Origin of the sequence: Streptomyces sp. LaBMicrA B280 (genome assembly GCF_049222185.1) — a bacterium.
GTDB lineage: Bacteria > Actinomycetota > Actinomycetes > Streptomycetales > Streptomycetaceae > Streptomyces > Streptomyces murinus.
This window is the reverse complement of sequence record NZ_JBMJCT010000010.1, coordinates 113,678-170,596: the sequence shown is the minus strand read 5'-3', so window position 1 is coordinate 170,596 and position 56,919 is coordinate 113,678. Positions and strand designations below refer to the sequence as shown.

The 56,919-nt window shown below is 73.5% G+C and carries 48 protein-coding genes (2 of these 48 only partly in view); 15 read left to right on the top strand and 33 right to left on the bottom strand.

What is annotated here, in order from left to right:
• The 9 genes from ACLF5H_RS10260 to ACLF5H_RS10220 all read right to left on the bottom strand — a co-directional run.
• Nucleotides 1-181, bottom strand: partial view of an ATP-binding protein gene (locus tag ACLF5H_RS10260; protein ID WP_085567396.1) — the 5' portion only. The gene continues 1,010 nt to the left of window position 1, outside the view; the window shows 181 of its 1,191 coding nt (coding positions 1-181); the start codon lies at nt 179-181; its stop codon lies beyond the left edge, outside the window.
• Nucleotides 182-532: 351 nt separating this feature from the next.
• Nucleotides 533-1,042: an O-acetyl-ADP-ribose deacetylase gene (locus ACLF5H_RS10255; protein WP_421675751.1), complete on the bottom strand. Its 510-nt coding sequence runs from the start codon at nt 1,040-1,042 to the stop codon at nt 533-535.
• Nucleotides 1,043-1,108: 66 nt separating this feature from the next.
• A complete protein-coding gene (locus tag ACLF5H_RS10250) occupies nt 1,109-2,527 on the bottom strand; it encodes a phytoene desaturase family protein (RefSeq protein ID WP_421675750.1) in 1,419 nt (472 codons plus the stop codon).
• Between the two features lie 172 nt (nt 2,528-2,699).
• A complete protein-coding gene (locus ACLF5H_RS10245; protein ID WP_421675749.1) occupies nt 2,700-4,517 on the bottom strand; it encodes a gamma-glutamyltransferase family protein in 1,818 nt (605 codons plus the stop codon).
• A gap of 82 nt (nt 4,518-4,599) precedes the next feature.
• A complete protein-coding gene (locus ACLF5H_RS10240) occupies nt 4,600-6,033 on the bottom strand; it encodes a phytoene desaturase family protein (RefSeq protein WP_421675748.1) in 1,434 nt (477 codons plus the stop codon).
• A gap of 415 nt (nt 6,034-6,448) precedes the next feature.
• Nucleotides 6,449-6,655, bottom strand: a complete 207-nt coding sequence (locus ACLF5H_RS10235) for a DUF397 domain-containing protein (protein ID WP_421675747.1) — start codon at nt 6,653-6,655, stop codon at nt 6,449-6,451.
• A 157-nt stretch (nt 6,656-6,812) separates the two neighbouring features.
• A complete protein-coding gene (locus ACLF5H_RS10230; protein ID WP_421675760.1) occupies nt 6,813-7,721 on the bottom strand; it encodes a LysR substrate-binding domain-containing protein in 909 nt (302 codons plus the stop codon).
• 93 nt (nt 7,722-7,814) lie between these two features.
• A complete protein-coding gene (gene lysA, locus ACLF5H_RS10225; protein ID WP_421675746.1) occupies nt 7,815-9,143 on the bottom strand; it encodes a diaminopimelate decarboxylase in 1,329 nt (442 codons plus the stop codon).
• A 61-nt stretch (nt 9,144-9,204) separates the two neighbouring features.
• Nucleotides 9,205-9,555: an SAV_915 family protein gene (locus ACLF5H_RS10220; protein ID WP_421675745.1), complete on the bottom strand. Its 351-nt coding sequence runs from the start codon at nt 9,553-9,555 to the stop codon at nt 9,205-9,207.
• Nucleotides 9,556-9,842: 287 nt separating this feature from the next.
• Between ACLF5H_RS10220 and ACLF5H_RS10215 the strand changes: the two genes are divergently transcribed.
• Nucleotides 9,843-10,409 (top strand): universal stress protein, encoded by a 567-nt coding sequence (locus ACLF5H_RS10215; RefSeq protein ID WP_421675744.1) that lies wholly within the window; start codon nt 9,843-9,845, stop codon nt 10,407-10,409.
• 169 nt (nt 10,410-10,578) lie between these two features.
• Here ACLF5H_RS10215 and ACLF5H_RS10210 read toward each other — a convergent pair whose 3' ends face one another.
• The 7 genes from ACLF5H_RS10210 to ACLF5H_RS10180 all read right to left on the bottom strand — a co-directional run bounded on the left by ACLF5H_RS10210 (nt 10,579) and on the right by ACLF5H_RS10180 (nt 20,881).
• On the bottom strand, nt 10,579-11,262 hold the full coding sequence (locus tag ACLF5H_RS10210; RefSeq protein WP_421675743.1) for a response regulator: 684 nt from the start codon (nt 11,260-11,262) through the stop codon (nt 10,579-10,581).
• A gap of 112 nt (nt 11,263-11,374) precedes the next feature.
• Nucleotides 11,375-12,007 (bottom strand): potassium-transporting ATPase subunit C, encoded by a 633-nt coding sequence (locus ACLF5H_RS10205; RefSeq protein WP_421675742.1) that lies wholly within the window; start codon nt 12,005-12,007, stop codon nt 11,375-11,377.
• A 5-nt stretch (nt 12,008-12,012) separates the two neighbouring features.
• Entirely contained in the window at nt 12,013-14,139 is a 2,127-nt protein-coding gene (kdpB, locus tag ACLF5H_RS10200) for a potassium-transporting ATPase subunit KdpB (RefSeq protein WP_421675741.1), read from the bottom strand.
• Complete coding sequence (gene kdpA, locus ACLF5H_RS10195) at nt 14,139-15,800, bottom strand: potassium-transporting ATPase subunit KdpA (RefSeq protein ID WP_421675740.1); 1,662 nt, start codon at nt 15,798-15,800, stop codon at nt 14,139-14,141. Before kdpA ends, kdpB begins: the two co-directional genes overlap by 1 nt.
• 2 nt (nt 15,801-15,802) lie before the next feature.
• Nucleotides 15,803-15,892, bottom strand: coding sequence for a K(+)-transporting ATPase subunit F (gene kdpF, locus ACLF5H_RS10190; protein WP_037659531.1), 90 nt, complete (start codon nt 15,890-15,892; stop codon nt 15,803-15,805).
• A gap of 253 nt (nt 15,893-16,145) precedes the next feature.
• The gene (locus tag ACLF5H_RS10185) at nt 16,146-17,984 is read right to left on the bottom strand and encodes an APC family permease (protein ID WP_421675739.1); all 1,839 of its coding nucleotides are present in this window, start codon (nt 17,982-17,984) and stop codon (nt 16,146-16,148) included.
• A 386-nt stretch (nt 17,985-18,370) separates the two neighbouring features.
• Entirely contained in the window at nt 18,371-20,881 is a 2,511-nt protein-coding gene (locus tag ACLF5H_RS10180; protein WP_421675738.1) for an ATP-binding protein, read from the bottom strand.
• Between the two features lie 225 nt (nt 20,882-21,106).
• Between ACLF5H_RS10180 and ACLF5H_RS10175 the strand changes: the two genes are divergently transcribed.
• The 6 genes from ACLF5H_RS10175 (at nt 21,107) to ACLF5H_RS10150 (ending at nt 25,796) form a co-directional block, all read left to right on the top strand.
• Nucleotides 21,107-22,171, top strand: coding sequence for a lipoate--protein ligase family protein (locus tag ACLF5H_RS10175; protein ID WP_421675737.1), 1,065 nt, complete (start codon nt 21,107-21,109; stop codon nt 22,169-22,171).
• Between the two features lie 188 nt (nt 22,172-22,359).
• Nucleotides 22,360-22,872: an SAV_915 family protein gene (locus tag ACLF5H_RS10170; protein ID WP_421675736.1), complete on the top strand. Its 513-nt coding sequence runs from the start codon at nt 22,360-22,362 to the stop codon at nt 22,870-22,872.
• A complete protein-coding gene (locus tag ACLF5H_RS10165) occupies nt 22,869-23,174 on the top strand; it encodes a DUF6317 family protein (protein ID WP_421675735.1) in 306 nt (101 codons plus the stop codon). Before ACLF5H_RS10170 ends, ACLF5H_RS10165 begins: the two co-directional genes overlap by 4 nt.
• Nucleotides 23,171-24,481 carry a hypothetical protein gene (locus tag ACLF5H_RS10160; RefSeq protein WP_421675734.1) on the top strand — a complete coding sequence of 437 codons (1,311 nt, stop codon included), beginning with the start codon at nt 23,171-23,173 and terminating at the stop codon, nt 24,479-24,481. Before ACLF5H_RS10165 ends, ACLF5H_RS10160 begins: the two co-directional genes overlap by 4 nt.
• Entirely contained in the window at nt 24,459-25,013 is a 555-nt protein-coding gene (locus tag ACLF5H_RS10155; RefSeq protein WP_421675733.1) for a hypothetical protein, read from the top strand. The genes ACLF5H_RS10160 and ACLF5H_RS10155 overlap by 23 nt, the downstream gene beginning before the upstream one ends.
• A 99-nt stretch (nt 25,014-25,112) precedes the next feature.
• Entirely contained in the window at nt 25,113-25,796 is a 684-nt protein-coding gene (locus tag ACLF5H_RS10150) for a hypothetical protein (RefSeq protein ID WP_421675732.1), read from the top strand.
• A 23-nt stretch (nt 25,797-25,819) separates the two neighbouring features.
• Here the strand turns inward: ACLF5H_RS10150 and ACLF5H_RS10145 are convergent, their stop codons facing one another.
• From ACLF5H_RS10145 to ACLF5H_RS10130, 4 genes are all read right to left on the bottom strand, one after another.
• Nucleotides 25,820-26,422 carry an FHA domain-containing protein gene (locus tag ACLF5H_RS10145; RefSeq protein ID WP_421675731.1) on the bottom strand — a complete coding sequence of 201 codons (603 nt, stop codon included), beginning with the start codon at nt 26,420-26,422 and terminating at the stop codon, nt 25,820-25,822.
• Complete coding sequence (locus ACLF5H_RS10140; RefSeq protein ID WP_421675730.1) at nt 26,406-28,406, bottom strand: AAA family ATPase; 2,001 nt, start codon at nt 28,404-28,406, stop codon at nt 26,406-26,408. The genes ACLF5H_RS10145 and ACLF5H_RS10140 overlap by 17 nt, the downstream gene beginning before the upstream one ends.
• 68 nt (nt 28,407-28,474) lie before the next feature.
• Complete coding sequence (locus ACLF5H_RS10135; protein WP_421675729.1) at nt 28,475-30,115, bottom strand: hypothetical protein; 1,641 nt, start codon at nt 30,113-30,115, stop codon at nt 28,475-28,477.
• On the bottom strand, nt 30,112-33,183 hold the full coding sequence (locus ACLF5H_RS10130; protein WP_421675728.1) for a protein kinase domain-containing protein: 3,072 nt from the start codon (nt 33,181-33,183) through the stop codon (nt 30,112-30,114). The genes ACLF5H_RS10135 and ACLF5H_RS10130 overlap by 4 nt, the downstream gene beginning before the upstream one ends.
• A 170-nt stretch (nt 33,184-33,353) precedes the next feature.
• On the opposite strand from ACLF5H_RS10130, the gene ACLF5H_RS10125 reads away from it, so the two are divergent.
• Complete coding sequence (locus tag ACLF5H_RS10125) at nt 33,354-34,565, top strand: macro domain-containing protein (RefSeq protein ID WP_421675727.1); 1,212 nt, start codon at nt 33,354-33,356, stop codon at nt 34,563-34,565.
• Here the strand turns inward: ACLF5H_RS10125 and ACLF5H_RS10120 are convergent.
• Entirely contained in the window at nt 34,540-35,217 is a 678-nt protein-coding gene (locus ACLF5H_RS10120) for a 4Fe-4S single cluster domain-containing protein (protein ID WP_421675726.1), read from the bottom strand. The two genes, ACLF5H_RS10125 and ACLF5H_RS10120, sit on opposite strands and share 26 nt — an antisense overlap.
• 237 nt (nt 35,218-35,454) lie before the next feature.
• Between ACLF5H_RS10120 and ACLF5H_RS10115 the strand changes: the two genes are divergently transcribed.
• From ACLF5H_RS10115 to ACLF5H_RS10105, 3 genes are read left to right on the top strand one after another with little or no spacing between them, the layout of a single operon-like run.
• Nucleotides 35,455-36,183, top strand: coding sequence for a hypothetical protein (locus ACLF5H_RS10115; RefSeq protein ID WP_421675725.1), 729 nt, complete (start codon nt 35,455-35,457; stop codon nt 36,181-36,183).
• Nucleotides 36,184-36,224: 41 nt separating this feature from the next.
• The gene (locus ACLF5H_RS10110) at nt 36,225-36,989 is read left to right on the top strand and encodes a hypothetical protein (RefSeq protein WP_421675724.1); all 765 of its coding nucleotides are present in this window, start codon (nt 36,225-36,227) and stop codon (nt 36,987-36,989) included.
• Complete coding sequence (locus ACLF5H_RS10105; protein ID WP_421675723.1) at nt 36,964-38,586, top strand: hypothetical protein; 1,623 nt, start codon at nt 36,964-36,966, stop codon at nt 38,584-38,586. The genes ACLF5H_RS10110 and ACLF5H_RS10105 overlap by 26 nt, the downstream gene beginning before the upstream one ends.
• A gap of 93 nt (nt 38,587-38,679) precedes the next feature.
• Here the strand turns inward: ACLF5H_RS10105 and ACLF5H_RS10100 are convergent, their stop codons facing one another.
• Genes ACLF5H_RS10100 through ACLF5H_RS10085 form a run of 4 tightly spaced genes read right to left on the bottom strand, consistent with a single transcriptional unit; the run spans nt 38,680 to nt 43,667 of the window.
• Nucleotides 38,680-39,333 (bottom strand): RES family NAD+ phosphorylase, encoded by a 654-nt coding sequence (locus ACLF5H_RS10100; protein WP_421675722.1) that lies wholly within the window; start codon nt 39,331-39,333, stop codon nt 38,680-38,682.
• Nucleotides 39,333-39,998, bottom strand: a complete 666-nt coding sequence (locus ACLF5H_RS10095) for a hypothetical protein (protein WP_421675721.1) — start codon at nt 39,996-39,998, stop codon at nt 39,333-39,335. Before ACLF5H_RS10095 ends, ACLF5H_RS10100 begins: the two co-directional genes overlap by 1 nt.
• Entirely contained in the window at nt 39,995-41,434 is a 1,440-nt protein-coding gene (locus tag ACLF5H_RS10090; RefSeq protein WP_421675720.1) for a CHAT domain-containing protein, read from the bottom strand. Before ACLF5H_RS10090 ends, ACLF5H_RS10095 begins: the two co-directional genes overlap by 4 nt.
• Nucleotides 41,316-43,667, bottom strand: a complete 2,352-nt coding sequence (locus tag ACLF5H_RS10085) for a hypothetical protein (protein WP_421675719.1) — start codon at nt 43,665-43,667, stop codon at nt 41,316-41,318. Before ACLF5H_RS10085 ends, ACLF5H_RS10090 begins: the two co-directional genes overlap by 119 nt.
• 280 nt (nt 43,668-43,947) lie before the next feature.
• On the opposite strand from ACLF5H_RS10085, the gene ACLF5H_RS10080 reads away from it, so the two are divergent.
• Complete coding sequence (locus ACLF5H_RS10080; RefSeq protein ID WP_421675718.1) at nt 43,948-44,265, top strand: hypothetical protein; 318 nt, start codon at nt 43,948-43,950, stop codon at nt 44,263-44,265.
• Nucleotides 44,262-44,918: a hypothetical protein gene (locus ACLF5H_RS10075; RefSeq protein ID WP_421675717.1), complete on the top strand. Its 657-nt coding sequence runs from the start codon at nt 44,262-44,264 to the stop codon at nt 44,916-44,918. The genes ACLF5H_RS10080 and ACLF5H_RS10075 overlap by 4 nt, the downstream gene beginning before the upstream one ends.
• Nucleotides 44,919-44,936: 18 nt before the next feature.
• On the opposite strand, the gene ACLF5H_RS10070 is transcribed toward ACLF5H_RS10075, so the two are convergent.
• The 8 genes from ACLF5H_RS10070 to ACLF5H_RS10035 all read right to left on the bottom strand — a co-directional run bounded on the left by ACLF5H_RS10070 (nt 44,937) and on the right by ACLF5H_RS10035 (nt 54,348).
• Nucleotides 44,937-46,472: an NCS1 family nucleobase:cation symporter-1 gene (locus ACLF5H_RS10070; protein WP_421675716.1), complete on the bottom strand. Its 1,536-nt coding sequence runs from the start codon at nt 46,470-46,472 to the stop codon at nt 44,937-44,939.
• Nucleotides 46,473-46,645: 173 nt separating this feature from the next.
• A complete protein-coding gene (locus ACLF5H_RS10065; protein ID WP_421675715.1) occupies nt 46,646-47,668 on the bottom strand; it encodes a TIGR03842 family LLM class F420-dependent oxidoreductase in 1,023 nt (340 codons plus the stop codon).
• Between the two features lie 11 nt (nt 47,669-47,679).
• Nucleotides 47,680-49,083, bottom strand: coding sequence for a dihydropyrimidinase (hydA, locus tag ACLF5H_RS10060; protein ID WP_421675714.1), 1,404 nt, complete (start codon nt 49,081-49,083; stop codon nt 47,680-47,682).
• A 93-nt stretch (nt 49,084-49,176) separates the two neighbouring features.
• Nucleotides 49,177-50,019 carry a nitrilase-related carbon-nitrogen hydrolase gene (locus ACLF5H_RS10055; protein ID WP_421675713.1) on the bottom strand — a complete coding sequence of 281 codons (843 nt, stop codon included), beginning with the start codon at nt 50,017-50,019 and terminating at the stop codon, nt 49,177-49,179.
• Between the two features lie 155 nt (nt 50,020-50,174).
• Nucleotides 50,175-51,752, bottom strand: coding sequence for a PucR family transcriptional regulator (locus ACLF5H_RS10050; protein ID WP_421675712.1), 1,578 nt, complete (start codon nt 51,750-51,752; stop codon nt 50,175-50,177).
• Nucleotides 51,753-51,808: 56 nt separating this feature from the next.
• The gene (locus ACLF5H_RS10045; protein ID WP_421675759.1) at nt 51,809-53,062 is read right to left on the bottom strand and encodes an aspartate aminotransferase family protein; all 1,254 of its coding nucleotides are present in this window, start codon (nt 53,060-53,062) and stop codon (nt 51,809-51,811) included.
• Between the two features lie 29 nt (nt 53,063-53,091).
• On the bottom strand, nt 53,092-53,934 hold the full coding sequence (locus tag ACLF5H_RS10040; protein WP_421675711.1) for a nitrilase-related carbon-nitrogen hydrolase: 843 nt from the start codon (nt 53,932-53,934) through the stop codon (nt 53,092-53,094).
• Between the two features lie 162 nt (nt 53,935-54,096).
• Nucleotides 54,097-54,348, bottom strand: coding sequence for a helix-turn-helix domain-containing protein (locus ACLF5H_RS10035; RefSeq protein ID WP_421675710.1), 252 nt, complete (start codon nt 54,346-54,348; stop codon nt 54,097-54,099).
• A gap of 116 nt (nt 54,349-54,464) precedes the next feature.
• On the opposite strand from ACLF5H_RS10035, the gene map reads away from it, so the two are divergent.
• Both map and ACLF5H_RS10025 read left to right on the top strand, forming a co-directional pair.
• Nucleotides 54,465-55,241: a type I methionyl aminopeptidase gene (gene map / locus ACLF5H_RS10030; RefSeq protein ID WP_421675709.1), complete on the top strand. Its 777-nt coding sequence runs from the start codon at nt 54,465-54,467 to the stop codon at nt 55,239-55,241.
• 122 nt (nt 55,242-55,363) lie between these two features.
• Nucleotides 55,364-56,919: the 5' portion of an ATP-dependent Clp protease ATP-binding subunit gene (locus ACLF5H_RS10025; protein ID WP_421675708.1), read on the top strand. Its footprint extends 1,003 nt past the window's final position; 1,556 of the gene's 2,559 nt are visible here — the first part of the coding sequence; the start codon lies at nt 55,364-55,366; its stop codon lies off the right edge, out of view.

The window sequence follows — 56,919 nt, the reverse complement described above, 5'->3', positions numbered from 1 at the left end:
GGAGCTCTGCTCGTAAAGTGGCGAGCCGGCCGTCGGCCTCGCTCAATCGCTGGGTCAGTGCGGCTTCGGACCTGTCCTTGTTCGCCGCGATGGCCTTGGCGCGACGACTGAGGACCACGGCCGCGGCGACGCCGAGCGCCGCCACGACAACCAGGCACCAGACAAGTGCGTCTCGAATCATGGAAACCTTTCCTGGCGGTTAGCCTGCGGCCGTTGGCGGAAGTGCACCGCACCACCGGTGTGGGACAACCGGTCGCGAACGGGTCGGGCAGGTCACGCGGAGGACCGGACCGAAACCGTTTTCTGCGGTGCCTGAGCCGAGGGGACCAAGGTCACAGACGCGGGGATGCTATCACCCGCTTAGGGGAACCTTTGCCACGCCAAGACATGCCAACAAGCCTGCTCACCGCCCGGGTTGCGGTGGTTACGCGCTGCTGCTCCGACAATTCCGGATAGCGGTCCGGCAGTTGCCCGCACGCGGTGCCAAGGGGGCGGCAAGAGGGTGGCAAGAGGGTGTGAAGAAGCCGTCGGATCAACCGATCTGACGGGCGAACACCTCGTACGCGGGGGCGTCGAAGAGCACGAAACGGACCTCCTCGACGGCCGTCTCCGCGGAGCGGACGGTCTCCAGGGCGATCCGGGCGGCGTCGGCCATGGGCCAGCGGTAGACGCCGGTGGAGATGGCCGGAAACGCCAGGGTGCGGGCGCCGAGCGCGTCGGCGACGCCCAGGGACTCGCGGTAGCAGGAGGCGAGCAGCTCGGAGCGGTCCTCGTCCTCGCTGAAGACCGGTCCGACGGTATGGATCACCCAGCGGGCGTCGAGCCGTCCCGCGGTGGTCGCGACGGCCTGGCCGGTCGGCAGCCCCCGGCCGTAGCGCGCGGCGCGCAGGGCGCGGCACTCGGCGAGGATCTCGGGGCCGCCGCGGCGGTGGATGGCGCCGTCGACGCCTCCCCCGCCGAGCAGCGAGGAGTTGGCCGCGTTGACGATCGCGTCGGCGCTCTCGTGGGTGATGTCGCCCTGGACGAGCAGGATGCCGGTCATGTCTGACTCACTTCACTCTCCGCCGGAGGTCACGCCTGTCTCACTTCTCTCGTTCTCCGCCACCGGTCATGTCTGCCTGAGCCTGCGCCAGACGGCCTTCGCCGCGTTGTGTCCCGACATGCCGTGGACGCCCGGTCCGGGCGGGGTGGCCGAGGAGCAGAGGAAGACGGCCGGGTGGGGGGTGTGGTACGGGAACAGGGTCGGCCGGGGCCGCAGCAGCAGCTGGAGCCCGGAGGCGGCGCCGCAGGCGATGTCGCCGCCCACGTAGTTGGCGTTGCGGGCGGCCATCTCGGCGGGGCCGGCGACGGCGCGGGCGAGGACGCGGTCGCGGAAGCCGGGGGCGAAGCGCTCCAGTTGGCGCTCCATGGCGTCGGTGAGGTCGCCCGACCAGCCGTTGGGCACATGGCCGTACGCCCAGAAGACGTGTTTACCGGCGGGGGCGCGGCCGGGGTCGGCCACGCTGGGCTGCACGGTGATCATGAAGGGCTTCTCGGGGGCGCGGCCCTCCCGGGAGGCGGCGCGCAGGGCGGTGTCGATCTCGGCCCGGCTCGCGCCGATCTGGACGGTACCGGCGACGCGGGCCTCGGGGGCGGTCCAGGGCACCGGGCCGTCCAGCGCGTAGTCGATCTTGAAGACGCTGGGGCCGTAGCGGTAGCGGTCGTAGTGGGCGCCGAAGCCGGCGATACGGGCGAGGGCGGCGGGCGAGGTGTCGAAGACGTAGGCGCGCGCGGGCGGCAGGTCGTCCAGGCGTTTGACCTGGTAGTCGGTGTGTACGGCGCCGCCGAGGTCGAGCAGGTAGGCGGCCAGCGCGTCCGAGACGGCCTGGGAGCCGCCGCGGGCCACCGGCCAGCCGCGGGCGTGCGCGGCGAGCGCGAAGACCAGGCCGACGGCGCCGGTCGCGAGGCCGTCCAGCGGGGCCATCACATGGGCGACCAGCCCGGCGAACAGGGTCTTGACCCGCTCGTCCTTGAAGCGGCGCAGCAGCCAGGTGGACGGCGGCAGCCCGGCCAGTCCGAAGCGGGCCAGGGTGAGGGGGTCGCGGGGCAGCGCGGTCAGCGGCAGGGACATGAAGTCCGCTACGAGCGTGTCCCAGTGGGCGAGCAGCGGCTCGACCAGTCTTCGGTACGGCCCCGCGTCGCGCGGTCCGAAGGAGGCGGCGGTCTCGGCGACCGAGCGGGAGAGCACGGCCGCGGTGCCGTCGGGGAAGGGGTGTGCCATGGGCAGCTCGGCGTGCAGCCATTCGAGGCCGTAGCGCTCCAGCGGCAGGGCGCGGAAGGCGGGCGAGTTGATGCCCAGGGGGTGGGCGGCCGAGCACGGGTCGTGCCGGAAGCCGGGCAGGGTCAGCTCGTCGGTGCGGGCGCCGCCGCCCACGGTGGAGCACGCCTCGAACAGGGCCACGGAGAAGCCCCGCCGGGCCAGTTCCACGGCGGCGGTCAGTCCGTTCGGACCCGCACCCACCACGACCGCATCGAGCATCGACGGCACCTTCGGACCCCTTCGTCAGCCGATGGCCACTCGGGATCAGGATATGCCGGGGCACCGACAGCGCGGGGCCGGGCGGCGAGCAGGCGGCCGACGGCCCTGACGGACTCGACGGGCCTGACGGACTTCCTGACGGGCCTGACCGGGCCTGACCGGGCCTGACGGAGCCGGATGTTCAGCGGCCCACCGCGTACCCCTGCATCCCCCGCGGGTTCGCCGCTGCCGACAGGACGCCCGTCTCCGGGTCGCGGGCGACCGCGCACAGCCGGCCCTCGGACCAGGCGGGGCCGAGGGTGAGGTCATGGCCGCGGCGGCGCAGACCGGCCACCACCGCGTCCGGCGTCCGGGACTCGACGGTCAGCGCACCGGGGCGGTGGCCACGCGGGTAGAAGGAGCTGGGGAAGGCGTCGTTGTGCCAGTTCGGGGCGTCGACGGCGCCCTGGAGGTCGAGGCCGCCGCGGACCGGGGCGCGCAGGGCGACGGCGAGGAAGAAGTGCGGCTGCCACTGGTCCTGCTGATCGCCGCCGGGCGTGCCGAACGCCATGACCGGGACGCCGTCGCGCAGCGCGAGGGAGGGGGTGAGGGTGGTGCGGGGACGACGGCCGGGGGTGAGGGTGTTCGGCAGGCCCTCCTCCAGCCAGGCCATCTGGAGCCGGGTGCCGAGCGGGAAGCCCAGTTCGGGCACGACGGGGTTGGACTGGAGCCAGCCGCCACTGGGCGTGGCCGCGATCATGTTGCCCCAGCGGTCGACCACATCGAGGTGGCAGGTGTCGCCCCGGGTGCTCCCGTCGGCGGCCACCCGGGGGTCGCCGGACAGCCGCGCGAGCGTCGGCTCCCCCACGCCCATCGGGTCGAACCCCTCGGCCGCGAGCGGCGCGGGCTCGCGGGCGGGGCCGGGCAGCCGGGGGGTGCGGCCGCCGGGAGCGCCGGGGCGCAGTTCGTACGACGCCTCGCGCCCGATCAGCGCGCGCCGCCCGGCGTTGTACTCGTCCGACAGCAGCTCCGCGAGCGGCACCTCGGCGGCGTCGCCGTACCAGGCCTCCCGGTCGGCCATGGCCAACTTGCAGCCCTCGACGAGGAGATGGACGTAGTCGGCGCTGCCGTACTCGGGCAGTTCCGGTGGCAGCAGGGCGAGTTGCTGGAGGAAGGCGGGGCCCTGGCTCCAGGGTCCAACCTTGCACACGGTCCAGCCGCGCCAGTCGTAGGACACCGGATCCTCGTACGTCGCCGACCAGTTGGCGAGGTCGGCCGCGTCGAGCGTCCCGGTGTGCCGCTCGCCGCTGGTGTCCAGGGTGGGGCGCCGGGACTGCCGTACCAGGGCCTCGGCGATGAAGCCGCCGCGCCACACCGCGCGGGCCGCGTCGATGCGGGCCTCGCGGTTCCCGGCCCGCGCGGTCTCGGCGAGCAGCCTGCGCCAGGTGGCGGCGAGGGCGGGGTTGCGCAGCGGCACACCGGGGCGGGGCGGGCGGCCGTCCGGCAGGTACAGCTGTGCCGAGGACGTCCACTCCGTCTCGAACAGGGTCCGTACGCTGTCGACGGTCGCGCCGATGTTCTCCACCGGCGGATGGCCGTGCTCGGCGTAGCCGATGGCGTATTTCAGTACGTCCTCAAGGGACTTGGTGCCGTGGTCGCGCAGGAGCAGCAGCCAGGCGTCGAAGGCGCCGGGCACGGCGGCGGCGAGGGGGCCGGTGCCGGGGACGAGGCCGAGGCCGAGGTCCCGGTAGCGCGCGGCGGTGGCGGCGGCCGGGGCCACGCCCTGTCCGCACAGCACCCGGACCGCGCTGCCGGCCGGGGCGAGCAGGATCGGCACCTCCCCGGCCGGGCCGTTCAGGTGCGGCTCCACGACGTGCAGCACGAAGGCGCCCGCCACGGCCGCGTCGAAGGCGTTGCCGCCGTCCTCCAGCACGGCCATCGCGGACTGGGCGGCCAGCCAGTGGGTGGCGGAGGCCATGCCGAAGGTGCCTTGCAGGGTGGGCCGGGTGGTGAACTGCACGTCTCACCTCGCGGGAGGGTGGGCCGGTTCCGGTCGGTCGCCCGATCAGCCGCCAGGCTACCGGCGGCTCAGCTCCCCGTCCTCACCCTGTCGAACTCTGCCGAACTCCCAGGTGGCGCAGGGCCGATGCCGCCGCGCCCGCCCCGCACATGCCGTGGGCGCCGGGGCCCGGCGGGGTGGCGGCGGAGCAGCAGTAGACGCCGGGCAGGCCGGTGGAGTAGGGGTCGAGGGCGGGGCGGGGGCCGAGGATCAGCCGGGGCGCGGTCTTGGCGCCGGTCATGATGTCGCCGCCCGCGAAGTTGGCGTTGTCGGTGGCGAATTGGGCGGGCGTGGTGGTGCGCAGGCCGAGGACGCGGTCCCGGGTGCCGGGGGCGAAGCGTTCGAGTTGGGCGAGTACGGCGTCGGTGGCGTCGCCGTCGTAGCCGTACGGGACGTGCGCGTAGGCCCAGACCGGGTGGACGTCGCCCACGGAGCGGGTGGGGTCGGCCAGGTACTGCTGGCCGACCAGGACGAAGGGGCGCTCCGGCATCCGTCCCCGGTTCACGTCCCTTTCCGCCCGGGCGATCTCGGCGAGGGTGCCGCCGAGGTGGACGGTGCCGGCCCGGCGGGCGTCCGCGTTCGTCCACGGCACGCCGTCCGCCACCGCCAGGTCGACCTTGAAGGCGCCGGGGCCCCGGCGAAAGCGCAGGTAGGCGTCGCGGACCCGGGTGGGCAGCCGGTCGGCGTAGATGCGGGCGATCTGGGCGGGGTCGAGGGCGAGCAGGGTGACGTCGGCGGGCGGGAGCTGGGAGTGGTGGGTGACGCGGACGCCGGTGTGGATCCGGCCGCCGTGGGCGCGCAGCGCGTCGGCGAGGCTGCGGGCGATGGCCCCCGAGCCGCCCTCCGCGACGGCCCATCCGGCGGCGTGCCCGGCGACGAGGATGCCGAGGCCGATCGCCGAGCCGAGCGGGCGGTCCAGCGGCCGGAAGGAGTGCGCGGCGACCCCCGCCCACAGCGCCCGGGCGCGCTCGGTCGCGAACAGACGGGCGAGGAGGGTGGGCGGGAGCGTGGTGGGCAGTCCGAACCGGGCCAGCGGCAGGGGGTGGCGGGGGACGCGCAGCAGGGGGCGCATGATGTCGTCGCCGAGGGCGTCCCAGTGCCGTACCGAGGGCTCAAGGAGGCGGCGGTAGCGGGGGCCGTCGGGGCCGAGCAGGCGGGCGGTGTCCTCGACGGAGCGCAGCAGGACGCCCGCGGTGCCGTCGTCCAGGGGGTGGGCGCAGTCGATGCCGGGCAGCCGCCAGCGCAGTCCGTGCCGGGCCAGGTCGAGGGCCCGGTGCGCGGGCGAGGTGACGGCCATGGGGTGGACGGCGGAGCAGTGGTCGTGCAGCAGCCCGGGCAGGATCGCCTCCTCGCTGCGGGCCCCGCCGCCGACCTCGTCGGCGGCCTCCAGGAGCGTGACATCGAGTCCGGCCCGGGCGAGGAGCGCGGCGGCGGTGAGCCCGTTGGGCCCGGCGCCGACGACGAGGGCGGTGGTCATGCGGGGGTGTCCGGCTCGCTCCGGGTGACGCGGTGGATCGGTCCGCCGCGGGGGCGCGGGGAGCGCCGGTCGGGTGTCTTCCGGGACAGCGGCAGGGCCGGCTCCTCGTCATGGCGGGTCTCCGGCGAACAGCCGGGCGGTGGTGGCCCAGTCTCCCCCGTGGGAGCGCGTGGCGGGTGGGAGCGACACCAGGGTGGATGACGGTGGTGGAGGCGGGCGGGGACGGGGGGGTACCCGAAACGGCGGCTCGCGTGGACGCAGACGTGACACCGTTCATGTGGAGGAGAGGCCCTGTGGTCCCACGGGGCTGCGGTCGGTGAGTCCCGGTGACGCGCCGGAGGCGGGTACCGGGCGCCTCCGCCTGTACCGGCGCCCCGCCCCGGAGACCGAGACGGGGCGCCGGAGGAACGCGGGGCTACCCGCCGAACTCGCCCGCGACGAGGCCCTGCACGAAGGGGGCCCACTCCTGCGGAGCGAAGAGGAGAGCGGGGCCGCCCGGGTCCTTGCTGTCGCGGGCCGCGACCGCGCCGGGTACCGCCGCGACCTCGACGCATTGGCCCTGCGCGCTGCTGTGCGAACTTTTCCGCCAGACCGCGTGGGAGAGGTCAGGGCTGAGAGACATTCTGTTCCTCCTCCTCTCGCATCAGCTCAGGCCGGCCTTTCGCAAGCAGGGCTGAGCGAGTCAGTTCCGTCTGGGGCTGTCGCCCGCAGTGCCTCGAAGATAACGAAGTGCCCGCCCGATCCCGTACGGGACACCCGAGGGCGGGCGGCCCGGTGGCTCAGTCGGTGGCGTGGCGGGTGATCAGGTCCAGCAGGCGCAGCACCGTGGCGTCGGCGGTGGGGCGGCGGATTGCGGCCACGACGGTTTCCAGCAGGGGTGATTCGTCGCGCAGTGGGACGAAGGCGAGGCCCGGGACGGGGAAGTCGCGCAGTCGGTCCGGGAGCAGGCTGACGCACAGGCCGGAGGCGACGTAGCTGTACAGGCCCGTGAGGTCGTCGGCCTGCGCGCGGGCGCGGGGGACGAATCCGGCTTCGTGGCAGGCGAGTCGGACCTGCTGGGCCAGGGCGGGCAGCGCGCCGGGGGCGGGCAGGACGAAGTCCTCCTCGCGCAGATCGGCCAGGTCGATGGCATCGGCGCCGGCCAGCCGGTGGTCGTGGGGCAGCGCGGCGGCGATGCGCTCGACCGCGAACGCTTCGCTGACGATCTCGGCGGACAGGTTCGAGGGGTCGCGCAGGAACCCGAGGTCCAGGGCGCCGGAGCGGATCATCTCGGCGATACCGGCGGGCGTGTCCTGGTGCAGATGGACGCGCAGGCCCGGCAGTTCCTCGGCGGCGGCGCGCAGCAGCGCGGGCAGGTAGTGGTGGCTGAGGACGGTCACGTAGCCGACCCGGACATCGCCCTCCAGGCCGCTCGCGACCCGTCGTACCCGCTCGATCACGGCGGACTGGGCGTCCAGCAGCCGTCTGGCGTCCACGGCGAACACCTCGCCCGCGGGGGTGAGCGAGACCCCGCCGGACCCCCGCTCGAACAGCCTTACCCCGAGGCCCCGTTCGAGCCGCTGGATCGACTGGCTCAGCGGCGGCTGGCTCATGTGCAGCCGTTCGGCGGCCCGGCCGAAGTGCTCCTCGTCGGCGACCACCAGGAACTGCTCCAGCAGCCGCTTGGTGAGGTTGATATCTTCCTTCATATTGGCCACACGATGACCATATACGGGGCAGACATGCCTCGCACGGTCGGGCACGGCCGCCCCGCCGGAGCGCTCCGGCGGGGCGGCCGTGGTTCACAGGCCCACGTCGCGGCGGCGGATGTCCTCCAGGGACTCCCGGCGGACCAGCAGCCGGGCACGGCCGTCGCGCACGGCGACCACGGGCGGGCGGCCGACCAGGTTGTAGCCGGAGGCCATGGAGAGGTGGTAGGCCCCGGCGACGGGTACGGCGAGGAGGTCGCCGGGCCGGATGTCGCCGGGGAGTTCGGCGTCGGCGGCGAGCACGTCGCCCGCCTCGCAGTGCCGGCCCACGACGGTCGTGCGGACCGGTTCGGCGGCGCTGTGCCGGCCGATCAGCCGGGGCGCGTACCGCACGCCGTACAGGGCGGGGCGCGGGTTGTCGCTCATGCCGCCGTCCACGGCCACGAAGACGTGCTCGCCGGTGTGTTTGACCGACAGCACCCGGTAGAGCGCGATTCCGGCGGGGCCCGCGATGGCCCGGCCCGGTTCGATGATCAGGCGGGGCACCGGCAGCCCGGCCGAGGCGCAGGCGTCGGCGAGTTCGGCGCGCACCTTGCGGGCCAGCGAGGTGAGGTCCAGGGCCTCCTCGCCGGGCCGGTAGGCGATGCCGTGGCCGCCGCCGAGGTCCAGCTCGGGCAGCACCACGCCGTACTGCCCGTGCAGCCGTGCCATCAGTCCGACCATCCGGCGCACGGCGGTCAGATAGGGCTTGACGCCGGTGATCTGGGAGCCCAGGTGGCAGTGCAGGCCGGTGAGTTCGAGGTTGGGCTGGTCGAGGATGCGGGTGAGGGCGTGCAGGGCGTAGCCGTCCCGGATGGAGAGGCCGAACTTCTGGTCCTCGGTGCCGGTGCGGATCTTGTCGTGGCCGCCGGCGCTGATGCCGGGGACGACGCGCACCATCACCTTCTGCTTTCCGTCCGGCCCGACGGCGGCGGCCAGCCGGGCGATCTCCGAGGGGCTGTCGATGACGACGCGCCCGACGCCCAGACGCAGCGCGGCCTCCAGGTCGCGGGGGGTCTTGGCGTTGCCGTGCAGCACGATCCGCTCCGGCGGGAAGCCGGTGGTGACGGCGAGTTCGAGTTCCCCGGCGGAGCAGACATCGAGCCCGAGGCCCTCCTCGTCCATCCAGCGGGCCATGGCCCGGCACAGGAACGCCTTGGCGGCGTACAGGACTTCGGCGTCGGGGAAGGCATGGCGGTAGGTACGGCAGCGGTCGCGCACCTCGGCCTCGTCCAGGACGTAGACGGGGGTGCCGAAGCGGTCGGCGGCCTCGGCGAGCGGTACGCCGCCCACCGCGAGGTCGCCCGCGCGGGGCTCGGTGGTGGAGGCGGGCCAGACCGACAACGCGTCGGTGGTCGTGGGCAGTTCGTGGACCGTGGTCATCTCGGCGTTCCTCTTTCGGGCGTTCCGTCGGCGGGCGTTCCCTCGTCGGGGCGGGACCGGCTCAGGCGATCCGGGCGGTCCGCGGCGCGCGGGCGGCGGCCGGTGCGGGTGGCGGCACCGGGGCGGGCGCGGGGGCGGTGAACTGCGGGTCCACCGTGAGGACGGTGACGCCGAGCGGTGCGGTCAGGGTGCGCAGTTCGGCTCCCGCGAGGCGGATGAAGGCGTGCCGGGAGCCGAGGGTGGCGGTGAGCCGGCGTACGGAGGTGAAGCCGACGGCGGTGCGCTCGCCGAGCGGGGTACGGAAGAGCCGTACCGCGTACCCGGAGGGGCCCGGCCGGACCGGGACGTACAGGGATCCGGCCGGGAAGGGTTCGGGGGGCTCGGGGTCGTCGCCGTAGCGGAGTTCGGTCATGAGGTGCCTCCCGTGAGGCAGGGAGCGTGGAGTCTGAGAGACCCCGGACGCGGGGAGGCGGCCCGGGGTTCGCTGTCGACGGTATGCCCGTGCCACCCGGTTGCCGGACCCTTGTTGACGTGACGCTGACGGGGATCCGGGTGGCTTTGACGGGTTGCTGACGACCCCGCCGGAAGGGGCGCGGGCAGGGCGTCAGCGGAGCGCCAAGAAAGGGCGTACGCCCTGTTCCGGGGCTTGGAGGGGGGGTGTGATGGAGGGATCCCCGAGAACCGCAGAAGGTGGAAGCGATGTCCGAGTACCAGGAGTCGGTGGCGGCGCGTGTGCTGGTGGGGGTCAGCGGCTCGCCGGGCAGTCTCGCCGCGCTCGGGCGGGCCGCCGTCGAGGCCAGGCTGCGCGGGGCGGAGCTGTGGCCGGTCACGGCCTGGGAGCCGCCCGAGGGGGATCTCGCCGCGCGCCGCTTCCCCGCCTCGGCGGCGCTGGTCCCGGAGTGGGAGCGGCTCGCCCGGGAACGGCTCCTCGACGCGCTGCGCGCCGTGTTCGGCGACGCCTCGACCGGGCTGCCCGGCGGGGCCCTCGTCACCCGGGGCGCGCCCGGGCCCGCGCTGGTGCGGCTCGCCGGGCGTGACACCGACCTGCTCGTGATCGGCACCGGTGGCCGCGGCCGGCTGCGCCGCGCCCTGTGGCCCTCGGTGAGCCGCCACTGCCTCGCCCGCGCCACCTGCCCGGTGCTCGCGGTCCCGCCCTCCCCCCTGCACGCCGCGCTGACGCACGCCCACCGCCGCAATGCGTTGCGGCTGCGCTTGGACAGCGGTGACGTGGAGCGGGAGTTGGGGGTTGTGCCGCCGGGGGTGTGAACGGGGGGGCGGGGGCTTGGGCTGTCCGAAGGGGGAAACGGCAGCCTTGCGGTTGGGGCGCCCTGGGGCCGGGTCGTACGGGGGCCAGGTCGTACGGGGCCGGGTCGTACGGGGGTTGATTCCGGAACCCGGCCGACGCCCAGAGCCCGCGCCGCCGTCCCGGTCCCGCTCACTCCTCGAAGCGGTACCCCATCCCCGGCTCCGTGATCAGGTAGCGGGGATGCGCGGGGTCGGTCTCCAGTTTGCGGCGGAGTTGGGCCATGTAGACCCGCAGGTAGTTGGTCTTGTCGGCCCGTGTGACGCCCCACACCTCGCGCAGCAGATGCCGCTGGGTGATCAGCCGGCCGGGGTTGGTCACCAGGATCTCCAGCAGATGCCATTCCGTCGGGGTGAGCCGGACGTCCTTGCCGTCCCGCAGCACCTTCTTGGCGAGCAGATCGACGCTGAAGTGCGCCGTCCTGACCAGGACCGGTTCCGGTGCGGCCGGGGTGTCCTCGGTGCGGCGGACCGCGGCGCGCAGCCGGGCCAGCAGTTCGTCCATGCTGAACGGCTTGGTGACGTAGTCGTCCGCGCCCGCGTCGAGCGCCGCGACCTTCTCGCCGGACGCCTGCCGGGCGGACAGCACGATGACCGGCGTCCGGGTCCAGCCGCGCAGCGCCCTGATGACGTCGACGCCGTCCATGTCGGGCAGCCCTAGGTCCAGCAGGACCACGTCCGGTCTGCGCGCGGCGGCGAGGCGCAGGGCGGTGGCTCCGTCGGGGGCGGCGTCGACACCGTAGCGGCGCGCCCGCAGGTTGATGACGAGGGCCCGTACGAGCTGCGGGTCGTCCTCGACCACGAGCACCCGGGTCATGGGGTGTCACTCTCCTGTCGTAGAGGGGGCTTCGCAGGGGGAGCCGCGGGAGCCGGCGCCGCCGGGGTGTCTCCCGGGGCGCCGGCTCCCGCGTGCGGGTGGGGCCGGGCCGTCACCGCCCGGCGGTGAGGTCCCGCAGCGCGATGTTGAGTTCGAGGACGTTGACCTGCGGCTCGCCCACGAAGCCGAGGGCGCGGCCCTGGGTGTGCTCCTTCACCAGCCGCTCGACCCGCGCGACCGGCAGACCGTTGCGCTCGGCGACCCGGTGCACCTGGAGCTCGGCGTACGCCGGGGAGATGGCCGGGTCGAGGCCGGAGCCGGAGGAGGTGACCGCGTCGGCCGGGACCTGGGCGGGCCGTACGGTGTAGCCGGGTACGGAGTTGTCCTTGACGACCTTTGCCCGGGCGTCCTCGACGGCCTTGACCAGCTTGGGGTTGTCGGCCGCCAGGTTGGTCGCCCCGGAAAGGATCAGCTTGTAGCGGGTGTTGAGGGAGTTGGCGCCGAGTCCGTCGGCGGGCCGGGGCTGGAAGTACGCGAGGGAGTAGCCCTGTTGGCCGATGAGGGAGGAGCCGACGACCTTGCCGTGCGAGGTGACCTCGGAGCCGTTCGCCCGGCCGGGGAACAGCGCCTGGGCGACACCGGTGACGGCCAGCGGATAGAGGACGCCGGTCACCAGGGTCAGCACCAGCAGGGCCCGCAGGCCCGCCCAGAGCAACCGGGCGGTGTTCGTGACGGAGTTGTTCATGGCGATCAGCCGATTCCGGGGATGAGGGAGATGAGCAGGTCGATGAGCTTGATCCCGATGAAGGGGGCGATCAGGCCGCCGATGCCGTAGAGGCCGAGGTTGCGGCGCAGCATCTTGTCCGCGCTCATCGGCCGGTACTGCACGCCCTTCAGGGACAGCGGCACCAGCGCGATGATGATCAGCGCGTTGAAGATGACGGCGGACAGGATCGCGGAGTCCGGCGAGGACAGCCGCATGATGTTCAGCTTGTCCAGGCCCGGGTAGACGGCCGCGAACAGCGCCGGGATGATCGCGAAGTACTTCGCCACGTCGTTGGCGATGGAGAACGTGGTCAACGCGCCCCGGGTGATGAGGAGTTGCTTGCCGATCTCGACGATCTCGATCAGCTTGGTCGGGTTGGAGTCGAGGTCGACCATGTTGCCGGCCTCCTTGGCGGCCGACGTGCCGGTGTTCATCGCGACGCCGACGTCGGCCTGGGCGAGCGCGGGCGCGTCGTTGGTGCCGTCACCGGTCATCGCGACCAGCTTGCCGCCGGCCTGCTCCCGCTTGATGAGGGCCATCTTGTCCTCGGGGGTGGCCTCGGCGAGGAAGTCGTCGACGCCCGCCTCCGCGGCGATCGCCTTCGCGGTCAGCGGGTTGTCGCCGGTGATCATCACGGTCTTGATGCCCATGCGGCGCAGTTCCTCGAACCGCTCGCGCATGCCCTCCTTGACGACGTCCTTGAGGTGGATGACACCGAGGACGCGGGCGCCGCGTCCGTCCCGCACGGCGACGAGCAGCGGGGTGCCGCCGGCCGCGGCTATCTTGTCGGTCAACTCCTGGGCGTCCGCGTCGACTTCGCCGCCCTGTTCGCGCACCCAGGTGATGACGGAGGCGGTGGCGCCCTTGCGGATCCGGCGGCCGTCCAGGTCCACGCCGGACATCCGGCTCTGCGCGGTGAAGGCGATCCATTCGGCGTGCTCCAGCTCGCCCTGGTGGCGTTCGCGCAGCCCGTAGCGCTCCTTGGCGAGGACGACGACGGACCGGCCCTCGGGCGTCTCGTCCGCGAGCGAGGACAGCTGGGCCGCGTCCGCGACCTCGGCCTCGGTCGTCCCGCGCACCGGCACGAACTCGGCGGCCTGGCGGTTGCCGAGGGTGATGGTGCCGGTCTTGTCCAGCAGCAGGGTGGAGACGTCACCGGCGGCCTCGACCGCACGGCCCGACATGGCGAGCACATTGCGCTGCACGAGCCGGTCCATGCCGGCGATGCCGATCGCGGACAGCAGCGCGCCGATGGTGGTCGGGATCAGGCAGACCAGCAGGGCCACCAGCACCACCATGGTCAGGTGGGTGCCCGCGTAGTCGGCGAACGGCGGCAGGGTGGCGCAGGCCAGCAGGAAGACGACGGTCAGCGAGGCCAGCAGGATGTTGAGCGCGATCTCGTTGGGGGTCTTCTGCCGGGCCGCGCCCTCGACCAGGCCGATCATCCGGTCGATGAAGGTCTCGCCGGGCTTCGTCGTGATCTGGACGACGATGCGGTCGGAGAGCACCTTGGTGCCGCCGGTGACGGCGCTGCGGTCGCCGCCGGACTCGCGGATGACCGGGGCGGACTCGCCGGTGATCGCCGACTCGTCCACCGAGGCGACGCCCTCGACGACATCGCCGTCACCGGGGATGATGTCGCCCGCCTCGCACACCACCAGGTCGCCGATGGTCAGCGCGGTGCCGGGGACCTGCTCCTCGGCGCCGTCCACCAGCCGCCGGGCGACGGTGTCGGTCTTGGCCTTGCGCAGGGTGTCGGCCTGGGCCTTACCGCGGCCCTCGGCGACGGCCTCCGCCAGGTTGGCGAAGATCACCGTCAGCCACAGCCAGGCGCTGATGGTCCAGCCGAACCAGTCGCCGGGGTCCTTGAAGGAGAACGCGGTGGTGAGGATCGAGCCGACCCACACCACGAACATCACGGGCGACTTCACCATCACCCGGGGGTCGAGCTTGCGCATCGCCTCGGGCAGGGACTTCAGCAGCTGCTTGGGGTCGAACAGGCCCGCTCCGACGCGGCCCTCGTCGGTCTTGTGGCCGGTGGGCGCGTCCTGGTGGGGCGCAAGGGTGGGAGTGGACATCGCGTCCTCGTGGGATTCCGTTCGGGTCGTCATCACGCCAGCCCTTCGGCGAGCGGGCCCAGCGCGAGGGCCGGGAAGTACGTGAGGCCGGTGACGATCAGGATCGCGCCGACCAGCAGGCCGGTGAACAGCGGCTTGTCGGTGCGCAGGGTGCCGGTGGTGGCCGGCACCGGCCGCTGCCCGGCGAGGGAGCCGGCGAGCGCGAGCACGAACACCATCGGCAGGAACCGGCCGAACAGCATCGCGAGCCCGGTCATGGTGTTGAACCAGTCGGTGTTGGCGTTCAGACCGGCGAAGGCCGAGCCGTTGTTGTTGGACGCGGAGGTGAAGGCGTACAGCACCTCGGAGAACCCGTGCGCGCCCGGGTTGAGCATGGAGTGCGGCGGGGTCGGCAGCGCCATCGAGGCCGCGGTGCAGACCAGGACCAGCGTCGGGGTGACGAGGATGTAGCAGGCGGCGAGCTTCATCTCGCGGCCGCCGATCTTCTTGCCCAGGTACTCGGGGGTCCGGCCGACCATCAGACCGGCGATGAACACCGCGATCACGGCCATGATCAGCATGCCGTACAGGCCGGAGCCGACGCCGCCGGGCGCGATCTCGCCCAGCATCATGCCGAGCATGGTGATGCCGCCGCCGAGGCCGGTGAAGGAGGAGTGGAAGGAGTCCACCGCGCCGGTGGAGGTGAGCGTCGTCGCCACCGAGAAGATCGAGGAGCCGCCGACGCCGAAGCGGGTCTCCTTGCCCTCCATCGCGCCGCCCGCCGCCTGGAGCGCCGGGCCGTGGTGGGAGAACTCCGCCGCCATCATCAGCAGGGTGAAGCCCACCCAGATGGTGGCCATCGTGGCGAGGATCGCGTAACCCTGCTTCACCGAGCCGACCAGCACACCGAAGGTGCGGGTCAGGCAGAACGGGATGACCAGGATCAGGAAGATCTCCAGGAGGTTGGTGAGGGCGGTGGGGTTCTCGAAGGGGTGGGCGGAGTTGGCGTTGAAGTAGCCGCCGCCGTTGGTGCCCAGTTCCTTGATGGCCTCCTGGGAGGCGACCGCGCCGCCGTTCCACTGCTGGGTGCCGCCCATGAACTGGCCGACCTCGTGGATCCCGGAGAAGTTCTGGATCGCGCCCGCGGCCACCAGGAGTACGGCGGCCACGGCGGCCACCGGCAGCAGGATCCGTACGGTGCCGCGCACCAGGTCGGCCCAGAAGTTGCCGAGTTCACCGGTGCGGGAGCGGGCGAAGCCGCGCACCAGGGCGACCGCCACCGCCATGCCGACCGCGGCGGAGACGAAGTTCTGCACGGCCAGACCGGCGGTCTGCACCACGTGCCCCATCGTCTGCTCGCCGTAGTACGACTGCCAGTTGGTGTTGGTCACGAACGACACGGCCGTGTTGAACGACTGCGCCGGGCTGACCGAGGAGAACCCGAGCGAGCCGGGCAGCATCCCCTGGAACCGCTGGAGCAGGTAGAGGAAGAGGACGCTCACGGCCGAGAAGGCGAGCACCCCGCGCAGATAGGCGGGCCAGGTCATCTCGGCGTCCGGGTTCGCGCCGATGCCCTTGTAGATCCACCACTCCGCCCGCAGGTGCCTGGGAGAGGTGTAGACGCGGGCCATGTAGCCGCCGAACGGGATGTACGCGAGTGCGAGCACGCCTATGAGGGCGAGCAGTTGCAGGAAGCCTGCGAGTACGGGGCTCACCGTCAGAACCTCTCCGGGAAGATCAGGGCGAGGACGAGATAGCCCAGCAGGGCGACGGCCACGATCAGGCCGACGATGTTCTCGGCGGTCACAGCTTCGTCACCCCCTTGGCGACGAGAGCCACCAGCGCGAACGACACGATCGTGGTGACGACGAAGGCCAGATCGGCCATCGTGAACTCCTGGAATGAGGTGCGAAAGAAAGCGGACGGTTAGAGGAAAACGCCTCCCTGGCCGGTTCTGGCCGTCGTTGACGGCCCTCTTACGGCGGCACCTTCGCCTTTGACGGGTCTCTTACGGGGCGTGATCCGTACTGGTCAGTAGGCCCGTGGCGCGGATGGCCGGTTCACAGCCGGAAGCGCAGCCGGCAGATCACCGCGTCCGTCTCGCGCCGTACCGCGTGCGCCACGACCGCGCCCCGCTGGTTCTGAAGGAGCCGCTGCCACAGCCGCTCCGGCTCGGCCTCCGGGATCAGCACGGTCACCCGGGTGCCGGGCTCGGCGGCGGCCACCGTCCGGACGTACGCGGCGATCGGGCGGCCCAGACCGTGCCGCTCGGGGGTCAGCCGCACCAGTTCGACGCCGGGGTCCCAGTCCCGCCAGGAGCGTGCGAAGGCGCGGTCCCGCACCCGGTCCTCGGGGTCGGGGTCGCACACGCTGACCGCCCGCACCTCGTCGCCGAGGGAGGCCGCGGCGGTCAGCGCCTCCGAGGTGAGCCGGGACAGCGAGGAGACGGGCACGATCACCAGGGAGCGCTCGCGGTGCGGGGCCCGCGGGAGCAGGCCGAGCCCGAGGCGCTCGTCGATCCGGCCGTAGGCGCGGCGCACGGCCTCGAAGGCGGCGACCAGCGCGGGCAGCGCGAGCACGATCAGCCAGGCGCCCTCGGTGAACTTGCTCGCGGTGACCACGACCGCGGCCACGCCGGTGAGCAGCGCGCCGCCGCCGTTCAGCAGCGCCTTGCCGCGCCAGCCGCGGCCCCGCTGCGCGCGCCAGTGCCGGACCATGCCGATCTGGGCGAGGGTGAAGCCGACGAAGACGCCGACGGCGAACATCGGGACCAGGGTGTTGGTGTCGCCGCCGGAGAACACCAGCAGCGCGGCCGAGACCGCGGCGAGCGCCAGGACGCCGTGCCGGTGCACCTGGCGGTCGGCCTTCAGGGCGAAGACGTGCGGCGCGTGGTCGTCGCGGGCGAGCAGCTTCAGCAGTACGGGCAGCCCGCCGAAGGAGGTGTTGGCGGAGAGGGCCAGCAGGATCATCGTGGCGAACTGGAGGACGTAGAACGCCACGTTGTGGCCGAGGGCGGCGTCGGCGAGCTGGGCGAGGACGGTGACGCCCGCGACCGGCTGGAGATGGAAGCGGCCGATCAGCACGGACAGGCCGATCAGCATCAGGCCGAGTACGGCGCCGAGGGCGACCTCGGCCCGCTGGGCGCGGCGCGTGCGCGGCACCCGGAAGGAGGGCACGGCGTTGGCGATGGCCTCCACGCCGGTCAGCGCGGCGCAGCCGGAGGCGAACGCCTTCAGCAGGAGCAGGGTGCCCACGGTCGTGGCGTGGTCCGCGACGGCCGAGGGGTGCCCGGCCGCGGTCGCCGTACTCACGGGGTGGTCGCGGAACAGTCCGACGGCGATCAGTACGAAGATCGCGCCGACGAACACGGCGGTCGGCACGATGAACGCCCGCGCCGACTCCACGATGCCGCGCAGGTTGACGCCCGTGATCAGGGCGAGCACCGCGAGGCAGAGCCAGAGCCGGTGGCCGTACAGGCCCGGGAAGGCGGACGTCAGGGCGGCGACGCCCGCGGTGACGGCGACGGCGACGTTGAGGACGTAGTCCAGGACCAGGGAGGCGGCGGCCACCAGGCTGGTGCGGGCGCCGAGGTGTGCCCTGGCCACGGCGTAGGCGCCGCCGCCGTCCGGGAAGGCGGCGATGACCTGCCGGTAGGAGGCGACCAGCACCGCCAGCAGGGCGGCGATGGCGAGCGTCACCGGCAGGGTGCAGCCGAGGCCGCGCGCCCCGGCGCCGGCCAGGACCAGGACGATCGCCTCGGGCCCGTACGCCACGGACGCCATCGCGTCCAGCGACAGGGCCGCGAGGCCCGTGACGGCGGTCAGCCGGTGCCGCTCGCCGGTGTCCGGCGGTTCCTCGTCGGCGGGGACGGCATCCGGCGCGGTGGTCAGGACGGACATGGGCGCGTGCTCCTCGTCGGTTCGGCCGCGCGCCGGGACGGGGGCGCGCGAAGGCACCCAGCGTCTGCCCTCTCCCCCGCCCGCGCCGACCTCTCCTGTCGCCTTCTTCGCGCTCGACGTGCCGGTTTTGACGGCACGTTGACAGGCCGCCGCGATCGCACCCCTTTCGGCGGATACGCGCCAGATACGCCGCGTCCGTCACCGTGACGATGCGCAACTTCCTTGCCCGCGCCGCCAGTTGGGAGACGGTCACGCCGACGGCGAGCGGCAGCGCCGCGACGACGAGGACGAGCGCGGCGCCGGTGTGGCCGAGCGCCGTCCGGGCCGGTACGAGGGCGAGGGCCACCAGGGGCGGAAGGGCCAGGCCCGCCGCGAGGGCGACCCGGTCACGGGGCGGCCAGGTCCGGGGCGCGGGGCGGGCGCGGGACGTGTCCGGTGTTCCCGGCACGCCCCCCGGCCGGAAGCGAGACGACCATCGTGAGCCCCCCGCCGGGCGTGTCCTCCGGGCTCAGGGTGCCGTTCATCGCCTCCGTCAGGCCGCGGGCCAGGGCGAGACCGAGGCCGAGGCCGGTGGTGTTGTCGGTGTCGCCGAGGCGCTGGAAGGGCTCGAAGAGCCGCTCGCGGCCGTCGGCGGGGAGGCCGGGGCCCCGGTCGATCACCCGCAGTTCGACCCGTCCGGCCAGGGCGCTGGCCGTGATCAGCACCTTCGTCCCGGCGGGTGAGTGCCGGGCCGCGTTGCCGACCAGGTTGGCCAGCACCCGCTCCAGCAGCGGCGGGTCGGCCAGCACCGGCGAGATCCCCTCCAGGTCCGCCGCCTCGGCGCCCGGTTCGTCCGCGAGGACGATCGGCAGCACCTCCTCCAGGGAGGTCTCCCGCAGGTTCAGGGTGAGCGCCCCGGCCTCCAGGCGGCTGAGGTCGAGCAGGTTCTCCACCAGGCGGTTGAGCTTGGCCATGGACTCGTCGGCGGTGGCGAGGAGTTCCTCGCGGTCCTCGGCGCAGAAGGTGACGTCGCGGCCGCGCAGGGAGGTGACGGCGGCCCAGCCCGCGGCCAGCGGGGTGCGCAGATCGTGGCCGACGGCCCGCAGCAGCGCGGTGCGCAGCCGGTCCGCGGCCCGTACCGGCTCCACCTCGGCCGCCGCCTCGGCCAGCCGGGCGCGCTCCACGGCCGAGCCGACGTGCGCGGCGAACGCGGCGAGCACCCGCCGCTCGGAGGAGGAGAGGGTCCGGCCGCGCAGGGCGAGGAAGGCGCCGGGCCCGGCGGGTACGGCGGTCACCCCGGGCGCGTCCGGCGGCTCGTCCAGGAGGTCCGCGGAGTCCATGCCGAACGTCTCCCGGGTCCGCTCAAGGAGCGCCGGGATGGTCGCCTCGCCGCGCACGATGCTGCCCGCGAGCGAGGACATGGTCTCCGCCTCGGCCGTCGCCCGCGCCGACCGCCGGGACAGCCGCAGGGAGCGGTCCACGACGGCGGCCACCACGGCCGCGACGACCACGAACACGGCGAGCGCCACGAGGGCGTTCGGCTCGGCGAGCGTGAACGAGCCGACGGGCGGGATGAACCAGTAGTTGAGCAGCAGGGACGCCGTCATCGACGCGATCACCGCGGAGGCGACCCCGCCTATGCAGGCCACGCCCACCACCGTGAGCAGGAACAGCAGTGCTTCGCTGGTGAGGTTGAGGGTGCCGCGCAGCTGGGCGAGGACGGCGGTGAGCAGCACCGGCAGCACCAGCCCGGCCACCGGTCCCGCGATCAGCCGGGCCGGGGACAGGGTGCGCCGCCGGGACGGCAGCAGGGTGCCGCGCCCGGCCCGCTCATGGGTGACGCGGTGCACGTCGATGTCGCCGGAGAGCGCGGTGACGGTCTCTCCGGTGCCGGGCCCGGTGAGGAAGCGCGCGAGCCGGCCCCGTCTGCTGGTGCCCAGCACCAGCTGGGTGGCGTTCTCGGCGCGGGCGAACTCCACCAGGGTGGCGGCCACATCGTCGCCGACGACCGAGTGGTAGCTGCCGCCGAGGTCCTCCACCAGCCGTCGCTGCCGGGCCAGCGAGGCGTGCGAGACACCGGCGGCGAGGCCGTCACTGCGGGCCACGTGCACGGCGAGCAGGTCGCCGCCCGCGGACCGGTCGGCGATGCGGGCGGCCCGTCGTACCAGCGTGTCGCCCTCGGGGCCGCCGGTCAGCGCGACCACGACCCGCTCCCTGGTCTCCCAGACCCGGCCGATGCCGTGCCGGGAGCGGTACTCCTGGAGGGCCTCGTCCACCCGGTCGGCCACCCACAGCAGCGCCAGTTGGCGCAGCGCCGTCAGATTGCCGGGGCGGAAGTAGTTGGCGAGCGCGGCGTCGATGGCCTCGGGGGCGTAGATGTTGCCGTGCGCCATCCGGCGGCGCAGCCCCTCGGGCGGCATGTCGACCAGCTCGATCTGCCAGGCGCGGCGCACCACCTCGTCGGGGACGGTCTCGTGCTGCGGGACACCGGTGATCTTCTCGACCACGTCGTTGAGGGACTCCAGGTGCTGGATGTTGAGCGCGGTGACGACGTCGATCCCGGCGGCGAGCAGGATCTCGATGTCCTGCCAGCGCTTGGCGTTGCGGCCCTCGCCGGGGACGTTGCGGTGCGCGCACTCGTCCACGATCGCCACCTGCGGGTGCCGCGCCAGGACCGCGGCCAGGTCCATCTCCTCGAACCGGCCGCCCCGGTGGGCGCAGACGGCGCGGGGGACGCGCTCCAGGCCGTCGAGCATCGCCTCGGTGCGCGGCCGGCCGTGGCACTCGGCGAAGCCGACCACCACGTCCGCGCCGCGCGCGGCACGGCGCCGTCCCTCGTCGAGCATCCGGTAGGTCTTGCCGACCCCGGGGGCCGCGCCGAGGTAGACCTTCAGTCGTCCGGGCCGTACGTCACTCATCGCCGCCCACGCGCTCCGCTCACTGATCCGACTCCCCGCACGGGAGGGTTCCTCCTCCCAAGGAAGCGGCCGGGTGCGGTGGGCGGTGCGGCCGTTAGCGCTTCCTTGGCGGCGCGCCCGGGGACCTTGACACCGTTTTGACGGAGCCTGGGTCGGGCGGCCCGCGGGGAACACCCCGGGGCGGCGGTGCGTTGATCACGCTGAGGGAAACGGAGGGCCCAGGCGGTGCACGGAGAGTACAAGGTGCCCGGCGGCAAGCTGGTCGTCGTGGATGTGGAGACGGACGGCGGCGTGCTGCGCGACGTCCGGGTGGCGGGGGACTTCTTCCTGGAGCCGGACGAGGCGCTGGACGCGGTGAACGGCGCGCTGGAGGGCGCCCCCGCGGGTACGGACGCGGCCGGGCTCGCCGCGCGGATCGAGGCGGCGCTGCCCGCGGGCACGGTGATGTACGGGCTGACGGCGGAGGGCGTCGCGATCGCGGTGCGCCGCGCGCTGGCGCACGCCACCGACTGGACGGACTACGACTGGCAGTTGATCCATGAGGGCCCTCAGTCCCCGGCCCTGCACATGGCCCTGGACGAGGTGCTGACCGCCGAGGTGGCCGCGGGCCGGCGCCCGCCGACGCTGCGGGTGTGGGAGTGGGGCGCCCCCGCGGTGATCATCGGCAGCTTCCAGTCGCTGCGCAACGAGGTGGATCCGGACGGCGCCGCCCGGCACGGCATCGAGGTGGTGCGGCGGATCTCCGGCGGCGGCGCGATGTTCGTGGAGCCCGGCAACACCATCACGTACTCCCTGTCGGTGCCCGAGTCCCTGGTGCACGGCCTGTCCTTCCAGGACAGCTACGCCTATCTGGACGACTGGGTGCTCGCCGCGCTCGCCGACATGGGCATCCGGGCCTGGTACCAGCCGCTGAACGACATCGCCACCGACCAGGGCAAGATCGCGGGCGCCGCGCAGAAGCGGGTCGTGGGCCCCGGCGGCGGACCGGGCGCCGTACTGCACCATGTGACCATGTCGTACGACATCGACGCCGACAAGATGACCGAAGTGCTGCGCATCGGCCGGGAGAAGCTGTCGGACAAGGGGACGAGGAGCGCGAAGAAGCGGGTGGATCCGCTGCGCCGGCAGACCGGGCTGGCCCGTGAGGCCGTCATCGACCGCATGATCGCCTCCTTCCGGGCGCGCTACGGCCTCGCCCCGGGCGAGGTCACCGGCGAGGAGCTGGCGCGGGCGCGGGAACTGGCGCGGACGAAGTTCACGACCGGGGAGTGGACCGCGCGGGTGCCGTGACCGTGCGCCCGCGGGGACGCGATTCAGGGCAAGGTCAAGGCATGCCCATGCCCAGTCCAAGCCCCTGTATGAGTTCCGTGCACGTCGGGGCCGCGGCCCCGACATAGCCGGATTTGCCCCGCCGCCCGCTGGCTACCGTGGTCGGGCCTGAATCGGCCACGCACGACCACGGGGAAGAGGTGACGGCGGTGACGGCGCCGATACGTTCACGCCTGCTCGATTTCGTGGAGCCGGAGCCTGAACCGCCGGGCGCGGAGCCCTCGGAGGACGCGCCCCGACCGCGCCGTTCGGCCCTGCTGGACCTCGCCGGTTCCGCCCCCGCGCCGCCGCCCGCCGATGACGGCCGCCCCGGTCCCCGGCCGGGTGTGCCGCCGTACCACACGCCGGTGTGCGTGCCCGCGCATCCGCGTTCGGTCGCCGGGACCGGCAGCGACGGCCGCCCGGCCCGGCTGCCCTTCATCGTGCTGGAACTCTTCGCCCACTCCGCGCACGGCACCGTCGCCTTCGCCTTCACCTCCCCGGCGAGGCTGGCCGCGGCGCTCGGCGAGGCGCAGCCGTGGGTGGCCGGTTCGCTCGGTCCGCTCGCCGAGGAGCTGGACGGGCGGGGCGTCAGGGTCCTGCTCGATCCGCGCGTCGCGCCCGGAGCATCCGACTGGCGGCCCGAGGACCTGGCCGCCCTCGCACAGGAGGTACGCCGGTGACGGCCGACTTCAAGGTCATCTACGACGACCTCAGCGGGCTGGCCAAGACCTTCCACGACCAGGCGGGCGACTATCGCAAGCTCGCCCCGGACGTGTCCCCGGCCGTCGTCAGCGGCGGTGATCCCGCGCTGGACGCGGCCGTCAAGGAGGTCGCGGACCTCATCATCGGCCTGCACACCGTGCTCGCCGACCGGATGGACGACCACGGCGACAAGGCCGCGTACGCGCGCGACTCCTTCCACCGGCACGACGTGGACATCCACGGCGTCTTCGACGATCTGACGGACGGGCTGGACGGATGAGCGACAGCTGGGTCGGCGGCGACATCGGCGGGCTGCACACGATGGCCACCACGTACAAGAACGCCAAGGACAAGCTCGACGGCGTGGTCAAGCCGCTGGGCACGGCGGTGGAGAAGCTGGCGGGCGACGCGGACTGGAAGGGCGAGGCGGCCGAGACGTTCCGCGGCAAGTGGAGCGAGGACGAGATCACGGCCGGTGGCTTCGCCGAGCTGGTGCACCAGGCGGGCACCATTCTGGGCACCCTCGCCGACGCCCTGTCCACCTGTGAGACGTCCCTGCAGAACGCGGAGCACACGGCGTCCCGCAAGGGCGTGGTCTGCGATCCCAAGGGCGCGCCGCAGCCGATCATGACGGCGAACCCGCCGAGCGCGGACGACCAGAAGACCATCTCCGCGATGAACGACTACGCGAAGGTGCGCGACCGGATCCTGCACACCGCCCAGCACGCGCGCATCGAGGCGGCGCAGCAGCTGTCGGACCTGTACGACCAGGTGACCTCCAAGGACGACTCGGTGGCCACCGGCGACAAGGTCACCATCGCGGACTATCTGCGCGGCCTGTACGCGTACGACGCCGAGGACGCCCGCGCCGGTGGTGAGAAGGCCCGTGCCAAGCTGGACGACGCCAAGCAGGCGGCGCAGGACGCCAAGAAGGAACTGCGCGCCGAACGCAAGGCGTACCAGAAGGCGGGCAAGGCGTTGCCCAAGGACCTGCCCGCCAAGGGCGCGTACAAGGACGCGCTCACCAAGGTGGACGACCTGGAGGACGCGATCGCGCGCGCCGAGAACGGCAGCACCAAGCTGCCGTACGACCGGGCGCTGAACGTGAAGCTGGCCGACGCGGCGGATCTGCTGCGCGCGGGCAAGAGCCTGGAGGCGGTGCCGGACTTCCTGAAGGAGATCCCGGTGCTGGACGTGGCCGCGGCCGGTGCGTGCGGTCTGCTGGAGGCGTCCGACGACCACGACAAGGGCTGGTCGTGGCAGAAGTCGATCGCCGTGGACGGCGGCGCCAACATCGCGGGGCTCGCCGCCGGTACGGCCATCACGGTGGGCGGCGCGGCCCTGGTCACGGCCGCCCTGCCGGTGGAGGTTCCCACGGCCGTGGTGGTCGGGGTCGGCGGTGCCGTGGTCATCGGCGCGACCGGCGTCATCGACCACTCCCTCCACGAGCACTGGAGCGAGGACATCCACGACCACGGTGTGGTCGGCGGTGTGCTGACAGGCTCGGGGCATGTGCTGTCCAAGACCGGCGGCGACTTCGTTCGACTGAAAGACGATGTGTGGCATGGCATCAAAAGCATCTTCTGAGGCCGCGGCCTCCCCGGCGCCCGTCCGGATCCCCGAGCTGCCGGGGCTCGGCACCACCTGGTACGCGCGCGGGCCGCGCTACTGGCTGCGCCGTACGGTCAACACCCTGTTCCTCTTCCTGGTGTTCGCGTTCCTCTGCTACATCGCGCTCGTGCTGTACTCGGGTGCGCCGCGCACCTATCTTCCCCTCCGCGCGCGCCGGGTCTGGGACATCGTGCAGATCGTCGCCTCCTGCGTGACCCTCGTCTGGGGCTGGGTCAGCCAACGGCGCAAACTGCGTCGGCTGCTGCAGGATCCGCCGGCGCCTGGCGCGGTCCGCGCGGTCAGGCAGGCCGAGTCCCGACGCGCCGTGTACTGGTCCCGGGCCGGCCTCATCCCGTTGCTGCTCGCCTCGCCGATCCTGCCGCCGATCGTCGCGTGGTGCGTCGGCGCGATGACCGCGCTCCTCGCCGTCCGTGAATCACCGAGCGAGGTCGGCGCCCGCCGCTGGCTGGAGGAGCAAAAGGGGCGGAGCGGTACGTCACGGAGGTGAGCCGGTGATCGCGTGGACACCCAGCGAGTTCACGCTTCCACCGCACAGACAGTCGTGTGACACTGTCGTCCCCGTCCCCCCTCCCACGAGATGTGCGCCGTGCGTTCTCTGCCTCTGCCGCTCGCCCTCACCGCCCGGCTGACCCCGGTCGCGGTCCTCGCCTGCGCCGGGTGGGCGCTGTCCACCACCCCCGCCGCGCCCCAGGCGTCCACCGCCGGGCACCGATCGGAGGCGGGCACACCCGACCGGTCCTCGCCCTCCGCAGCGCCCTCCGCCCCGGCCGCGGCGAAGGCGTACTCCACCGCCTCCTCGCCCTGCTCCGCCGTGTCCGCCTCGACCGTCGGCGACCTGGTGCCCGGCGCGAAGACGGCCGGCAAGGAGATCCCCTCGACCGACCCGAAGCTGCGCCGCACCTGCTCCTGGAACGCCCTGCACGGCTACGCCTACCACTGGCTCGACGTCTCCTACGAGATCAGCGGCTCCGCGGACGAGGCCAAGCAGGAGTTCCAGCAGCAGGTGAGCCGGAAGAACGGCGGCGGCAGCGTGCCGGGGCTCGGGGACAGCGCGTACTCGGTGGTCGACCTGTCCACCGAGGACAAGCAGCAGACCCGCGAGGGCGTGGTGATGGTGCGCGTCTCCAACGCGCTGGTCGTGGTGACGTACAGCGGCAGCGACTTCGACACGAAGAAGGCGCCGGGGACGGACGAGATCAACAAGGGGGCCATCAAGGTGGCGCGGGCGGCGGTCGGGGCGCTCGGGGGCGGGCAGTCCGGGTCCGGCTGATCGTCGTCCTGCCCGCCCTCCGGCTAGGGCGCCGCGTCCCCGGGGTCCGCCTCGACCCCCCGGACGACGAAGGCGACCTCGGGGCCGAGGTCGACCTGGTCGCCGTCGCGCAGCCGGACCGGCGAACCCGGCACCAGGACACGGTCGTTGACGCGGGTGCCGTTGCTGGCGCCGCGCGGCACCTCGGTCAGCCAGGCGGCCCCGTCCGGGGTGTGGACGAGGGTCGCGTGCCGGGCCGAGACCGTGTCCTCGTCGGCCAGGAGTTCGGCCGCCTCGGGGGCCCAGCTCGCGCTGCGCCCCAGCCGGATCTCCGAGCCGCGCGGTACGTCGAGGTGCCGGCCCCCGCCCCGGAAGACCAGCCGCAGCACGCCCCCCGCGAGGCGGCGCGCCGGCCGGTCCGGGGCACCGGCCGGGTTCAGGCATCCGGGGCACCGGCCCGCACCGGCGGGGACGACCACACCGCAGTGCACGCAGCGCTCGCCGACGGCGGGCGCTGGCGACGGTGGCGAGGGCCGGGGCGGGGCCGGGGCGGCCGGGTCGATGACGTCCCAGTCGTCCTCGTCGCCGTAGCCGTCGTCGTAGCCCTCGTCGTCGCCCTCGTCGTGGCCGTCAGGCGCCTCCGGCATCCGTGGCCCCCTTCTTGATCACGACCGTCGTGTCCACCCGTCCGCTCTCGGTCTCCGTCACGCCGGTCACCACGACCGTGCTGCCCGGCCCGAGGTCGGGCGCCGCGAACAGCTCCCGGGCGAGCGGGTTGATGAGATGCGTCTCCAGCACCATGCCGATGCCCCGGCCGCCGTTCCACTTGTCCCGTGTGCAGTGGTCCAGGAGTTCGCGCCGGGCGTCGCCCTCGATCTCCAGGGCGAGTTGGTGCCCCTGCGCCAACTGGCGCTGGATGTTGCCCACCTGGAGATCGAAGATGCGCTCGGCGATCGGGTCGGAGATGAAGTCGAAGACGACGACATTGCCGCCGATCCGGTTCATCAGCTCCGGGCGGCCGATGACCTGCTCGAAGTGCTTCTTGACGTTGTCCTTGACCGTGGCCTCCAACTCCTTGTAGGGCGTGCCCGGTTCGACGATCCACTCCCGTTCCTTGGTGTCCGGGTCGGTGCGCTGGACGCCGAGGTTGGAGGTGAAGATGAGCACGCACTCGCTGAAGTAGGTGGTGACTCCCTGCCCGTCGGTGAGCCGGCCGTCCTCCAGGACCTGGAGGAACTTGTCGAGGATGCCCTTGTCGGCCTTCTCAATCTCGTCGAAGAGGATGACGCGGAAGGGGTTCTCCCGTACGGCGGAGGTCAGTTCGCCGCCCGCCTCGTAGCCGACGTATCCGGGCGGCGCGCCCACCAGCCGGTCGGCGGAGTGGGCGGCCGAGAACTCGCTCATGTCGAAGCGGAGATACGCCTGGTCGCTGTCGAAGAGCACGGAGGCCACGGCCTTGGCCAGTTCGGTCTTGCCGGTTCCGGTCGGGCCCGCGAAGAACAGCACACCGCGCGGCCGGTGCCCCGGGTTGGTGGCCTGCGCCCCGGAGAGCCCCAGCGCGGCCCGCTTGAGGATGTCCAGGGTCATCGCCACGGCCGCTTCCTGCCCCAGCACGCGCCGGGGGATGGACCGTTCGTTGGCCGGGTCCTCGCCGTCGAGGATGCGCCGACGGATCTCGCCCCGGCTCCAGGGGTTCTTCTCCACGCCGAGCCGGTAGATCCGTACGGCGTCGGGCATGGCGGTGAACGGCATGCCCCGGGAGCGGGCGAGCTTCACACTCTCCTCCATGGCCCGCAGGCTCAGTCCGGTGGCCGCCCGGGCGAACGCGCCGACGGAGCGCGCCGCCTCCTGCGCGTCGGTGCCGCCGGACGCGGCGGGGGTGCCGCCCGATCCCTTCCCGGTGTACCGGCCGTAGCGCTCGCGCAGCAGCCGCGCCATCGTCGTACGTTCGTCCGCGTCCGGCTCCGGCACGGCGACGGCCCGGATCCGCTCGCTGCCGGAGATCAGCCAGCCCGGTATGTCCCGCTCCCCCTCGGCGAGCCAGATCACCGGGTTGAACCGGCCCGGCTCGTCGGGGACGACGGGGTTGCCGGTCCAGGGCTCCAACGGCTTGGCCTCGGTGGCGAGTTTGAGGCAGGCGAGGAAGAAGTCCCGCTCGTCGGGGGTCAGCCGGGACGGGTCGGTGAGCAGGCGGGAGGCGTGGTCGACGACCAGCGCCACCCGCAGCGGGCGCAGCCGGCGCCCGTCCCGCAGCATCTCCTCGCGCTGCTCCGCCCACCCGGTGGTGATGTTCCGCATCTGGTCGAGCACCGCCTGGCGTTGGGCGGCGTTCTGGCCGGGGAACTCGCGCGGGCCCTTGAGCAGTTCCTCCAGGGCGGTCCGGGTCTCCCCGTCCCCGGCCGCCACATGGAATCCGCCCACCTGGTCGCAGAGCACCAGCGCCTGGTAGCCGATCTCCCGCAGCGGGTTCCACAGCACGTCGAGCAGCGGATGGAACCGGTCCCGGCCGCGCCGGTTGACCAGATGCAGATCACGGATGTTGCCGTGCAGGACGTACTGCGCGTGCACGCCGAGCGTTCCGATCAGCTCCTCCACGAAGGGCGGGAGCCGGTCTTCCTTGGACAGTTCCATCGTTCCTCCCCCTGGCACGCGGACCCGGGCCGCGTACCGGCGTGCTGTTCAGTGGTGGCACCGGCAGGTCAGCGGCGTTCTCGGCGGCGCTCGGCACCGTCGACGGTCTTGTGCAGCGGGCCCGCCGCGCTGGTGTCCGGCGGCGGGGCGGTGTCCTCCCGGCGCGGCTCGTCGAGCGACACGGCGCCCTCCCCCGGTATGCCGGGCAGCGCCCCCTCGGTGCGTACCTGGAACTCGATGTCGAGCCCCATGTCCTTGATGATCCCCTGGAGTTCGGCGAGCCGCTCGGGGGTCTCCGCGCAGCGGGCGTCGTCGAGGGCCCGCTGCTCGGGTGTCCGCTCCGGGCCGCCGCGGTACATGGCCGCGACCCGCAGCTCGCCGTCGGCCACGGTCGCCCTGAGCCAGTGATCGGGCTCCCAGCCGTCCGGCGTCCAGTCGAGACGGATCTCCTGCCCCTCGGGCCGGCCGCTCTCGGTGGGCCCGCCGAACCTCCTGGCCAGTTCCTCGACGGCCTTGGCGCACTGGTCCCGGACGTAGATGGTCTCCAGTGCGCAGCGCCGCTCCTCCACGGCGTGTTCGACCAGCTCCAGTTCGTCGCGGGTCAGCGGGACCGCGTCGTCCAGGGTCCGGCGCAGCAGTGCCACGGCCCGCGGTGCCGGGGCCAGGTCCTCGGCGCCGTCCGGGGTCTCGTAGACGAGGAAGTCGTAGTGCAGCGCGGCGCGTTCCTGGGCCTCCCGGGTCAGGCGCGCCTCCTTGTTGGCGTCGCGGACGTACTTGCGTGCCTCGTTGAGGTGGATGCGCGCCCGGCGGGGGTCCTCGGCCGCGCGGCGCACGGCGTGCCGGACGGCTCCCGCGGCGAGTTCGGCGGCCTCGGAGACGGCGTAGGGGTCGAGACCGCCGAGGATCTCCGCCCCGGCCCTGCGGACCTCGTCGGTGTCCGGGCCGGGGCGGGGGCTCCGGTCGGCGCTCTGCGGGGGCACCCGGCGTTCCTCGGCCTCGGCGGTGCGCTCGGCGCCGAACCGGTCGAGGGCCCGGCGCCGGCTCTCGCGGAGGGCGTCCTGCCAGGCGTCGCCGTCCTCGTCCAACCGGAGTACCGCGCCGAGGCGTCGCTGTTCCCAGGCGGCGTGCCGTTCCTCCGCCCGGCGCACGTCCTCCTCGAAGCGGGCCAGTTGCCGCCGCAGGTCGCCCAGTCGCTCGCCGACCGGCTCCAGCGGCGGCGGCAGATCGGGACTCGGCGGGGCCCCGCCCGGGCCGCCCGCGGCGGTGGCCCGGGCCACCCCGGCGGTGGCCCGGGCCACCCGTGCGAGCAGGGCGCGCCTGCGGGCGTTGATCCGTACGGCGGCGAACGCGGCGTCCCGCCACTGCTCGGCGGCGGTCGCGGCCAGCGCCTGTTGCCGTTCCAGACAGCGCTGTTCCTCCCCGGCCCGCACCGCGGCGGCGGCGAGCACCCGGGTGGTGAGCAGGGCGGCCCGGCCGACGAGCAGGGCACCGCTGAGCGAGCCGAGCGCCTGGAGCGCGGCGTCACCGACCTGATGGACCAGGTGCTGGGCCGCGTCACCGGCGTGGGCGGAGAGGTGCCCGGCCGCGCCGTGCGTGTGCAGCATGCCGGTGTGCGGCAGCGCCTGCGGGTCGACGGGGGGCGGGGGCGGCGGGAAGGTCACGGTGGGCGCCACCATGTCCACCATCGGAAAGGCGAGACCCGAACTCATGCCTGTCCTCCTGTGCTTTCGGACTCCGTCTCCGCGGCCGTCTCCGACGGGGGCGCGGAGGTCGTCGCGGGCGTCGCGGGCGTCGCGGTTGTGGTCGGGGGTGTGGTGGGGGGTGTTGCTGCGGGGGGCGGGGCGGGGGTGGCCGCGGGCTCCGTCGTGGGCGTGGCCGCGGGCGGCGTGGCAGGCGTGGCCATGTCCGTCGTGGCAGGCGTTGTTGCGGACATCGTCGCGGGTGTGCCCACAGGCTCCGTCGTGGGCGTGGCCGCGTCCGTCATGGCGGGCGTGACCGCAGACACCGTCGCGGCCGTGACCACGGACGCCGTCGCGGAAGTGTCCACGGACATGGCCGCGGGCATCGCCGCGGACGTGCCCGTAGACGGCGTCACGGCTGGCGCCCCGGGCTCCGCCGTGGACTGTGGCTCCGCCGTCATCCCGGCCGGCGCCTCGGAGCGCGCCTCGGCGGTCGTGGCGGACCGCGCCTCGGCCGCCGTCGCGGACCGCATCCCAGTCGCCGCAACGGACCGCGTCCCGGACGCCGCAGCGGGCCCCGTCCCGGTCGTCGTCCCGGGCGGCAGGGTCTCCGCCCACCGTGCCCGGAGCGCCCGGCGCCGGGCCAGGAGACGGCGCGGGTTCCATCGGTACAGGCGGTTGCCCCGGCGGCGGCGACGGCGCTCATGGCGGCCGCGCCACCACCAGGCCAGCAGCCGCCGCAGCCCCCACTCGGGCTCGGGATCGAGCGGCAGACCGGCGGCCCGTAGCCGCCGACGCTCGTGCCGGCCGCGCCACCAGGCAAGCAGGCGGCGCAGGCTCCACTCGGACTCCGGGTCGCGCGGCCGTCGCAGCCGCCGGTGGGCGAGGCAGCGTCGGGCGCTCCACACGGCGACGGCGACCGCCGAGGCGAGCGGCCACACCCAGGGCGCGCGGACGAGCGCGTAGAAGCCGAGGAAGACGGCGAGCACGAGCAGCGCCGCCGTGACGTAGCGGCCGGCCCGGGTGCGCGCCAGCCGGGCGGGGCGCTCCGCGTGCCGGATCAGCAGGCCCGCCAGCGATCTCTCCGGGTGGTAGAAGGGCGGCCCGATGTACGCGGCGGTCCACAGCTCCACCGCGAGGACGAACGCGGCCGCGGGCAGCGCCTCGAGCCACGCCGTCACGACCGCGCCCTGTGGCGCACGCCCCAGTACGTCGGCGAGGCCGATGACGAAGGTCCAGGGCGCCGTGACGAGCGTGGCGCCGAGCAGGGCCCAGCCCAGCGTGGGCAGCCGGTCCAGGCGCCGCAGTACGGCGAGGAGTCCGGCCTGGTCCGCCGCGAGCAGCCGGTCGGTCTCCTGGACGAGCCGCCGCCGCCTGAGCTCCTCGGCCGCGATCTCCGCCTGGCCGTACAGGAGATGGGCGGCGAGCAGGCGCAGATCGTCCTCCCGGGCGTCCAGCAGCGCGTCGAACCAGGGGACGCGTTCCGGGAGCAGGGCGCGCCTGCGCAGGATGTCGTCGGTGAGCCGGCTCCTGGTGCGTTCCGGTTCGCGGGCCAGCTGGAGGAGCCAGGCGTCGACCGCGACGGTCCGCCGCAGGGCCGCCGCGGTGCCGGGGAGGGTGCCGATCTCATGGCCGCGCAGCTCCCGTACCGTGGGTTCCCAACCGGCCCGCAGGGTGTGCCAGACGCGCCCCGTCTCGTCCAGTCCGTGGCCGCCGGGCCGCTGGGCGAGTCCGGTCAGTACGGCGGGCTGCTCACCGAGGTGCCGGAGCAGGGAGACGGCGTCGGCGTTGCCGTCCCTGGCCCCCTGGCACAGCAGCCGCATGCTCCGTACGTCCAGGTCCGCTCCGTGCCAGGAGACGTCGAGGGCGGGGCCGAGCCAGTTCAGGAGCCGCACCACGGTGCCGACGGACGGCGGCCGGTCCAACTCGGTCCGCAGCGCGGCGAGTCGGCGCAGTTCCTCGGGGCTGCGGTCGCCGAGGGTCTCGAACTGGCCCAGCCATTCGACGAGTCGGGCCCGGTCGTCGGCGGCGGCCAGCATGCGGGCCGCGGAGACATGGTTCTGGTCCAGGTGCAGGGCGAGCGCGTCGGTCCCGACGAACTCCCGGCCCATGAACGGGAAGGGCCGGATCGCCGGGCGCGTCTCCTCGTCGTCGAAGATCCGCTCGTCGGTGCGCGGGGCGACGTCGGGGTCCTTGCCGTCCAGCCAGTCCGCCACCTGCTCGGCGTGCCAGCGCTTCTCGGGGGCCCGGGTGAGCAGCCCCTCGCAGAGCCGCCGGGTCCTGCGGTCGCCGATGCCGCTCAGATCGGGGTCGTGCGTGGCGATCTCCGCGAGCACCTCCTCGTCGCGGCGGAAGTCGATCGGGTGCTTGCCGAGGGCGAGTTGGGCGATCACCATGCCGAGCGACCACCAGTCGCCGGCCTCGGAGACGGTCTGCCGCAGCAGCCCGGCCTCGGGCGCGAGGTAGAGGGGTTTGCCCCGCCAGTCGGTGCGGGGCTCCTCGGCCTCGTCGGGCCGGTGGACGGCGGCGCCGAAGTCGATGAGGACGAGGTCGGCCGTGTCCGCGCGGCGGGTCTGCACCATGATGTTGTCGGGGGTGATGTCCCGGTGCACGACGCCCCGTTCATGCAGGGCGGTGACGGCGTCGTACAGCTGGCTCACCAGGCTTCTGACGGCCTCGGGGCGCAGTTCCCCGGAGTGGTCGGCGCGGTATCCCGCCAGGTCCTCCTCGCCGTGCGACCAGTACAGGTGCCAGGGGTGCCCGTGCGCCTCGCCGGTCTCCAGGAGCCGTTCCAGGTGGGGGGTTTCCTCCTCGGCGAGTTCCCGCAGCTCCTGCTCGACGGCCGGGCCGGGGGCGTGCAGCCGGTGGTACCACTTGAGCACCAGGGGTATCTCGGGCGCTCCATGACGGCTCGTCAGGTCGCGCACCCTGAGCACCACGGCCTCGGCGGGCCGCCGCACCCGGGACAGCTCGGCGACGAGCAGGAACCGGTCCGCCAGTTCCTCGGGCACATCGGAAAGGACCGGACGCGTCTCCACGGCACGGGCATTGGTGAAACTGTCCTCGACGGGCAGGACTCGGGTGGGCGGCGTGCTCATCGACTTCCGATCTTCCGGGAAACACGCTGGGCGCGCCAGAGAGGCGCGGCGCGGAACGAATCGGCGCGATGCGCGGGTAGCGGGACGCCGAAGATATCCGAAATCCCTTCCCGGGAAGGGGAGTTTCCCGCAACTTCAACGGGTAATCCGCCGGGTCTACGATGTTCCTCATGCACCCGTTGCCCGCGCACGAAAGCCTTGTGGAAGAACTCCGGGAAGTGCGGCGCCGCGGTCTGCCGGGGCTGCGCCACTGCCCCCGGGACGCGCTGCGCGAGGCGGCCGTCGCGGCCGGTCTGTGCGGCGGGGAGCAGGACGAACAGAGCGGCATCGAGGAGCTGCTGGGCGCGGCGGTGCGCCGACTGGCGGGCGGGCACCCGGTGCGGGACGACGACTCCAGCGATCCGCTGGCCCGCGCGGCCGCCCACACCTTCGGGATCTTCCCGGCCCGCCGCGGGGTCCCCGGCACCGACCGGCGCAAGGCAGCGGCGGGTGTCTACGGGGTGACCACCGAGCGCTTCCGCAAGAGCCAGGAGCGCGAGGTCGTCGCCGAACTCGCGGCGGCGGTCCTGGCGGTGGCCCGGGAGGCGCGGACGCGGGAGACGGCCGGGCCGGTGACCGGCGACCCCTGGACGCTCGGCCCGCGGGAGCCGGCGACCCTGCCGCCCCCGGCACCGGCGACCCTGCCGCCCCCGGCACCGCCCGGCCATGCGATACCCGCCGCCCGTGTCCCGGCCCGGCCCCCGGGTGCCCGGCCGGGCGCCGCCGCGGCGACGGGCCGGATCACGGTCCGCACATGCCCGATCGAGCTGGTGCGGGACGTGGACATCCTGGTCTCCTCGGAGAACACGTTCCTGGAGATGTCCAAGACGTTCCGCTCCACGGTGTCCGGGGCGCTGCGGCGGGCCGCCGCGCTGCGGGACGCCTCGGGCGAGATCGTGGACGACGTCCTCGCCCGCGAACTGGGCGTGTGGCTGCGGACGCACGAGCGGCCGGGCGGGCCCGTGCGGCCGGGCACCGTCGTGGCCACGTCGTCCGGCGCGCTGGCCGCGCAGGGGGTACGGCGCGTCCACCACGCGGCGATCGCGGCCCCGGTCGGCAACGGCGAGCGCTATCACGTGACCCCCGCCGTGCTGGCGGAGGCGGTGCGTGCCTCCTTCGAACTGGCCCGCCAGGAGGCTGAGTTCCTGGCGCTGCCGATGTCCTCGATCTGCTTCCCGCTGATGGGCACCGGCCGGGGCGGGCTGTCCGTGCCGGCCGCGGCGCGCGCGCTGGTCGGCGCGATCGGGCAGGAGCTGCGCCGGGACCCCTCCTGGTCGGTGCTGATGGTCACGCCCGACGAGGGCCACGCCCGGCTGCTCATGGCCGCCAGCTCCGCTCGGTGAAGGCGACCCCGCCGCGCCTGAGCAGGCGTTCCATCTCGGTGAGTTCCCCGCGCAGCGGCACCCCGTACAGCCGCAGCTCCCGGCCCTCGCCGCCGCTCAGCTGAAGGCGCCGGCCGGTCGACTCCCGGTCCAGGTACGGGGCGTAGCGGGCGGCGCCGCGCGGGGTCAGGGCCTCGATGCGCTGGTTGGCGGAGCCGCGCCAGAGCAGCCGGGTGGGCTCCGCGACCCGGAACCGGCCGGTGATCACGGCGTCCGCGCCGGTGAGGGCCCGGCGCCGTTCGGGCGTCAGCTCCTCGGGCTCGTACCCCGTGTACACCAGCAGGTCGGGGGAACGGGGCCCGGCGCTCCCCTCGTGCCGCCGGGCCTCGTCCCTCAACCGCGCCGCCCCCGCGAGGAGTTCCGCGAGCGCCGCCGCCTGCTGGAGGGGCTCGCCGCCGCTGACCGTGAGGCCGTCCGCCCCTTCGGCAAGGGCCTCCCGCCAGCGTCCGAGCACCTCGGGGACGGTGGTGGGCGCCCCGGCCGCCGGGTCCCAGGTGTGCCGGGACATGCATCCGGCGCAGGCCAGCGTGCAGCCCTGGAACCAGATGCCGAGCCGCTTCCCCGGGCCCAGCGTCTCCAACGGGTAGTGGGTCCCGTCGAGGCGTATTTCCACGGCGTCTCCTCCTCGTACCGGCAGCGAGTATCCAGTGCGCGAAGCCGCGCCCGCAATTGCCGGAAGGCGTTCGTCCGGCCGCCACCCGGGCGGGATCCGGTTGTTTTCCGGAACCGCGGAAGACAGAGATCGAGTTCCTTGAAATCCCCGTCCCGGCAGGGGTTTTGCTCCGCTACTCTCTCCCCCATCGCAGCGACTTACCGACCCGGACCGCGCGAGGAATGGGGGATCTTCGAAATGATCAACAAAGGTCGAATAAATGTCCGGGTCCAGCGGCGGAGAGCCGGTTCCCTCTCCTCGCTGCGGGCCCGGTTCCACGGCCGCCGGGACGCGGACGGGCTGCGGGAGATGCTGGCGGACGCCTACGCCGGGGGCGCGCCCTCCGAAGAGGACCTGCCGCCCTACGTCCTCGGCCTGCACGCACAGGTGCGGCACAGCACCGCGCGGCTGCGCACCCGCACCCTGACGGCGCACCGGGCGCTGCACGTCCGGATCCAGAGCGAGTCGGTGCGGGTGGTCAACCAGTACACCGAGCGCGGGGAGCCGGCTCCGGCCGCGCTCGCCCGGTTCGGCGAGTGGGTCGCTCAGTGGCGCTCGGCCGCCTCGGTCTGCCGCCAGCAGGCGCAGCAACTCGCCGACGAGGCCAATCAGTTGATCGCCTGCTATTGGGACGCCGCCTGGGTCCGCGCCCGGCGCGGCGACCGGGTGGGCGGACGGCGGCCCACGGGCTGGCTGCCCGGGAAGATCGTCCTGGACGGCACCTGGGCCCATCTCGACGACGGGCTGCTCAGCGACCGCTGGTACGCCCCGGACGCGCCGGGGCGCGACGCCGATCCGTCGGCGGTCGCCCAGGCCCTGCACATCCTCGACCACCAGTCCGCGCGCGGCCGTTCGGACCGGACCCGGCACGGCGACGCTTCGGACCGGACGCGGCACGGCGACGCCTCGAAGGGCGGCCGCAGGTGATCACCGCTCATCGACTTCCAGGAAGGCCAAGGAACATCATCGTGCAGCACTCGGCCCGGACCGGTCGCCGGTCCACCGTCCGCGCCGCCCGCCGGCTCGCGGTCCTCGTCCCCCTGGTGTGCGCGCTCGGCGCCCTCGTGTCGTGCAGCAAGCAGGAGGAAGCCCTCACCACGCCCTGCGGCCTGGTCATCGACGGTTCGGGGTCGGCCGCCGCGGCGAAGGAGGGATTCGACTCGGAGGCCAAGCTCAAGGACACCCTCGGCGGGTTCCTCACCGACCAGAAGTGCGGGACCCTCGACTTCGCCCCCGTCACCCGTTCCTCGCGCAGCTCGTCCTGCCGGCAGGACGAGGTGGACCTCGACCCGCCGCACGACGCGAACACCGACCAGAAGGCGCAGCGGGCCGGCGCCCAGCGGGACGCCGCCGTCGCGGCGCTCGCCGAGCTCAAGTGCGCGCGCACGCAGAACGGTTCGGACGTGTGGGGGGCGCTGACCCGCATCGGGGAGGCCGTCCCCACCGGCGGCCCGACGCCGAAGCTCCTCGTCGTGAGCGACTTCGACCAGGCCGACCCGGAGTTCCATCTGTCGCGGCAGGACATCACCACCAAGACCGCGCGCGCCAAGGTCATCGACTCGCTGGTGGACAAGCGCGGCATGCCCGGCATCAAGGGGATGGATGTCTTCCCGGTCGGGCTCGGCATGCAGTACAAGGCGAAGCCCAGCGAGGCCGCCGACTTCGATTCCTTCTGGACCGAGGCACTCGAAGGGAAGGCCAAGGCGCATGTCGACGACAAGTACCGGGGCTGAGGAACCGCAGCCGCGCCGACGGCGGATAGCCCGCTATCTGCCGTTCACGGGCGGCGGTGCCCGGCCGGGCACCGGAACCCGGCCGGGGCCCGCCGCGGGCGCCGCGCGCACCAGTCGGCTGCCGCTGGTCATCGGCGACCGGGGCGAACGCGACCTCCTCCAGGACGCCCGGAAGCGGGGGCGGCAGGACGCGCGCCGCAAGACGCTGGACCCATGGGTGCTCAACAGCGGCGACCGGGTGCCGTACTTCGCGGAACTGGCGTCCGTACGGGACGTCGTCGTCCACCGGATCGAGGAGGAGCTGAACCTCCGCGAGGAGGCGGCCCGGCTGCTGGACGCCCGGGCGGGCTCCGAGGTGACCGCCGGGGAGATCGAGACCAGGATCCTGGACGAGCGGCTGCGCGAGGTGGAGCAGGAGATCGAGACGGCCCGCCGCCAGCTCGATCTGCTGGCCGCCCGCTCGGCCCGCTGGCTCCGCTTCCGGGACAGTCTGCGCGAACGGGTGGAGGAACGCTGGCTCCAGGCCCGCTTCCCGGAGACCGCCCGGCCCCCCGCCACCGGCTCCGGGGACCCGCCGGACGGTGGCATCCGGGAGGACGCACCGGAACAGGCCCCGGCCGGCAAGGCCGCGGCGGCCGATCCGGGCGACGACTGGCAGTCGGTGACCACCACCGGCGCCCCGGACGGCACCGCCGCCGCGGCGATCCGGGACGTGTACCGCGCCGCGAGCGCCGAGGCCCGCGACACCGCGTCCAGCTACGGCTGGGAGGGGCTGCAGACCCGCCCCGGGCTGCCCCGGTGGATGACCTGGGCCCTGCTCGCCGTGATCATGGCGGTCGAGGTGCCGATCTACTGGGTCGCGTACCAGCCCTTCCACGGGGTCGGCAGCACCGGCGGGGACTTCATGTCCGGGGGCCTCGCGCTCTCGTCCGCCGTCATCATGCTGATCCTGCCGCACCTGTCGGGGCTCATGCTGCGCTGGCGTTCGGCGACGGGCTCGCCGCGCCTCGGCTGGCTGCCCGCGGTGTCGCTGCTCGGTGTGTGGGGCGGGCTGACCTGGGGGCTGGGCCTGCTGCGCGCCAAGTTCGTGACCCAGCACGACAGTCCGGCCCCGGCGGCGGGGGCCGCCGGCTTCCGCGGGATCGGCGGCTCCGGCGCCGACACCCAGACGCTGGTGGACCGGCTGCATCTGTCGAGCCAGACGGTGACCTGGCTGTTCTGCGCGCTGCTGCTGCTCTCGGGCGGGGTCGGCTTCATGCTCGGCCTGTTCCGTGAACACCCCTTCCTCGACGCCTTCCGCACGGCCCTGGAACGGCGTACCGGGCTGCTGCGGCGGCAGGAGGAGAGCATCGCCGTCACCGAGCGGGCACGGGCCGCCCAGGAGACGGCCGAGGACCGCCAGCGGGCCCGCCGGGAGGCCGCGAACGAACGGACGGCCTCCGCCCGCCAGTTGTACGAGGCCGCCGCCGCCCGGTATCTGGGGGAGGTCATGACGGCGTCGAAGGACCCGGCCGTGACGGAGTCGGCGATGCGGCTGTCCCGCAACTGGCCGCTGCTGCCGGCCTCGGCCCGCCGCGAGACGGCCCGGGATCGCTGAACGACCACTGGGCGCAAGCCCGTTGGGCCGTATACACGAAGGCCCCGACCCCGCTGATCCGGGTCGGGGCCCTCGCCCGTGCGGGGCCCGCGCTCACTCCTCCTGCGCGGAGATGACCGCGTGCAGCGGTGCCAGCAGCTTGTTGACCCTGCGCGCGTCCTCCTTCGCCGCCAGCCGGAGGCGGTCCCGCGGGCGGGGGTCGAGCGGGGCGGCCGGGCAGCGGTCCTGGAACAGCTGGAGCGCCGGGCGCGGCCTGCACCGCTTGGACGTCCACCACAGCCCCTGCACCGCGCTGCTGCGTTCGCGGATCACCCGTACCCAGTAGCGGGTGCCCGCGTAGTCGTCGGTGTCGATCAGCCAGCCGTCCTGCCATACGGCGGCCAGCCCCTCGGCGGTCGTGAGGTCCACCAGGGTCAGGTCGGCCGTGGTGCGGACCGCCGACAGGACGTACCGGGACGCCTGCGCCCATGGGATCTGCCGCACCCCGCCGCGGTCGCTGAACTCCACCGACCGCAGGAGCACTTCGGACAGCGCGGTGACCGGATCGAGGGCCGCGTAGAGGTAGGGGTAGGGATCCTTCTCGGTGGGATCGAAACGGCTGCCCTTGAAGAACTCGTGCGCCACACTCGGGTTGAACTCGCCGGGCGCGTACTGCTCCTCATGGCACCGCCAGACGACGGTACCCGCCGTCACCACGGTGACCACCGGAGTCATCACGGCGTCCCGGGGCGGGAGTTGACCGACCATCAGAGCGCCCTCACCAGTTCGGCGGCGGCGCGCTCCAGCTGTTCGTCGGGCAGCACCCCGAGCAGGTCCGCGGGGACACCGCCCAGCCAGCGATTGCCGCCCAGCCACCAGTCGGCGGCTCCCCAGGGATCCTGGTCCGCCCGCAGGAGTGCGTTGATCCGGCGTACGACGGGCAGCGGTTCGACCGTGCCGGCCCGGAACTGGAAGCCCGGGCAGCGGATGCCGCGCTCCGGGTCGCGCAGCCTGATCAGACCGGCGGGGGCGTCCGGTCCGCCGCGCAGCTCGGGGTGTTCCTCCTCGGTCAGCGCCGGTGCGGCGAGGAGTCGCAGCCGGGCCGCCCGCAGCAGTTCGGCGGGGTCGGGCGGCGGGGTGCCGAGCACCTGGAGCACGGCGTCGATCGTGGTGGGGCTGGGCAGTTCACGCGGGCCCGTGGCATAGCGGTGGCCGCCGAGCGCCTCGGACACCGGATGGTCGGGCGGCAGCGCGGACAGTGTCCGGCGCAGCCCGCGTACGGCGCGTGCGACACCCGGCGGATTCCCGGCGGCGGTCTCCTCCTTGATCTCCCGCAGGGTGCGCGAGAGCAGGTCCAGGTCGTCGTCGTCGAGGCCGGTGATGACGGTGGTCCAGTGGCTCTCCAGGAGCCTGAGCAGCTCCTCCGACGTCATACGCGCTCTCCTTCTTCGGGCCGGGCGGAACGCGCCGCCGGTGCGGGGTTGCCGTGGTGGACGAAGGCCGCCCAGGTGTCGGGCCGGTCCCGGAAGTCCTCCGCGAGGCGCCGGGCGGAGACGTGCTTCAGGGCGCGTACGGGCGGCCGTTCGCCCGGCGCGGTGAGCATCCAGCGCTGGGCGGCGCGCAGCGCGTCCGGCGGGGCGAGGCCCCGGGCGAGCGCGTCGTGCAGGACGAGCATGAGCACCTCGGAGCGCATGTCGTCGACCTTCCAGCGGGAGCCGACGGCGTCGGCGGCCAGCCGGTGCACCATGACCGAGGTGACGGTCAGGGCCTCGTCGTGGTCGCGGGTGGTCAGGTCCGTCTCGCAGCCGCCGCACACCACCAGCGGCCCGGCGGAGCGGAACGCGTCGCCCTCGGCGGGCGTCTCCAGCAGGGTGCTCAGGGTGAGGGCCCCGCCGGTGGCGGCCCCGGCCGGTGCGGCCAGATGGAGGGCCGACCGGGTCGGGTCGGGGCCCGCGAGCCCGTGGCAGGCGATGTGCACCAGGGAGGCGGGGGTGTCGGCCCGGCCGCCGAGCAGGGCGAGGACCGTCTCGGGGGTGGCGGGGTCCTCGTCGGGGCGGTGGATGACGGCGTCCGGGTAGTGGACCTCGGCCAGCGTCTCGATCTCGTCCTCGGCCCACTCCAGGTCGTCCGTGCCGTGGAACACCAGGGCCGGGCGCTCGGCGGGGCGCATGCGGCGGCGGGCGGCGGCGCGCAGGAACTCCCGGCCGGACGCGGCGTGCGTGAGGACGGCGACCTCGCAGGCCCGTACGGGACGCGGCACGCCGTACGCGGCGGGCGGGGTCAGGACGGCCGCCTGCCAGGGCACGACGCCGAGTTCACCGCAGGGCACGAGGACGAGCCGTACGGCCCGGGCGTCGAGGGCACGGACGGCCGCACCGGCCGCACCGAAGGCGCTGGTGGCCTCGCCGGAGGAACCGACGGCTTCCCCGGAGGCGGAGGCGGAAGCGGAGGCGGAAGCGGAGGCAGAGGCGGCGGCGCCGAGCAGCCCCGCCTCGCCGAGGGCGCGGTCCCAGACCCCGAGGTGATCCAGTACGGGACCCAGCACCTCGCCCGCCCACGCGCACATCCCGTCCAGCGCGCCGAGCCAGCGCCGCTCGGCGCGCCCGGCGTCCCTCGGGTTGACGGTGTCGGGGCCGTCGAGGGCGGCGGTCTCCAGGCGCTGCCGGTGCGCACCGGCCTCCAGGTACTCCGCCACGGGCGCGCGGCCCGCGGGGGTGAGGCCGGGCAGGGGCAGCGCCTCGGCGGGGCCGTCACGGGTGACGACCAGCACGGCGCCGTCCGTGCCGTCGACGCCTGGGACCAGGTACAGCAGCGCGTCCGCGCCCGTCCTCGCCAGCCCGGCGCGCAGATCGGTCCCGGCGGCGGGCACCGGCGGTGCGTCGGTGTCCTCGCTCCGGCCGCGCAGCGCGTCCAGGGAGCGGCGGCGCAGATCGCCGGGGAGATCGGGGGCGCCCGCGCCCGCCGCGGCCAGCACCTCCAGCGGTGAGCGGTCCCGCAGGACGCCGGACAGGCCGGTGCCGGCGGCCGACAGTTCCAGCAGGGAGCGGTCGTCGGCCCGGTCCGCGGACTCGTCGGCGGCGGCGCGCCAGCGCTCGGCGAGCCGGGTCTCGCCCAGGGCCGCGGTCGGCCGCCCCGCGCGCGATGCGCAGACCGCGGTGGGCGCCCTGCTGGAGCAGTACGTCGTCGGCGGCGAGCCGGAGCGAGGCACGGGCGAGGCCGACGGCCGCGCGCAGCTCGTCGGCGTCGGCCGCGTCCGCCCCGAGGGTGGCGCGCTTCGCCCGTAGCACGGCCAGGTCCCAGGTGAGGCGGGCGCCGTTGGGCATGCCGTCGGGCAGTTCCGCCAGGCCCCGGGTCAGCTCCGCGATCGCCTCGTCCAGCGGTTCGGGGTCCCCGGTCAGCTGGTGCAGGGTGTCCAGGGCGATGGCGATGCCGCCGCGCGCCCAGGGGCGGACGCCGGGGGTGAAGCCGGGGTTGTCCAGGGCCTTCCTGCTGCGCCGCACGCCCTCGGCGATACGGCTGGGATCCGACTCGGCGATCGCGGTCAGCGCGATCAGCCCGGCCCAGCTGCTGTCGAGGAGGCCGCGCAGGACGGGCACGTCCACGGAGGTCTCCACGGCCCGCTGGAGGTGGTGGGCGGCCGCCCGCAGATGTTCCGTCCTGTCGTCCGCCGAGGCGGCGAGCACCACGAGGCCCAGGTAGGCGTAGCCGAGCACGAAGCCGGTCAGGACGGCGGTCCATTCCTCGGCGCCCTCGAAGGTCTCGTCCAGCTCCAGTTCGCACAGCGCTTCGACGATGTCCTCGACCGCGTCGCCGTCACCGCTGTCCAGGGCGGCCGTCAGCCTGCCCTGGAGCCGGGTGACCTCCGCGCACAGACGCAGGCTCGCGGCCAGGTTGCCGTCCTCGGGGTCCTCGTCCCAGCGCTGGGCTTCGAGCAGGGTCCGGGACATGTCCTCGTCCTGGAGGCTGCCACCGGTGAGGAAGGCCGCGGCCAGCACCCCGGGCACGATGGTGCGCAGCCACTCGCGGTGGGTGCGGCTGTCGAGTTCCCCGGCGGTGTACGCCTCGTGCATCAGCCGCAGCGCCTCCCGGAACCCCTCCATGTCCCCGGAGCGTGCGGCGAGGGTGGTGTGCAGGAGGGCGGCGATCATCCGGGACTGGAGGGGCGCGCGGCTCTCCGCCCCCGGCCCGGGATCCCGTGTGCCGGTCAACTCGGCCAGCAGGTCGGAAAGTTCCTCGGGTGCGAGGGTCTCGGGGGACATCACCTCGGCCAGGGCGAGGAACCGGATGCGGGTGTGCCTGCGCTCCGCCTCCTCCTCGGGGTCGGCAAGGTCGCCGTCCGGTGCGGGGACGATCCCCTCCGCCTCGGGCGGCAGTTCCGCGAGGGTGTCCTCCAGCATGGCGAACAACGACGGCAGCAGGGCGCGCAGCGGTCCCGGCACCCGCATGTCCGGCATGGCTCCGAGGAGATCGCGGGCCCCGTCGGCGACCGCGCCCAGGTCGCCCTTGAGCACCGCCTCGGTCAGCGCCCCCAGCCCCCGCAGGCCGGCGCGCAGTTCGGGGGGCATCTGCTCCTGCTCCCGTTCGAGCAGCAGCCGTACGAGCAGTCCGGTGTCCTCCACCACGCCGGTGCCGCCGTGCGCGAGCGGGGCGCCGACGTTCAGCATGGACGTCAGCTGGTCGATGGTCCACCGGCTGTCGGACCCGGGCGACAGCTCGCGGTTCACCGCCGTCAGGCGTGAGCCGAGCAGGAGCACGAGGTCCCGGCGCGCGGCCTCCCGGTCCGCCTCGTCGAGCAGGGCCGAGGACCGGGCCTCGTCGAGCAGGCGCACCGCTCGCTCCCGGTCGGCCGGGGCGCCCGCCAGGACGAACCGCAGGGCGAGACATCTCCCGAGCCGCGCCGCCACCACCGCGGCCCCCGCCCCGCTTCCCTCAGCTGCCTCCAACTCGGCCTGTATCAGCGCCAGTTCGTCGATCAGCGCGTCGACTTCCGGCCCCCGTGTCCCCTCGTAGGCGCCCGGGTCCATCGGGACGGAGATCCCGGCCGCGCGGCCGAGCGCGGCGGCGACGCGGTCGCTCGCTGGTACGGCCCCGGCTCCACTCATACGTCATCCCCTCCGCCGCCATGGTGCCCGCTCCCCCGGTCCCGGCGGGCGGCGGTCGCGCACCTTCCCGGCATCCTGCCGGACAACGCCCGGTTCCCGGACGGATTCCGCCCGATCCGCGCGCTCCGGGGGGCCGACCGGCCCTCCCGCCGGGCGAGTTCGGGGCGTGATCGGCTCCGCCCATGGCACCGGGGCGGCGAACTCGCCATGCTGGACGCCTCGTTGCCCGCGTGAGGATCCGGGAAGGACCCGAGAAGGACTCGAGAAGAAGGGGGATGCGGTGACGCACTCCGCACCGGTGCCCGGCGCCCTCGAACCGTACGTGGAGACCACGCGGAGCGACTACGCGGTGCGCTACACGAACGGTCTGCGGATCGAGGCCGCGGACGACGGGGTGGCCGTACTGCACGGCCGCTGCCCGCGCTGCGGCTGCGCGTTCATGTACACGCACACCGACCGGGTCTTCCGCACGCCGCGCCGGGCGCCCCGCCCCGCGCATGTCCCGGTGCTCTGCGAGTGCACGGCCGAACACCCGGGGCGTCCGCCCGAGGAGAAGGGGTGCGGCGCCTACTGGAACGTCCTCATGGAGCGCGGATGACACCGCGCTGGTCCGTGCGGCCGGGCCCGCCCGCGACCCCCGCCGACCGGCAGGCGGGGCGGCTGACCGGGGAGTTGCTCGCCGGTGAGCTGGCCCGCGCCCGGGAGGCGGCGCTCGCCTGGCGCAACGGGCTCGCGGCCCTGTTCGCCGGGCTGCTCGGCTTCGGCCTGATCAAGGGCCGTACCGACGTGGGGAAACTGGCCCCTCCGTACGACGCCCTGGTGGGCGGCGCGCTGCTGCTCTGCCTGGTGTTCGGCACCCTCGGCGCGCTGCTGCTGCTCCGGGCGGCGCACGGGGCGCCGATCGGCGTCCGGCTGCCGACCGGCGTGCCCGCCGCGGCCACCGCGCTGCATCTCGGCGACCACATGGAGACCCGCCGCACGGTGCGGGCCCTCACCCGGGGAGTGGTGCTGACGATCGCGTGCGGCGCGATGCTCGTCACCGGGGTGGCGCTCACCTGGTACGGCCCCGAGAAGGACGGCCCCCGGATCCTGGTGCGCAACCCCTCCGGGTACGTGTGCGGCGAGCCGGTGCGCACGGACGCCGGACGCCTGCTGGTGAAGACGGACACCGGCGAGGTCACCGTGCGGCTCGACCGGGCCGAGTCCCTGGCGGCGGTCGACGCGTGCCCGCCGGGGCCGTCCGCGGAGTGACCGCGGACGGCCCCTCGCTCAGCCGGCCCCCGCCGCCCCCTCGCGCCGTCCGGTCGGCAGGGTCAGCGCCAGGTAGAGCACCAGCGAGGTGCCGAGGCCGACCGCCCAGCCGTAGTCGGCGAGCGGGGCGAGGGCCGGGACCGGGCGGCCGTCGTAGAGCGGCTTGAGGCTCGCGCCGCCGATCGCGAGGACGCCGCCGACGAGGAAGGCGAGGACCGCCCGCCAGTTCCAGCCGCCCGCGTACCAGTACCGGCCGCCGGTGCGGTAGAGGTCGGCGAGGTCCAGCCGGGTGCGGCGCACGATCCAGTAGTCGGCCACCAGGATGCCCGCGACGGTGCCGAGCAGCCCGCCGACCAGGCCGAGCCAGGTGAAGATGTAGCCCTGCGGGTCGGAGTACAGCTTCCAGGGGCAGATCAGCACGGCGAGGACCGCGGTGAGCAGCGCGCCGGTGCGGAAACTCACCCTGCTCGGCGCCACGTTGGAGAAGTCGAAGGCCGGGGAGACCAGGTTGGCGGCGATGTTCACCGAGAGGGTCGCCACCAGGACCGTGACCAGGGCGTAGAGCAGACCGACCACGTTGTCGGTCTTCGCGGCCAGCTGTACCGGGTCCCAGACGGGCTTGCCGTAGACGGCCTGCGAACCGGAGGTGACCAGCACGGACAGGAACGCGAACAGCGTCATCGTGGTGGGCAGACCGAGCGCCTGGCCCCAGGTCTGGGCCTTCTGGCTGCGCCCGTAGCGGGTGAAGTCCGGGATGTTCAGGGACAGCGTGGACCAGAAGCCGATCATGCCCATCAGGGAGGGCCAGAACAGCTTCCAGAACCCGCCGCCCCAGCCGAGCGTGGACGGCTGATCGAACAGCGGCCCGACCCCGCCCGCCTTCGACGCCATCCACCCCAGCATCACGAAGGCGCCGACCAGCACGAACGGCGCGGCCCAGTTCTCGAAGCGGCGGATGGTCTCCATCCCCCGGTGGATGATGGCGACCTGGAGCGCCCAGAAGAGGGCGAACGACAGCCACATGGTCCAGGCGTAGCCGCCGATGTGCGCCGCGTCCGACCAGCCGTCGCCGATCAGTTTCCCGGCGAGGAAGTAGATGGCCTCGCCGCCGATCCAGGTCTGGATGCCGAACCAGCCGCAGGCCACCAACGCCCGTACGACGGCGGGCAGATTGGCGCCGCGCACCCCGAAGGAGGCGCGGGCGAAGACCGGGAAGGGGATGCCGTACTTCGGTCCGGCGTGCCCGGTCAGCAGCATCGGCACCAGGACGACCAGGTTGGCGACGGCGATGGTGAACACCGCCTGCTTCCAGTCCATGCCGACGGCGATCAGACCGGAGGCCAGCGTCCAGGAGGCGGTGTTGTGGGCCATGCCGACCCACAGCGCGGAGAAGTTGTACGTCGTCCAGGTGCGCCGGGCGGCCGGGACCGGCAGCAGGTCCTCGTTGGCGTAGCGGCCGCTGGGCCGGGGAGCGCCGGGGGCGATCTCCACCCGGCCGTCGGCGAGGGTGACTTGGGCCGAGGGTGGTATGTGCGTGGGAGCGGTGTCGGTCATGGGCGGGCCCCAATCGGGAGCGAGGTGGGTCGGCGAAGGCCGTCGCGGGCACCAGCCCCTCCCCGCGGGGAGGCGGGGAGGGGTGACCAGGGGTGGGGGGTTGGGGCGGCCCCCCGAAGGGACCGGAAGGGACCAGAAGGGACCGGGAGGGAGAGTGAACGGGGCTGTCGGGGCTAGGAGTTGACGGCGGGGATCACCTGGCTGCCGTAGGCGTCGATGGTGGCCTCCTGCGCGTCGTGCATGTCGTACAGCGCGAACTGGTCGACGCCCAGGGCGCGCAGCGCGGTCAGCTTCTCGATGTGCCGCTCGGGCGGGCCGATGAGGCAGAAGCGGTCCACGATCTCGTCGGGCACGAACTCGGTGTCGGGGTTGCCGCTGCGCCCGTGGTGGGCGTAGTCGTAGCCCTGCCGGGACTTGATGTACTCGGTGAGTTCCGCCGGGACCTGGGCGGAGTGCTCGCCGTACTTGGAGACCAGGTCGGCCACGTGGTTGCCGACCATGCCGCCGAACCAGCGGCACTGGTCACGGGCGTGGGCGAGGGCCTCGGGCGAGTCGTCGGCGGTGACGTACGCCGGTGCCGCCACGCAGATGCTGACCTCGCCGGGATCGCGCCCCGCCGCCCGCGCCGCGTCCTTGACGGCCCTCACCATGTACTCGGTGAGGTAGAGGTCGGCCAGCTGGAGGATGAAGCCGTCGGCCTCCTCGCCGGTCATCTTCAGCGCCTTGGGGCCGTACGCGGCCATCCACACGGGGAGTTCGGCGCCGGGCCTGACCCAGGGGAACTTGACGACCGCGCCGCCGCCGAGGTCGGCGGAGTCGCCCCGGCCGAGGGCGCGGATCACCTTGACGGCCTCGCTTATGCGGGCGAGGGTGTTGGGCCTGCGGCCCGCGACGCGCATCGCGGAGTCGCCGCGGCCGATGCCGCACACCGTGCGGTTGCCGAACATGTCGTTGAGGGTGGCGAAGGTGGAGGCGGTGACCTCCGGGGTGCGGGTGGACGGGTTGGTGACCATCGGTCCGACGGTGAGCCGTTCCGTCCGCGCCAGGATCTGGCTGTAGATCACGAACGGCTCCTGCCACAGCACGGCGGAGTCGAAGGTCCAGCCGTGGCTGAAGCCGTTGTGCTCGGCCCGCCGCATGAGGTCGATGACACGGGAGGCCGGCGGGTCGGTCTGGAGGACGAGTCCAAAGTCCATGGGCGCTGCTCCTAGTTGAGGTACTGGCAGGTGGAGCGCGGGGTGTAGACGCCGTGTCCGGCGTGCCCGGTGTACTCCCGCCGGTCGATGACGGTCTCGCCGCGCGAGAGGACCGTCTCCACCCGGCCGGTGATCCGCCTGCCCTCGTACGCCGAGTAGTCGACGTTCATGTGATGCGTCTCGGCGGAGATCACCTGCTCGGCGTGGGGGTCGTAGATCACCACGTCGGCGTCGGCGCCCGGGGCGATGGTGCCCTTCTTCGGGTACAGGCCGAACATCCGCGCCGGGGTGGCGCAGGCGATCTCGATCCAGCGGCGGCGGGAGATGTGCCCGTCCAGCACGGCCTGGTGGAGGAGGTCCATGCGGTTCTCCACGCCCGGCATCCCGTTGGGGATCTTGGAGAAGTCGCCGCGGCCCAGCTCCTTCTGCCCGCTGAAGCAGAACGGGCAGTGGTCGGTGGAGACCACCTGGAGGTCGTTGGTGCGCAGCCCCCGCCAGAGCGCCGCCTGGTGCTCCCGTGGCCGCAGGGGCGTCGAGCACACGTACTTGGCGCCCTCGAAGTCCGGCTCGGCGAGGTTGTCGGTGGACAGGAACAGGTACTGCGGGCAGGTCTCGCCGAACACGTTCAGGCCGTCGTCGCGGGCCCGGGTCAGCTCGGCGAGCGCCTCGGCGGCCGAGACATGGACGACGTACAGCGGCGCGCCCGCGACCTGGGCGAGCCGGATGGCCCGGTGGGTGGCCTCGGCCTCCAGCAGGGCCCTGCGGACCTCGCCGTGGTAGCGCGGGTCGGTCTCGCCGCGGGCGAGGGCCTGTTCGACCAGGACGTCGATGGCGATGCCGTTCTCGGCGTGCATCATGATCAGGCCGCCGTTGGCGGCGGCGCGCTGCATGGCGCGCAGGATCTGGCCGTCGTCGGAGTAGAACACCCCGGGGTAGGCCATGAACTGCTTGAAGGAGGTCACGCCCTCCTCGACCAGCAGATCCATCTCCTTGAGCGTCTCCTCGCGCACATCGGAGACGATCATGTGGAAGGCGTAGTCGATGGCGCAGTTGCCCTCGGCCTTCTGGTGCCAGGCGTCCAGGCCCTCGCGCAAGGTGTGGCCGACGCTCTGGATGGCGAAGTCCACGATCGTGGTCGTACCGCCCCAGGCGGCGGCGCGGGTACCGGTCTCGAAGGTGTCGCAGGCGTAGGTGCCGCCGAAGGGCATCTCCATGTGGGTGTGGCCGTCGACGCCGCCGGGGATGACGTACTTTCCGGTGGCGTCGATGGTCTGCCCGGCGCCGAGCGCGGCGGCGGCGGGGGTGCCGGATGCCGCGAGGGCGGCGATGCGGCCGTCCTCGATGAGGACGTCGGCGTGGATCTCGTCGGATGCGGTGACGACGAGACCACCGCGGATGATTTTTCGGCCGGGCATTGGTCCCCTCTCGGTGTCGGCTGCGGGTACGTTGTGGCTGGTCGCGCAGTTCCCCGCGCCCCTTTCGGGGCGCGCTTCACACGGGCGGCGTTTTTACGGGGCCGTCAGAGGGCCGTATGCGCCCGGCGTGCGGTCCCTGTAGAACTGCCAGCGGTCGCGGACCTCGCGGAGTTTGGCCATGTCCAGGTCGCGGACGACCAGTTCGGGCTCCTTGTCGCTCGCGACCTCGCCGACGTACTGGGCCTCGGGGTCCACGAAGTAGGTGGTGCCGTAGAAGTCGTTGTCGCCCAGGTCCTCCACGCCGACCCGGTTGATCGCGCCGACGAAGTACTCGTTGGCGACGGCCGCGGCCGGCTGCTCCAGCTGCCACAGGTACTTGGACAGGCCCCGGGAGGTGGCGGAGGGGTTGAAGACGATCTCGGCGCCTTCGAGGCCGAGCGCCCGCCAGCCCTCCGGGAAGTGGCGGTCGTAGCAGATGTAGACGCCGATCCTGCCGACGGCGGTGTCGAAGACCGGCCAGCCGCTGTTGCCCGGGCGGAAGTAGAACTTCTCCCAGAATCCCTGCACTTGGGGGATGTGGGTCTTGCGGTACTTGCCGAGGTAGCTGCCGTCCGCGTCGATCACGGCGGCGGTGTTGTAGAGGACGCCCGGCTGTTCCTCCTCGTACATCGGCAGGATCAGCACGATGCCGAGGGCGCGGGCGAGGGACTGGAAGCGCTGGACGATCGGACCCTCGGGGATCCGCTCGGCGTAGTCGTAGAACGCCTTGTCCTGGACCTGGCAGAAGTAGGGTCCGTAGAACAGCTCCTGGAAGCACAGGACTTGGGCGCCCTGCGCGGCCGCGTCGCGAACCGCCTGCTCGTGGACCTGGATCATGGATTCCTTGTCGCCGGTCCAGGCGGTCTGGAAGAGGGCGGCACGGATCACTCGGCTCATCGGGACCTCCGGTAGCGGGGTGTGCGGTGAGCCTAGGAAGCGGACGGGCCGGGTTCGACGGGCAGCGTGTCACGTCCCCGGCCGCTTCGCGTGCCACCGTGTCATGTCTGCGCGGGCCCATGTTTCACCGCCGTTTTCCCAGGTGGTCACAGGTTTCAGCGTTGTTGCGCGTCATGCGCGAGCAGCGCGATGTGCACGGAGGCCGCCTGTTCGAAGTCGTCCAGGTCGACCCCGAGGCGGCCCTGTATGGCCTCCAGACGGCGGTAGAGCGCGGGCCGGGAGACATGGTGGAGCTGGGCGGTACGGGATTTGTTGCGGCCGGTGGCGAGGTAGGTGCGCAGCACTTCGAGCAGCTCGGGCTCGGCCGTGCGCAGCAGCCCGTCCAACTCCCGCTCCGCGAACGACTGCACATCCGGGTTCTCCCGCAACAGCCGTACGAGTCCCCGTAGATGGACGTCCTTGAGGCGGACGACGGCGGGCAGCCCGAGGGCGGCGGCGGAGCCGGCGACGGCGTCGGCGACATGGCGGGCCTCGCGCAGTCCCGCAGGCACCTCGTCCCAGCCGGTGCGCGGGTCGGCGGCGGCGACCAGGGCGTCCCGCCGCCCGGTTGCCTCCCGCAGCCGGGCCGCGAAGAGCGCGGTGAGGGCGTCGGCGGGCCGGTCGCGCGGCAGGCTGAGCAGGACGGCGGTGACCCCGTCGGCCAGCTCGGCGGCGAGCCCGGACAGGCCCAGCACCCGCAACAGCCGGTCCAGTACGGCGGGTTCGGCGCCCGGCACGACGAGCGGCACGAAGGTGCGCAGATTGACCGGGAGCCCGGCGGCGCGGGCGCGCGGCAGCAGTTGGCGGGCCGGTACGACCCCGGAGACGAGGTCGGTCAGCAGGCTCTGCGCGGACTGCTCCTCCCAGCTCAGCGCGGAGCCGCCGAGCATGCGGTGCAGCACCAGGGCCTCGGCGGCGCGGTCGGCGAGCAGCCGTCCGGTGGCCGGCTCGCCCCGGTAGCCGCACAGCAGCAGCCTGCCCCAGTGTTCGCCGCGGCCGCCCAGTTCGGCGCTGATCCAGGCGTCCAGGGCGCCGCCGCCGGCCTGCCGGGCGACCCGCTCCCAGTCGCGCAGCACATCGTCCACGGCGGAGCGCTCCCCCGCCGTGGCGAGGACGCGATGGGCGAGGTTGGTGAGGACGACGGGGCAGGCGCTGTGCCGGGCGATCTCGTCGAGCAGCCGCTGGAGCGGGGCGCCGGCCGTGATCAGCGCGGTGAGGTCGGTGCGGACCGCCTCGGACAGGCTGACGGCCGCGAACTTGCGCCGTACCAGCCGGGACTGCACCTCCTCGGTCAGCTCGGCGAAGGGGAAGGGGCGGTGCAGCACGACCAGGGGGAGGCCGCAGCGTTCGGCGGCGCGGCGCATCACCTCGGGCGGGGCGGGGAAGGCCCGGCCGAGGCCGAGGACCACGGCGGCGGCCTCGGCGCGGTGCAGGGAGCGGATGTACTCGGCCTGCCGGCTCTCGTCACCGGCGAGGAGCACGCCGGTGGTGAGCACCATCTCGCCGCCGGTGAGCATCACGCCCACGTCGGCGGCCTCGGCGACATGCACCCAGCGCACCGCCCGGTCGAGCCCGTCGGCTCCGGCCACCACCTCGGGTTCCCCGGCCAGCACCCGCTCCAGCGTGAGCACCTGGCGCACGGAGAGGGCGGGTTCCGGCGGGGCGGCGGGACGGGAGGCGGAGGTGGTGGTCATGGCCGTATCCCCTTGCTCGGCAGTGCCAGGTGTCCCCTTGGTGTAGTACGTGTTTGTTACGAGTACGCGCTCCTGAGCGCTTCTTCCAGGACGGCGGCGCCCTCCTCGGCCTCCGCGACGGTCAGCGACAGCGGCGGGGCGACGCGCAGGGCGCTGGTGTCGTGGCCGCCGCCCTTGCCGATGAGCAGGCCCCCGGCGCGGGCCGCCTCCAGGACGGCGGAGGCCGCCTGCGGGTCGGCGTCGTCGGTGCCCGGCTTCGCCAGCTCGATGCCGATCATCAGGCCGCGGCCGCGGACCTCGCGCACCCCCGGCAGCTGGGCGGCGACGGCCCGCAGCCGCTCGATGAGCAGGCCGCCGACCCGGCGGGCGTTGCCCTGGAGGTCGTGGTCGAGGAGGTAGGCGAGGTTGGCGAGTCCGGCGGCCATGGTGAGCTGGGTGCCGCCGAAGGTGGAGATGCTGTTGGCGTCCAGGCAGTTCATCAGTTCGGCGCGGGCGATGACACCGCCGATGGAGGCGCCGTTGCCGATGCCCTTGGCGAAGGTGACGATGTCCGGCGGGCCGCTCGCGGCGTGCGCTCCCCAGCCCCAGAAGTGGTCGCCGGTGCGGCCCCAGCCGGTCTGCACCTCGTCGGAGATCCACAGGATGCCGCGTTCCTTGAGCACGTCGTGGAAGTCGGCGTACAGGCCGTCGGGCGGTGAGGTGAACCCGCCGACGCCCTGGACGGGTTCGGCGATCAGCGCGGCCGGGGGCCGGGTGTGGCCGAGGACGTCCCGCAGGTCGGCGACGCAGGCGTCGGTGAAGGCGCGGTCGTCCAGGTGCGCGAAGGGGCCCCGGGTGCGGACGCCGCCGTGCACGTACAGGGTCTGGAGCGGGGACAGCGAGGTCGGGGACCAGCTGCGGTTGCCGGTGATGCCGACGGTGGAGAAGGAGCGGCCGTGGTAGCTGTTGCGCATGGCCAGGACGGTGTTGGTGCGCCGGTAGGTGGTGGCGAGCAGCAGGGCGGTGTCGTTGGCCTCGGTGCCGGAGGTGGTGAAGAAGACACGGGCGTCGGGGATGCCGCTCACCTGGGCGATGCGCTCGGCGAGTTCCACCATCGGGCGGTTGAGGTAGAGGGTCGAGGAGTGCAGGATGCGCCCGGCCTGCTCGCTGACCGCCTTGGTGACCTCGGGCAGCGCGTGCGCGGTCATGGTGGTGAGGATGCCGCCGAAGAAGTCCAGGTAGCGGTTGCCGTCGGAGTCCCAGACATGGCGGCCCTCGCCGTGGGTGATCTCGATCGGGTCGTCGTAGTAGAGGGCGAGCCAGTCGGGCATCACCCTGCGGTGGCGGGAGTAGAGGTCGCTCACGGCTGCACCAGCCCTTCGTAGGCGTCGGGACGGCGGTCGCGGTAGAAGGCCCACTGCTGCCGTACGTCGTCGATGAGTGCGAGGTCCAGGTCGCGGACGAGGAGTTCCTCGGCCTTGTCGCCCGCGACCTCGCCGACGAACCGGCCGCGCGGGTCCACGAAATACGACGTGCCGTAGAAGTCGTTGGTCCCGTACTCCTCCTGTCCCACCCGGTTGATGGCGGCGACGAAGTACTCGTTGGCGACGGCCGCGGCGGGCTGCTCCAGCTGCCACAGGTGGGCGGACAGGCTCCGGTGGGTGGCCGAGGGGTTGTAGACCAACTGGGCGCCGCCGAGGCCGAGTTGCCGCCAGCCCTCGGGGAAGTGGCGGTCGTAGCAGATGTAGACGCCGACCTTGCCGACGGCGGTGTCGAAGACGGGCCAGCCCTGGTTGCCGGGGCGGAAGTAGTACTTCTCCCAGAAGCCCTCGACCTGGGGGATGTGGTGCTTGCGGTACTTGCCGAGGTAGCCGCCGTCGGCGTCGATCACGGCGGCGGTGTTGTAGTAGAACCCGGGCTGCTCGATCTCGAACACCGGGGCGACGATCGCCATCCCGGTCTCCCGCGCGAGCTCCCGCATCCGCCGTACGGTCGGCCCGTCGGGCACCGGCTCGGCCCACCGGAAGTGCTCACGGTCCTGGACCTGGCAGAAGTAGGGGGCGTTGAACACCTCCTGGAACCCGATGATCCGCGCGCCCCGCCGGGCCGCCTCCCGGGCATGCTCCTCGTGCTTCGCCACCATGGACTCGGTGTCGCCGGTCCAGGTGGCCTGGACCAGCGCGGCGCGGACGACGTTGGCCATGAGCTGCTCCTTCGACATGACGTCAGAGCCTCTACGCCCGTAGAGCAGACCGTAGAGGCACGAACGTAAGCCTCCGGGACCGCCTTGCCAAGACCATCGTCACCAACCCGCTGAGGCGAGGGCGATTCACACTCCGGTGGGTGAGCGGGGGGTGGCCGCTCCTCAGACGGTCATCGGGGTGCAGTGCGCCGCCAGCACGTCCATCGACAGGCCGAGCGATCTCGCCAGCGCGGCCACCGTGAAGAAGGCCGGGGTCGGGGCGCGGCCGGTCTCGATCTTGCGGAGGGTCTCGGCGGAGACGCCCGCCGCGGCGGCGACCTCGACCATGCTGCGGTCACCGCGCGCCTCGCGCAGCAGCCGCCCGAGCCGCTCGCCGCGTTCGTGCTCTTCGGGGGTGAGGGGGGTGCGCACCATGCGTCCATTGTGCCCGCCGCACTCCCCCATTCAAATACCGCCCGCCCGGAACGCCCCCGGCCCCCGCACCCGCCCCCGCCGCCATCCCCAATACAAATACCGGTATAGTAATTGGCATGGTGGAACTGAAGACGGACGCGTCCATCGACGCGATGCATGCCGCGGGCCAGGTCGTCGGGCAGGCCCTGAGTGCCGTACGCAAGGCCGCGGACGTGGGGGTCTCGCTGCTGGAGCTCGACGAGGTGGCGCGGGAGGTGCTGCGGGCGGCTGGGGCGACCTCGCCCTTCCTCGGGTACCGCCCCTCCTTCGCCCCGACCCCCTTCCCCGCGGTGATCTGCGCCTCGGTCAACGACGCGATCGTGCACGGCATCCCCACCGGGTACCGGCTGCGCGACGGCGATCTGGTCTCCATCGACTGCGGGGCCCTGCTGGACGGCTGGGCCGGGGACTCGGCGATCAGCTTCGTGGTGGGCCGCGCCCGCCCCGAGGACGTACGGCTGGTCGAGACCGCCGAGCTGGCGCTGGCGGCCGGCATCGCGGCGGCCGTGGTCGGCAACCGGATCGGCGACATCGCCCACGCCGTCGGCCGGGTCTGCCGTACGGCGGGCTACGGCGTCCCGCAGGACTTCGGCGGCCATGGCATCGGCCGCCGTATGCACGAGGACCCCGGGGTCCCGAACGAGGGCCGACCCGGCCGCGGCTTCCCGCTCCGCCCCGGCCTGGTCCTGGCGATCGAGCCGATGCTGATCGGCGGCGGCCGGGACGACTACCACGAGGCCCCCGACGGCTGGACCCTGCGCACGAGCGACGGCTCCCGCGCGGCCCACGCGGAACACACGGTGGCCGTCACGGAGCGGGGTCCCCGGATCCTCACGGCGCGCGTCCCCGCCTGAGGGGCGCCCGTTCCCCCGCCCGGGCGAACATGCCCACCCCCCTACTTCATGCCATCGTGGGCATGAGCAGCCCCACTCCGGGTTACCCGGCGGAGCCACCGTCAGCGAAGGAAAGCATCGCCATGACCAACGGCTACCCTCCTGACCCCTTCGGCGAATTCCTCGCCCGCTTCTTCAGCGGTGCCGCCGGTGGCACCGGCGGCACGCCCGGCCCGCGGCACATCGACATCGGCCGGCTGCTCAGCCAGCCGGCGCGGGAGCTGGTCAAAGGGGCGGCGCAGTACGCGGCCGAGCACGGCAGCCGGGACCTGGACACCCAGCATCTGCTGCGCGCGGCCGTCTCCGCCGAGCCCACGCGGAGCCTGCTGACCCGGGCCGGGGCCGATCCGGACTCGCTCGCCACCGAGATCGACGACCGGGCGGGCCCGGTCGCGCACCCGCCGGGCGAGGTGCCCCCGCCGACCTCGCTGTCCCTGACCCCCGCGGTGAAGCGGGCCCTGCTGGACGCGCACGACATGGCCCGCTCCAGCGGCGCGGGCTACATCGGCCCCGAGCATGTGCTCAGCGCGCTGGCCTCCAATCCGGACTCGGCGGCGGGGCACATCCTGCACGCGGCCCGCTTCCCGGCGAGCGCGCTGCCGCCGGAGCCGCCGGAGGGCACCGGCCAGGTCCGGGTGGAGCGGCAGCGGTCCACCGGCACGCCCACGCTGGACAAGTACGGCCGTGATCTGACCGAGCTGGCCCGGGAGGGCCGGGTCGACCCGGTGATCGGCCGGGACACCGAGATCGAGCAGACCGTCGAGGTGCTGTCCCGGCGCGGCAAGAACAACCCCGTGCTGATCGGCGACGCGGGCGTGGGCAAGACGGCCATCGTGGAGGGCCTCGCGCAGCGGATCGCCGACGGGGACGTGCCGGACCAGCTGGCCGGGCGGCGGGTGGTCGCCCTGGATCTGACCGGAGTGGTGGCCGGCACCCGCTACCGGGGCGACTTCGAGGAGCGCCTGAACAACATCGTGGAGGAGATCCGCGCCAACTCCGACCGGCTGATCGTGTTCATCGACGAGCTGCACACCGTCGTCGGCGCGGGCTCCGGCGGCGAGGGCGGCGCGCTGGACGCGGGCAACATCCTCAAGCCCGCGCTGGCCCGGGGCGAGCTGCACATCGTGGGCGCGACCACCCTGGAGGAGTTCCGCAGGATCGAGAAGGACGCGGCGCTCGCCCGCCGCTTCCAGCCGGTGCTGGTGCCCGAGCCGACCGTCCAGGACACCATCGAGATCCTGCGCGGGCTGCGCGACCGCTACGAGGCGCACCACCAGGTCCGCTACTCCGACGAGGCGTTGGTCGCCGCCGTGGAGCTGTCCGACCGGTATCTCACCGACCGGCGGCTGCCGGACAAGGCGATCGACCTGATCGACCAGGCGGGCGCCCGGGTCCGGCTCGGCGCCCGCACCAAGGGCACCGATGTGCGGGCGATGGAGCGCGAGGTGGACCAGCTGGTCCGGGACAAGGACCAGGCGGTCGCCGACGAGGACTACGAGCAGGCCAAGCAGCTGCGCGACCGGATCGCGGAGCTGAAGGGGAGCATCGCCGAGGCCAGCGGGGGCGAGCAGGCCGACGAGGGGCAGCTGGAGGTGACCGCGGAGTCCATCGCCGAGGTGGTCTCGCGGCAGACCGGCAT

Coding starts and splice junctions, on each gene's coding strand:
- ACLF5H_RS10255 (WP_421675751.1), bottom strand. CDS start 1,042: ATGACCGGCATCCTGCTCGTCCAGGGCGACATCACCCACGAGAGCGCC.
- ACLF5H_RS10240 (WP_421675748.1), bottom strand. CDS start 6,033: ATGACCACCGCCCTCGTCGTCGGCGCCGGGCCCAACGGGCTCACCGCC.
- ACLF5H_RS10235 (WP_421675747.1), bottom strand. CDS start 6,655: ATGTCTCTCAGCCCTGACCTCTCCCACGCGGTCTGGCGGAAAAGTTCG.
- ACLF5H_RS10230 (WP_421675760.1), bottom strand. CDS start 7,721: ATGAAGGAAGATATCAACCTCACCAAGCGGCTGCTGGAGCAGTTCCTG.
- lysA (WP_421675746.1), bottom strand. CDS start 9,143: ATGACCACGGTCCACGAACTGCCCACGACCACCGACGCGTTGTCGGTC.
- ACLF5H_RS10220 (WP_421675745.1), bottom strand. CDS start 9,555: ATGACCGAACTCCGCTACGGCGACGACCCCGAGCCCCCCGAACCCTTC.
- ACLF5H_RS10215 (WP_421675744.1), top strand. CDS start 9,843: ATGTCCGAGTACCAGGAGTCGGTGGCGGCGCGTGTGCTGGTGGGGGTC.
- ACLF5H_RS10210 (WP_421675743.1), bottom strand. CDS start 11,262: ATGACCCGGGTGCTCGTGGTCGAGGACGACCCGCAGCTCGTACGGGCC.
- ACLF5H_RS10205 (WP_421675742.1), bottom strand. CDS start 12,007: ATGAACAACTCCGTCACGAACACCGCCCGGTTGCTCTGGGCGGGCCTG.
- kdpB (WP_421675741.1), bottom strand. CDS start 14,139: ATGACGACCCGAACGGAATCCCACGAGGACGCGATGTCCACTCCCACC.
- ACLF5H_RS10185 (WP_421675739.1), bottom strand. CDS start 17,984: ATGTCCGTCCTGACCACCGCGCCGGATGCCGTCCCCGCCGACGAGGAA.
- ACLF5H_RS10180 (WP_421675738.1), bottom strand. CDS start 20,881: ATGAGTGACGTACGGCCCGGACGACTGAAGGTCTACCTCGGCGCGGCC.
- ACLF5H_RS10160 (WP_421675734.1), top strand. CDS start 23,171: ATGAGCGACAGCTGGGTCGGCGGCGACATCGGCGGGCTGCACACGATG.
- ACLF5H_RS10155 (WP_421675733.1), top strand. CDS start 24,459: ATGGCATCAAAAGCATCTTCTGAGGCCGCGGCCTCCCCGGCGCCCGTC.
- ACLF5H_RS10145 (WP_421675731.1), bottom strand. CDS start 26,422: ATGCCGGAGGCGCCTGACGGCCACGACGAGGGCGACGACGAGGGCTAC.
- ACLF5H_RS10140 (WP_421675730.1), bottom strand. CDS start 28,406: ATGGAACTGTCCAAGGAAGACCGGCTCCCGCCCTTCGTGGAGGAGCTG.
- ACLF5H_RS10135 (WP_421675729.1), bottom strand. CDS start 30,115: ATGAGTTCGGGTCTCGCCTTTCCGATGGTGGACATGGTGGCGCCCACC.
- ACLF5H_RS10130 (WP_421675728.1), bottom strand. CDS start 33,183: ATGAGCACGCCGCCCACCCGAGTCCTGCCCGTCGAGGACAGTTTCACC.
- ACLF5H_RS10125 (WP_421675727.1), top strand. CDS start 33,354: ATGCACCCGTTGCCCGCGCACGAAAGCCTTGTGGAAGAACTCCGGGAA.
- ACLF5H_RS10115 (WP_421675725.1), top strand. CDS start 35,455: ATGATCAACAAAGGTCGAATAAATGTCCGGGTCCAGCGGCGGAGAGCC.
- ACLF5H_RS10105 (WP_421675723.1), top strand. CDS start 36,964: ATGTCGACGACAAGTACCGGGGCTGAGGAACCGCAGCCGCGCCGACGG.
- ACLF5H_RS10100 (WP_421675722.1), bottom strand. CDS start 39,333: ATGGTCGGTCAACTCCCGCCCCGGGACGCCGTGATGACTCCGGTGGTC.
- ACLF5H_RS10095 (WP_421675721.1), bottom strand. CDS start 39,998: ATGACGTCGGAGGAGCTGCTCAGGCTCCTGGAGAGCCACTGGACCACC.
- ACLF5H_RS10085 (WP_421675719.1), bottom strand. CDS start 43,667: ATGAGTGGAGCCGGGGCCGTACCAGCGAGCGACCGCGTCGCCGCCGCG.
- ACLF5H_RS10075 (WP_421675717.1), top strand. CDS start 44,262: ATGACACCGCGCTGGTCCGTGCGGCCGGGCCCGCCCGCGACCCCCGCC.
- ACLF5H_RS10070 (WP_421675716.1), bottom strand. CDS start 46,472: ATGACCGACACCGCTCCCACGCACATACCACCCTCGGCCCAAGTCACC.
- ACLF5H_RS10065 (WP_421675715.1), bottom strand. CDS start 47,668: ATGGACTTTGGACTCGTCCTCCAGACCGACCCGCCGGCCTCCCGTGTC.
- hydA (WP_421675714.1), bottom strand. CDS start 49,083: ATGCCCGGCCGAAAAATCATCCGCGGTGGTCTCGTCGTCACCGCATCC.
- ACLF5H_RS10055 (WP_421675713.1), bottom strand. CDS start 50,019: ATGAGCCGAGTGATCCGTGCCGCCCTCTTCCAGACCGCCTGGACCGGC.
- ACLF5H_RS10050 (WP_421675712.1), bottom strand. CDS start 51,752: ATGACCACCACCTCCGCCTCCCGTCCCGCCGCCCCGCCGGAACCCGCC.
- ACLF5H_RS10045 (WP_421675759.1), bottom strand. CDS start 53,062: ATGCCCGACTGGCTCGCCCTCTACTACGACGACCCGATCGAGATCACC.
- ACLF5H_RS10040 (WP_421675711.1), bottom strand. CDS start 53,934: ATGGCCAACGTCGTCCGCGCCGCGCTGGTCCAGGCCACCTGGACCGGC.
- ACLF5H_RS10035 (WP_421675710.1), bottom strand. CDS start 54,348: ATGGTGCGCACCCCCCTCACCCCCGAAGAGCACGAACGCGGCGAGCGG.
- map (WP_421675709.1), top strand. CDS start 54,465: ATGGTGGAACTGAAGACGGACGCGTCCATCGACGCGATGCATGCCGCG.